This window comes from Cedecea sp. VD22 (assembly GCF_037150195.1).
Lineage (GTDB): Bacteria > Pseudomonadota > Gammaproteobacteria > Enterobacterales > Enterobacteriaceae > Cedecea.
On record NZ_JBBCPX010000006.1, the window covers coordinates 115,343 to 172,606 of the forward strand.

The 57,264-nt window shown below is 53.9% G+C and carries 57 protein-coding genes (2 of these 57 only partly in view); 41 read left to right on the forward strand and 16 right to left on the reverse strand.

The annotated features are described in order from the left end of the window. Positions 1-760, reverse strand: partial view of a winged helix-turn-helix domain-containing protein gene (locus WFK85_RS13485; protein WP_336708376.1) — the 5' portion only. The gene continues 47 nt to the left of window position 1, outside the view; the window shows 760 of its 807 coding nt (coding positions 1-760); the start codon lies at positions 758-760; the stop codon falls past the left edge of the window. Between the two features lie 530 nt (positions 761-1,290). On the opposite strand from WFK85_RS13485, the gene tssB reads away from it, so the two are divergent. From tssB to WFK85_RS13565, 16 genes are read left to right on the forward strand one after another with little or no spacing between them, the layout of a single operon-like run. Then, positions 1,291-1,779 (forward strand): type VI secretion system contractile sheath small subunit, encoded by a 489-nt coding sequence (gene tssB, locus WFK85_RS13490; protein WP_166994513.1) that lies wholly within the window; start codon positions 1,291-1,293, stop codon positions 1,777-1,779. An 11-nt stretch (positions 1,780-1,790) separates the two neighbouring features. Continuing rightward, positions 1,791-3,416, forward strand: a complete 1,626-nt coding sequence (gene tssC / locus WFK85_RS13495) for a type VI secretion system contractile sheath large subunit (RefSeq protein WP_442892287.1) — start codon at positions 1,791-1,793, stop codon at positions 3,414-3,416. Then, positions 3,305-3,778 (forward strand): hypothetical protein, encoded by a 474-nt coding sequence (locus tag WFK85_RS13500; protein WP_336708448.1) that lies wholly within the window; start codon positions 3,305-3,307, stop codon positions 3,776-3,778. The genes tssC and WFK85_RS13500 overlap by 112 nt, the downstream gene beginning before the upstream one ends. A 46-nt stretch (positions 3,779-3,824) precedes the next feature. After that, positions 3,825-4,247 carry a GPW/gp25 family protein gene (locus WFK85_RS13505; RefSeq protein ID WP_336708373.1) on the forward strand — a complete coding sequence of 141 codons (423 nt, stop codon included), beginning with the start codon at positions 3,825-3,827 and terminating at the stop codon, positions 4,245-4,247. Further along, positions 4,240-6,039, forward strand: a complete 1,800-nt coding sequence (tssF, locus tag WFK85_RS13510) for a type VI secretion system baseplate subunit TssF (protein ID WP_336708371.1) — start codon at positions 4,240-4,242, stop codon at positions 6,037-6,039. Before WFK85_RS13505 ends, tssF begins: the two co-directional genes overlap by 8 nt. Next, a complete protein-coding gene (gene tssG, locus WFK85_RS13515; protein WP_336708369.1) occupies positions 6,030-6,992 on the forward strand; it encodes a type VI secretion system baseplate subunit TssG in 963 nt (320 codons plus the stop codon). The genes tssF and tssG overlap by 10 nt, the downstream gene beginning before the upstream one ends. Then, on the forward strand, positions 6,986-8,965 hold the full coding sequence (locus WFK85_RS13520; protein ID WP_336708368.1) for a type VI secretion system Vgr family protein: 1,980 nt from the start codon (positions 6,986-6,988) through the stop codon (positions 8,963-8,965). Before tssG ends, WFK85_RS13520 begins: the two co-directional genes overlap by 7 nt. A gap of 9 nt (positions 8,966-8,974) precedes the next feature. Further along, positions 8,975-9,424, forward strand: a complete 450-nt coding sequence (locus WFK85_RS23640; RefSeq protein WP_008455958.1) for a DUF6931 family protein — start codon at positions 8,975-8,977, stop codon at positions 9,422-9,424. Further along, the gene (locus tag WFK85_RS13530; protein ID WP_336708366.1) at positions 9,424-9,723 is read left to right on the forward strand and encodes a PAAR domain-containing protein; all 300 of its coding nucleotides are present in this window, start codon (positions 9,424-9,426) and stop codon (positions 9,721-9,723) included. Before WFK85_RS23640 ends, WFK85_RS13530 begins: the two co-directional genes overlap by 1 nt. 12 nt (positions 9,724-9,735) lie before the next feature. Continuing rightward, positions 9,736-10,794, forward strand: coding sequence for a type VI secretion system protein TssA (gene tssA / locus WFK85_RS13535; RefSeq protein WP_166994497.1), 1,059 nt, complete (start codon positions 9,736-9,738; stop codon positions 10,792-10,794). Next, a complete protein-coding gene (gene tssJ / locus WFK85_RS13540) occupies positions 10,794-11,405 on the forward strand; it encodes a type VI secretion system lipoprotein TssJ (protein ID WP_336710336.1) in 612 nt (203 codons plus the stop codon). The genes tssA and tssJ overlap by 1 nt, the downstream gene beginning before the upstream one ends. A 1-nt stretch (position 11,406) precedes the next feature. After that, complete coding sequence (gene tssK, locus WFK85_RS13545; protein WP_336708363.1) at positions 11,407-12,759, forward strand: type VI secretion system baseplate subunit TssK; 1,353 nt, start codon at positions 11,407-11,409, stop codon at positions 12,757-12,759. After that, positions 12,759-13,370, forward strand: a complete 612-nt coding sequence (locus WFK85_RS13550) for a DotU family type IV/VI secretion system protein (protein WP_336708361.1) — start codon at positions 12,759-12,761, stop codon at positions 13,368-13,370. Before tssK ends, WFK85_RS13550 begins: the two co-directional genes overlap by 1 nt. A gap of 5 nt (positions 13,371-13,375) precedes the next feature. Next, positions 13,376-16,786: a type VI secretion system protein gene (locus tag WFK85_RS13555; protein WP_336708359.1), complete on the forward strand. Its 3,411-nt coding sequence runs from the start codon at positions 13,376-13,378 to the stop codon at positions 16,784-16,786. Positions 16,787-16,804: 18 nt separating this feature from the next. Continuing rightward, positions 16,805-19,330: a type VI secretion system ATPase TssH gene (tssH, locus tag WFK85_RS13560; protein WP_336708358.1), complete on the forward strand. Its 2,526-nt coding sequence runs from the start codon at positions 16,805-16,807 to the stop codon at positions 19,328-19,330. Next, entirely contained in the window at positions 19,327-20,433 is a 1,107-nt protein-coding gene (locus WFK85_RS13565) for a VasL domain-containing protein (RefSeq protein ID WP_336708357.1), read from the forward strand. The genes tssH and WFK85_RS13565 overlap by 4 nt, the downstream gene beginning before the upstream one ends. 402 nt (positions 20,434-20,835) lie before the next feature. Here the strand turns inward: WFK85_RS13565 and WFK85_RS13570 are convergent, their stop codons facing one another. Beyond that, complete coding sequence (locus WFK85_RS13570) at positions 20,836-21,177, reverse strand: DUF1294 domain-containing protein (protein WP_336708356.1); 342 nt, start codon at positions 21,175-21,177, stop codon at positions 20,836-20,838. A gap of 319 nt (positions 21,178-21,496) precedes the next feature. On the opposite strand from WFK85_RS13570, the gene WFK85_RS13575 reads away from it, so the two are divergent. Next, on the forward strand, positions 21,497-21,781 hold the full coding sequence (locus WFK85_RS13575) for a hypothetical protein (RefSeq protein WP_008455937.1): 285 nt from the start codon (positions 21,497-21,499) through the stop codon (positions 21,779-21,781). A 31-nt stretch (positions 21,782-21,812) separates the two neighbouring features. Here WFK85_RS13575 and WFK85_RS13580 read toward each other — a convergent pair whose 3' ends face one another. Together WFK85_RS13580 and WFK85_RS13585 are read right to left on the reverse strand one after the other, a co-directional pair. Continuing rightward, positions 21,813-23,099 carry a DUF445 family protein gene (locus WFK85_RS13580; protein ID WP_166994480.1) on the reverse strand — a complete coding sequence of 429 codons (1,287 nt, stop codon included), beginning with the start codon at positions 23,097-23,099 and terminating at the stop codon, positions 21,813-21,815. Beyond that, positions 23,099-24,007, reverse strand: a complete 909-nt coding sequence (locus WFK85_RS13585; protein WP_336708354.1) for a LysR substrate-binding domain-containing protein — start codon at positions 24,005-24,007, stop codon at positions 23,099-23,101. The genes WFK85_RS13580 and WFK85_RS13585 overlap by 1 nt, the downstream gene beginning before the upstream one ends. Before the next feature lie 163 nt (positions 24,008-24,170). On the opposite strand from WFK85_RS13585, the gene WFK85_RS13590 reads away from it, so the two are divergent. Both WFK85_RS13590 and uspG read left to right on the forward strand, forming a co-directional pair. Then, positions 24,171-24,944 (forward strand): SDR family NAD(P)-dependent oxidoreductase, encoded by a 774-nt coding sequence (locus tag WFK85_RS13590; protein WP_166875989.1) that lies wholly within the window; start codon positions 24,171-24,173, stop codon positions 24,942-24,944. Positions 24,945-25,132: 188 nt separating this feature from the next. Continuing rightward, entirely contained in the window at positions 25,133-25,564 is a 432-nt protein-coding gene (gene uspG, locus WFK85_RS13595; RefSeq protein WP_008455928.1) for a universal stress protein UspG, read from the forward strand. Positions 25,565-25,608: 44 nt separating this feature from the next. Here the strand turns inward: uspG and WFK85_RS13600 are convergent, their stop codons facing one another. Next, a complete protein-coding gene (locus WFK85_RS13600; RefSeq protein ID WP_336708350.1) occupies positions 25,609-26,994 on the reverse strand; it encodes an amidohydrolase family protein in 1,386 nt (461 codons plus the stop codon). Between the two features lie 49 nt (positions 26,995-27,043). Beyond that, positions 27,044-27,649: an ankyrin repeat domain-containing protein gene (locus WFK85_RS13605; protein WP_336708348.1), complete on the reverse strand. Its 606-nt coding sequence runs from the start codon at positions 27,647-27,649 to the stop codon at positions 27,044-27,046. Positions 27,650-27,827: 178 nt separating this feature from the next. On the opposite strand from WFK85_RS13605, the gene WFK85_RS13610 reads away from it, so the two are divergent. The 16 genes from WFK85_RS13610 (at position 27,828) to WFK85_RS13685 (ending at position 40,926) form a co-directional block, all read left to right on the forward strand. Next, a complete protein-coding gene (locus WFK85_RS13610) occupies positions 27,828-28,757 on the forward strand; it encodes a LysR substrate-binding domain-containing protein (protein WP_008455922.1) in 930 nt (309 codons plus the stop codon). Positions 28,758-28,846: 89 nt separating this feature from the next. Then, positions 28,847-29,428, forward strand: a complete 582-nt coding sequence (locus WFK85_RS13615) for a DUF2239 family protein (RefSeq protein ID WP_336708345.1) — start codon at positions 28,847-28,849, stop codon at positions 29,426-29,428. Further along, complete coding sequence (locus WFK85_RS13620) at positions 29,425-29,766, forward strand: GIY-YIG nuclease family protein (protein WP_336708343.1); 342 nt, start codon at positions 29,425-29,427, stop codon at positions 29,764-29,766. Before WFK85_RS13615 ends, WFK85_RS13620 begins: the two co-directional genes overlap by 4 nt. Next, entirely contained in the window at positions 29,750-30,631 is an 882-nt protein-coding gene (locus WFK85_RS13625) for an alpha/beta fold hydrolase (protein WP_336708342.1), read from the forward strand. The genes WFK85_RS13620 and WFK85_RS13625 overlap by 17 nt, the downstream gene beginning before the upstream one ends. Before the next feature lie 11 nt (positions 30,632-30,642). Then, positions 30,643-31,086, forward strand: a complete 444-nt coding sequence (locus WFK85_RS13630; protein WP_008460547.1) for a hypothetical protein — start codon at positions 30,643-30,645, stop codon at positions 31,084-31,086. A 217-nt stretch (positions 31,087-31,303) separates the two neighbouring features. Further along, on the forward strand, positions 31,304-32,026 hold the full coding sequence (locus WFK85_RS13635; RefSeq protein WP_166994465.1) for a dienelactone hydrolase family protein: 723 nt from the start codon (positions 31,304-31,306) through the stop codon (positions 32,024-32,026). Positions 32,027-32,135: 109 nt separating this feature from the next. Further along, the gene (locus WFK85_RS13640; RefSeq protein ID WP_008460543.1) at positions 32,136-32,387 is read left to right on the forward strand and encodes a DUF1158 family protein; all 252 of its coding nucleotides are present in this window, start codon (positions 32,136-32,138) and stop codon (positions 32,385-32,387) included. 234 nt (positions 32,388-32,621) lie between these two features. After that, the gene (gene fdnG, locus WFK85_RS13645; protein ID WP_336708339.1) at positions 32,622-35,669 is read left to right on the forward strand and encodes a formate dehydrogenase-N subunit alpha; all 3,048 of its coding nucleotides are present in this window, start codon (positions 32,622-32,624) and stop codon (positions 35,667-35,669) included. 11 nt (positions 35,670-35,680) lie between these two features. Then, positions 35,681-36,565, forward strand: a complete 885-nt coding sequence (gene fdxH, locus WFK85_RS13650; protein WP_008460538.1) for a formate dehydrogenase subunit beta — start codon at positions 35,681-35,683, stop codon at positions 36,563-36,565. Then, positions 36,543-37,208, forward strand: coding sequence for a formate dehydrogenase-N subunit gamma (gene fdnI, locus WFK85_RS13655; protein WP_034809921.1), 666 nt, complete (start codon positions 36,543-36,545; stop codon positions 37,206-37,208). Before fdxH ends, fdnI begins: the two co-directional genes overlap by 23 nt. Before the next feature lie 210 nt (positions 37,209-37,418). After that, positions 37,419-37,682 (forward strand): DUF1471 domain-containing protein, encoded by a 264-nt coding sequence (locus tag WFK85_RS13660; protein ID WP_157141438.1) that lies wholly within the window; start codon positions 37,419-37,421, stop codon positions 37,680-37,682. A gap of 32 nt (positions 37,683-37,714) precedes the next feature. Further along, the gene (locus WFK85_RS13665; RefSeq protein ID WP_008460535.1) at positions 37,715-38,482 is read left to right on the forward strand and encodes an alpha/beta fold hydrolase; all 768 of its coding nucleotides are present in this window, start codon (positions 37,715-37,717) and stop codon (positions 38,480-38,482) included. 91 nt (positions 38,483-38,573) lie between these two features. After that, complete coding sequence (locus WFK85_RS13670; RefSeq protein ID WP_008460533.1) at positions 38,574-38,840, forward strand: BufA1 family periplasmic bufferin-type metallophore; 267 nt, start codon at positions 38,574-38,576, stop codon at positions 38,838-38,840. A gap of 16 nt (positions 38,841-38,856) precedes the next feature. Beyond that, entirely contained in the window at positions 38,857-39,693 is an 837-nt protein-coding gene (bufB, locus tag WFK85_RS13675; protein WP_336708336.1) for an MNIO family bufferin maturase, read from the forward strand. Beyond that, a complete protein-coding gene (locus WFK85_RS13680; RefSeq protein WP_336708334.1) occupies positions 39,690-40,436 on the forward strand; it encodes a DNA-binding domain-containing protein in 747 nt (248 codons plus the stop codon). The genes bufB and WFK85_RS13680 overlap by 4 nt, the downstream gene beginning before the upstream one ends. Positions 40,437-40,455: 19 nt before the next feature. After that, the gene (locus WFK85_RS13685) at positions 40,456-40,926 is read left to right on the forward strand and encodes a DoxX family protein (RefSeq protein ID WP_286180285.1); all 471 of its coding nucleotides are present in this window, start codon (positions 40,456-40,458) and stop codon (positions 40,924-40,926) included. 251 nt (positions 40,927-41,177) lie between these two features. On the opposite strand, the gene WFK85_RS13690 is transcribed toward WFK85_RS13685, so the two are convergent. Continuing rightward, on the reverse strand, positions 41,178-42,071 hold the full coding sequence (locus WFK85_RS13690) for a LysR family transcriptional regulator (protein ID WP_008454704.1): 894 nt from the start codon (positions 42,069-42,071) through the stop codon (positions 41,178-41,180). Positions 42,072-42,228: 157 nt separating this feature from the next. On the opposite strand from WFK85_RS13690, the gene WFK85_RS13695 reads away from it, so the two are divergent. The 4 genes from WFK85_RS13695 to lldD all read left to right on the forward strand — a co-directional run bounded on the left by WFK85_RS13695 (position 42,229) and on the right by lldD (position 46,461). After that, positions 42,229-42,624, forward strand: coding sequence for a (R)-mandelonitrile lyase (locus tag WFK85_RS13695; RefSeq protein ID WP_336708332.1), 396 nt, complete (start codon positions 42,229-42,231; stop codon positions 42,622-42,624). A gap of 257 nt (positions 42,625-42,881) precedes the next feature. After that, complete coding sequence (lldP, locus tag WFK85_RS13700) at positions 42,882-44,537, forward strand: L-lactate permease (RefSeq protein ID WP_166994457.1); 1,656 nt, start codon at positions 42,882-42,884, stop codon at positions 44,535-44,537. Then, complete coding sequence (lldR, locus tag WFK85_RS13705; RefSeq protein ID WP_166866296.1) at positions 44,534-45,322, forward strand: transcriptional regulator LldR; 789 nt, start codon at positions 44,534-44,536, stop codon at positions 45,320-45,322. The genes lldP and lldR overlap by 4 nt, the downstream gene beginning before the upstream one ends. Further along, positions 45,319-46,461, forward strand: a complete 1,143-nt coding sequence (lldD, locus tag WFK85_RS13710) for an FMN-dependent L-lactate dehydrogenase LldD (RefSeq protein ID WP_336708329.1) — start codon at positions 45,319-45,321, stop codon at positions 46,459-46,461. The genes lldR and lldD overlap by 4 nt, the downstream gene beginning before the upstream one ends. Before the next feature lie 7 nt (positions 46,462-46,468). Here the strand turns inward: lldD and WFK85_RS13715 are convergent, their stop codons facing one another. From WFK85_RS13715 to cstA, 7 genes are all read right to left on the reverse strand, one after another. Continuing rightward, positions 46,469-46,771, reverse strand: coding sequence for an addiction module antidote protein (locus WFK85_RS13715; protein ID WP_008454699.1), 303 nt, complete (start codon positions 46,769-46,771; stop codon positions 46,469-46,471). Next, positions 46,761-47,090, reverse strand: coding sequence for a type II toxin-antitoxin system RelE/ParE family toxin (locus tag WFK85_RS13720; protein WP_336708326.1), 330 nt, complete (start codon positions 47,088-47,090; stop codon positions 46,761-46,763). Before WFK85_RS13720 ends, WFK85_RS13715 begins: the two co-directional genes overlap by 11 nt. A 208-nt stretch (positions 47,091-47,298) precedes the next feature. After that, positions 47,299-47,595 carry an acetolactate synthase small subunit gene (gene ilvN / locus WFK85_RS13725; protein ID WP_008454697.1) on the reverse strand — a complete coding sequence of 99 codons (297 nt, stop codon included), beginning with the start codon at positions 47,593-47,595 and terminating at the stop codon, positions 47,299-47,301. Between the two features lie 3 nt (positions 47,596-47,598). Next, entirely contained in the window at positions 47,599-49,287 is a 1,689-nt protein-coding gene (ilvB, locus tag WFK85_RS13730; protein WP_336708324.1) for an acetolactate synthase large subunit, read from the reverse strand. A 108-nt stretch (positions 49,288-49,395) separates the two neighbouring features. Beyond that, positions 49,396-49,494, reverse strand: coding sequence for an ilvB operon leader peptide IvbL (gene ivbL / locus WFK85_RS13735; protein ID WP_071842708.1), 99 nt, complete (start codon positions 49,492-49,494; stop codon positions 49,396-49,398). 125 nt (positions 49,495-49,619) lie between these two features. After that, a complete protein-coding gene (locus WFK85_RS13740) occupies positions 49,620-49,817 on the reverse strand; it encodes a YbdD/YjiX family protein (RefSeq protein ID WP_166866308.1) in 198 nt (65 codons plus the stop codon). Between the two features lie 151 nt (positions 49,818-49,968). After that, a complete protein-coding gene (cstA, locus tag WFK85_RS13745) occupies positions 49,969-52,074 on the reverse strand; it encodes a pyruvate/proton symporter CstA (RefSeq protein WP_336708319.1) in 2,106 nt (701 codons plus the stop codon). A gap of 391 nt (positions 52,075-52,465) precedes the next feature. On the opposite strand from cstA, the gene WFK85_RS13750 reads away from it, so the two are divergent. Together WFK85_RS13750 and gdhA are read left to right on the forward strand one after the other, a co-directional pair. Beyond that, complete coding sequence (locus tag WFK85_RS13750; RefSeq protein WP_336708316.1) at positions 52,466-54,694, forward strand: TonB-dependent siderophore receptor; 2,229 nt, start codon at positions 52,466-52,468, stop codon at positions 54,692-54,694. Between the two features lie 252 nt (positions 54,695-54,946). Then, positions 54,947-56,290, forward strand: a complete 1,344-nt coding sequence (gene gdhA / locus WFK85_RS13755; protein WP_336708314.1) for an NADP-specific glutamate dehydrogenase — start codon at positions 54,947-54,949, stop codon at positions 56,288-56,290. A 37-nt stretch (positions 56,291-56,327) separates the two neighbouring features. Here gdhA and WFK85_RS13760 read toward each other — a convergent pair whose 3' ends face one another. Then, positions 56,328-57,146 (reverse strand): GNAT family N-acetyltransferase, encoded by an 819-nt coding sequence (locus tag WFK85_RS13760; protein WP_166994451.1) that lies wholly within the window; start codon positions 57,144-57,146, stop codon positions 56,328-56,330. Between the two features lie 62 nt (positions 57,147-57,208). After that, positions 57,209-57,264, reverse strand: partial view of a membrane protein YczE gene (yczE, locus tag WFK85_RS13765; protein ID WP_166994584.1) — the final stretch only. The gene runs 559 nt beyond the window's last position; 56 of the gene's 615 nt are visible here — the last part of the coding sequence; the start codon falls outside the window, past its right edge; it ends in the stop codon at positions 57,209-57,211.

Sequence of the window (57,264 nt, forward strand, 5' to 3'; positions counted from 1 at the left end):
TGCTTCCCAGCGGCTGCGCACATGAAATAACAGAAATATCAGAAAATAGATTACTGTAGGAAACATAATTCCATGGCGTTCTTTCACATTTGCTGATTAACTTATCGGTAACAAACTTGATATCTCTTTGTGTCGTTACTGAGGTATATATATTGCATCCATCATTATTAAGGTACGCATGATAGCTAAGAAAATACGAAGACTGACGTGATGTACTGGAAACAAATAACACCGAGGCAATGGTAGTCAAGACAGCCAATGAAATGATGACCATAGGATGGAGCATTTTATTTTTTACAACGTCGTTTGCAGCAACATTAACACCAGGAGTTGGCTCTTTTTTTACCTCTATCGGATTTTCATGGCGCTCATGGCTTTCATCATACTCAACTTTCTCCGAAGGAATTTTTTCAACTTTTATCTCGGTATCTATCGAAAAACCTATTCTGGGGATTGTTTTTATTAAATTGAGACCTGGACTTAACTTTGATAGCGCGCGGCGAATGAGCGAAATATTTTGATATAGATTGTTGGGTGTGATCATGCTCTCATTTTCACCCCAGACATATGAGTATATAGTTGCCTGGTCAACGATTCCGTTGCGTGATATTAGCAAAAGAAAGCATTTTGTTGTGGGGGTATTAAGAGTTTCAACATTGGCTTCGTCATCCACACGATACAAAACTCGCTTATCAGGATTGAAGATTATCTCATCATTTATCATATAGTTATATGAACCACTTGAGCTACACTGCTCCATTTCCACTTATCCTTAGTCTCCAATAGGCATGTATTCAACTCCGTGTACTATTCAATTATGAGAAACCACAATAGGCAACAGTACCGGAGAAAGGACCATACCCAAATAATGATCTTAACACAAAGACAAAAAGCTAAACAAGTTAAGGCCCATCTTAATTAAGAGCGGAAATTTAATTTCCTACCCATTCACTTTTACTGTTTTGATTAATAATGATTAATTAATAACATTTTCATTGCTAAGAAATACACCTTCCTGTCTAATTTCCCAACTAACGGATAATGGCGATTGCACTTGCCGGTCACAGACATGATAAATAAGGATCATAGCAATATCATTTCATGATTCTGATTCTGAGGATTTAGCTATAAAAACCTCAGTAGAGTTGTTAAATATTTGTTTGTCATCGGTGTTTTCTTTCATAGCACCGCATTTAAGAAATGGCTTCCAACGGCCTTGACGCTAACTGCATGGCTTTTTTTTGCTAAATAATTTTTTAACACTCAATCTTTTATTTAATGGATAAACTTATGAGCAATACACAACATAAATTGGATAAAGCTCGCCCACCGCGAGTACAAATTACCTATGATGTTGAAATAGGTGATGCACAAACAGCAAAGGAACTCCCTTTGGTTGTGGGTGTGATGGGTGATTTCACCCAAAGTTCCGATACATTGAAAGATCGTAAATTCATTAATGTTGATAAAGACAACTTTAATGAGGTTATGCGTTCAATGAAACCTGAAGCTGAGTTTTTGGTGGATAACACGCTTACAGGTACGGATGGAAAACTGGCCGTTTCGCTGACCTTTAATAGCATTGATGATTTTTCTCCAGACAATGTTGTACGCCAGGTAGAACCGCTTAAAAAGCTCATGGATTTACGTGAGCAGCTTAGCGATCTTAAAAATCGGGCTGCAAGTAATGAACGTCTAAAAGAACAACTCCTGGAAATGGCTACAGAGCAAAATACCTTAGCAGGTAAAACTGAGATAGGTGGGGACGATCAAGAATGAGCACCGAACAAATGCAGGAAGCAGTGGTAGAATCCTCGTTTAACGATGATTATCTTAATCAGGTTATCGATAATACCCAGGCTATTCGTCGTGAGTCCGACCGCGACCGTATGAAGTCTCAGCTGAATAATTTCCTGTCCGAAGTCCTTTCCGGCGAAGTTGTTATCTCCAGCGATCTGATTGGCAGTATTGAACAGCGAATTGCCGCTATTGACGCCCTGCTGTCTGAACAAGTGAGCCAAATTATTCATGCTCCAGAGTTTCAGAAAAAAGAATCTTCCTGGCGCGGTTTGCATAAACTCATCCAATCCAGCGTAACTGAAAATACGCAGGTTCGCTTGCTGCAATGTACCAAGCAGGATCTGATTAAAGATTTTAAATCCGCCAGTGATTTTGACCAGTCGATGCTCTTTAAGTGTGTTTACGAAAGTGAGTATGGCACATTTGGTGGCACACCTTTTTCTGCCTTTGTCGGTGATTTCCAGTTCGACAATACCCCTCAGGACATCTCTTTACTGGAGCAAATTTCGCACGTTGCCGCTGCGGCACATGCACCGTTCCTTAGCGCCGTAGCCCCTGGCATGCTGTCAATGAATGATTTCTCGGAGATCCCACGCCCGCGCGATCTTGCAAAAATGTTCGACACTACCGACTACGCCCGCTGGCGTTCTTTCCGTCAAAATGACGACAGTCGCTATATTGGCCTTACGCTGCCTCGCGTCCTTGGCCGACTCCCTTACGGTACAAAAACAATCCCGGCGGACACTTTCACTTTTGAAGAGTCCATCAAGGAAGACGCCGCAGGACAGGATTACCTCTGGATTAACTCCGCGTGGGAACTCGCGGGTCGTATTGTTGAATCATTTGAAGAATATGGCTGGTGTGCATCCATTCGTGGTGTAGAAGGTGGCGGACTGGTTAAGTCACTGCCGGCTTATACCTATGTTTCTGAAAGCGGAGAGCGCACTTTGCAGTGCCCAACGCAGGTAGCCATTTCCGATCGTCGCGAAAAAGAACTGTCCGATCTTGGTTTTATTCCCTTAGTACATTGTAAAGGCACCGACTATGCGGCCTTTTTTGCCGTACAGTCTATTAATAAGCCACGTCTTTACAACTCCGATGAAGCAAATGCCAACGCTCGCCTATCAAGCCAACTACCTTATTTGCTTGCGACATCCCGTTTTGCGCATTACCTCAAATCTATCGTCAGGGACAAAGTCGGTAGCTTTATGTCCCGCAGTGAATGTGAGGAATATTTGCAGAAGTGGATCATGCAATATGTCGTCGCCTCAGATAATGCAGGCCCTGAAACCAAAGCACGTTTTCCACTCCGTGAAGCCCAAATTAATGTTGTAGAAGTACCTGGATTACCGGGTACATACAAAGCAATTGCATGGTTAAAACCTCATTTCCAACTTGAGGGATTAAGTATGTCTCTACGCCTGGTAGCTGAATTGCCATCTGCTGCGGGAAAATTATTTCATGTTGTTAATATCACCACTAGAGGAAGTTCTTTATGGCTAAATTGCAAGATTGCCAATTTATTGAAGTTAAGATTGATGGAAAAACCATTGCAGGCTCTTCAGAAGAGAAGAAATACAGTAAATGGATGGAGGGCTACGCCCCTGCTGGCCTGAATACTTTTTCTGGCCCTGATGGAACCTATTTTGACTCCGTTCAGATGTCTATTCTGGTAACGAAAGAAACCAGCAAGATATTTGAAAACTATCTAAAAAGAGGTCACAAAGACGTTACGATTACCATCGTACATCGTGGCTCTGATAAATTTGACGCAGACTATGAAATACAGCGCGCTGTATATTCCACTTGTACAATTCAAAGCCTTAGCTTTGAAATGCGTGACCAACTTTTCATTAACCTGACCTTTTCATTTGAAGGAATGGTTGAAGTTGTCTTTAACGTTGCCAATGCTACAGAATCAGGCCTCGATAAGATTGGACCGATTAAATATAGCATTCCAGAAAAAGTGCTGAAATAAAAATCTCCCGCCCATAGTCCCTATGGGTGGGAACAGGAACGCCATAATGATACCTTCGCTTCTTTCCAGACTCAGTGATAATCATCCTTTTGAACTTGAGGATGATTACTACTGTGAAGAAAGGCCAGAGGATACATTATTAAAAGAGTTGATGATGCTGCTGACTTCCCGCTCACGCACTCCGGACATTGAAACGGTCCAGTATGTTAACGCATCGATATTAAATTATGGCATAGACGAATCATTCAGCAGAGTACATGAAGTAAATACGCGTAAATCAACAATAGAAAAACGCTTAATGAATACTATTGACAGATTTGAACCCCGTCTGACAAGCATTTCGGTAGCAAGCCATACGGGCAATAACCAAAACATTATTTTCACTCTGCAAGGATATTACGATCAATCCCCTGTGCTCTTCGAGCTGGAATGGGACGACTGTAACGGAAGATTTTATCTCCATGAATAAATTACTTTCTTATTATCAGAAAGAACTTCGTTTTTTAAAGGAACACGGAAAGGTTTTTGCATACCGTTTTCCGAAAATCGCGCGTCGTCTCGGATTTGTTGAAGGTGAGTCAGAAGACCCTCATATCAGTCGCCTCATTGAGTCTTTTGCACTATTAACATCCCGCATCCATCAACGGCTGGATGATGACATCCCCGAAGTTGTTGATGCATTACTCAACACCCTTGCACCTCAATTTCTACGGACATTACCGTCAACGTGTATTGTAACGATCACGCCGGATACTTTGCGTTCCGGGATTACTGACAAAAATAGGTTTGATGCAGGTACGTCTCTTTTTACACGACAAAGCCCAGAGCTGCCTTATCAATTTCAAACAATCTATCCGGTAACGTTGTTACCTTTGTCTGTTAACGAGGCAAAACTTAGTTTTGACAGCGATGCGTTAAGCTGGAAGCTACAATTACTTTTCCAGGTTTGGCCTGGAGCAAAACTGGCTAACGAGCGAGTGCGTATTTATCTGCATGGTCCTGTTAATGCCGTAAATACGCTTTACACTTTACTCTGCTCTGAGGTTGAAAGGTTATTTCTCCGCCAAAATGATATCAGCATATCTTTAGAGCCCCATGTATTGTCCTCAGTGGGATTTGATGCTGGTGAAGCGCTGCTCACGCCAGATCCCCGGATCGCCCCCATTCATATCTTATTAATGGATTATTTCTGGTTTCCACAGAAGTTCTCTTTTATCGACATTCAGCTTCCTGATGGCTTCAGCGTACAGGGCAATGGGGTATTTGAATTACAGGCAGTAATAAAACGGAATGCATTAACTGAACGTCTGGAAAAACTGGCCGGATTAGTCGACAAAAACTTTTTCCGCCTCAACTGCACGCCAGCCATTAATCTATTTCCGCAGCGAGCAGAACCGATCACGCTGACCAATAGCCAGCCAGACTATCCCATTGTGCCCGATGCTCGTCATCAAAATCAGATTCATGTGTGGGCAGTGCATCAAGTTTCCCTGCAGCGGAAAGTGAATAACACTATTGAACATCTGCCCGTGCAGCCTCTCTTAGAGAGCCACGTTGCCTCCGCCAACGAGCAGGACGCTGGACTTAGCTGGCAGGTATTACGTCGTGAACTCCCCACTGGAAACAGTCTGGAATTAAAACATTTTATCGCATTTAGCGAACATAAAACGCGTCAACCTTCTGAAAGCCCAGAAATTATTACCATCAACACGACCTGTACTAACCACGGGCTGCCACATCAACTGCAGTATGGTCATCATGAGGGCGATTTTGACTCCTCAGCCCCTATTGCAGGATTGAAGATTACCAGCCTCACGCACCCTACCAGCCCGATAAGCCCACTGGAAAAAAGCGCTCTGCGCTGGCGTTTCCTTTCACAGCTTTCACCCAATCATCAGTTGCTGGATGGCGCGCATGGGGCTCAACGCCTGAAAGATATGCTGGCACTTTACAATATTGCAGGAGACACCGAAAAAGCCCGCCTGGTCAATATGATAAAGCACTTATCCTGTGAACCCGTGACGGCCAGGCTGATTAGCAACGATCCTCACTCGCTTGCACGGGGAATATCAATATCCCTCACGTTTTGCCACGATGCGTTGGGAGAACCCGATTATTACCTGCTTTGCTGCTTACTCGATCGCCTGTTGGCGCTTTACGCACCGGTCAACAGCTTCACCCGCCTGACAACCGTCATTGAACAAGAATCACAAACCACGCGCATCTGGCCCGTGAGAGCGGGGAGACTGTCATGGCTATGATCCCCGTTATCAGCAAATTCAACTGGTACCAGCAGATCCGCTTGCTGCTACGTAAGCTGAGAAAGGGCAATATTCCTGATGAAAAGCTGCTTGATGAAAAACTGCGAATAACATCCACGCTTTCGATGGATGCACCCGATGGGCAAGTCGAAGCCCTGAGTCAGGCCTCTCATGATGCCCCCATCGCAGTTAGTACCTGGATCAACGGATTAACGGGTGCAATGGGTGCACTTCCAACGGCGTATACGGAATGGATGATTGAACGCCAGTACCGTTACAGCGATCTCAGCGCTAAAACCTTTATCGATCTCTTCGGGCACCGCCTTTACTGCCTTGATTACCTGGCATGGCAAAAGCATCACCTTTGCGCCCAGGCAGAATCTCAAGAGGAAAAACCGCTGCAGCTTGCGCTGCTATCGCTAACAGGCCTGCTGGCTGAAGCTAACGCGCAGGCGCTAACAATGCATGCCTCTCTTTTTTCATCCCCCGTGAGATCAATGGTGAATCTTGAGCGCTGGCTTAGCCAAAGATTTGGCGTTGAGGCCAGCATCGTGCCCTTCACTGGCGGATGGCGCGAAGTGAAAAAAGAAGAGCGCTGCCAACTAAATAACCCAACCCAAACATTATCCACGGCGCCAATGATTGGAAGCGCGCGCCTCGAAGTCCATTCCCATTTCGACGTGATACTTGGCCCCATGTCACCAGAAGTATCACGCCAGTTCGCCTCTTCAGGCCAGGCCAGAGAGGCCGTCTGGTCTTGCATCCGGGACTATGTCGGTCCCGTGGTGGATTTCTCTGTCTCTCTGGTAATCAGTAGCGCCAACCTGGCGCCGCGTGGGCTTGGTATGAGTGCCTTAGGGTTAGATCTCTGCGTTGGACAAAATAACGAGTCGCACTTGCATCTGGTACGGCTCCCTGCCCCTGTCCTCTCATCAGGATGTACTTCATGTTAAATAGCAATCAACTTAAAACGGATCAGGAAAACCACTTCATTCGGTGGAATGGGGATATTGCCAACGACCTGCGCCTCGTTTCTCTGGCTGGAAAGGAGTCGTTGTTCGTTCCTTATGAATACGAACTCCATTCGTTGACGCATAAAAAGGAAGCGGAATTACTGCGCTGGCACGGGCAGGAAGTTTCCTGCCAGATAGGGGGCGGCGGTAATGAACTCCCCCAGCGCGTTTTGCATGGCGTTGTGACCCGGATTCGCTATGCCCAACGCACATCTGAAGAAGGCGAATGCATCCTGACGCTCGAGCCTGCATTTTCTCAGCTGAAACACGGCCGGGGAATGCGCGTCTGGCAAAATATCAGCGTACCGGATCTGGTTCATGACTTGCTCAATGAACACAAGATTAGCCAGCTAGACCTTCAGCTCAACGGCACGTATGACAAACGCGAATATTGCGTGCAATACCGCGAATCGGCCTTTGACTTTATTCAGCGGCTTTTGCAAGACGAAGGGATCTACTACTACTTCAAACACAGTGAAAGCGGGCACACCTTAGTCCTGACCGATCACGCAGCCGGCCATAAGCCGACGCCTGGAAAAGCGTTGCTCTGGCACCATCATGGCGATGTGATTTCTGAGGGCACCATCACCAAACTTGAGTCCTCGGCAACGCTGCTTCCTGGAGGCGTGGCGCTGCATGGCGTCAATATGCAGCAGTCTGCTGCAATTGAAGATCTACAAAAAACCAGCGGCAAAGCGGCTAACAACGAGTCCGTCATGTTTGTCGACATCACCCCGCAGGGTGAACGCGCGCTGATTACTCAGGAAGCCAAAAACACCCTTGCGGCCTATGAAGCCAATAATCAGTTCTTTTCTGCAACAGTGCAGGCTCACTGGTTAAATGCAGGGGAAACGTTTGATCTTAAAGAACATCCCGCCGGAGACCAGGCATACCTTATCCACGCGATAAGCATTGTGGTAAGCAATAATTTTGATGGCAGCAGCAGTAGCCAATGCCAGATTGAAGCCACCCACGCCGACAAGCCCTGGCATCCCTCTTTTCTCCACCAGCAGCCTCAAATCCCAGGCATTCTGACGGCCACCGTCGTCGGCCCCGACTCGGAAGAGATCCACACCGATGAGTATGGCCGTATCAAAATCCAGTTCCCCTGGGATAAAGAAAACAAAAACGACGATGCCAGCTCCTGCTGGGTGCGCGTGGCGCAAACCTGGGCCGGTGGGAAGTTTGGGGCGCAGTTTATTCCCAGAGTCGGTAGCGAAGTTCTGGTGAGCTTTATCCAGGGAAATCCCGATTATCCCCTGGTCACCGGTACGGTCTACAACGGTCAAAACAAACCACCTTTCGACCTGCCGGCGCAAAAAACACAGAGCGGATTCGTGACCCGCAGTGCAACAAAAGGCAGCGTCGAAGACGGGCACCGCCTGAGCTTCGACGACAAAAAGGGCGAAGAGTTAATGACCATTGTCGCTCAGAAGGATCTCGAGCTGACCGTTAAAAATGATGTTACCAGCACCATCGCAGCCAACCGCAGCACCGAACTCACCAAAGGTAATGACCTGCTGCTGCTGAAAGAGGGAAATTTGAACCTCACCCTGGAAAAAGGGAACTGGCAACAGGAAATCAGCGGGAACATCACCACCAAAATTAAAAATGGCCACTACATCCTGGACGTCGCAGGCGGCAGTGGCAGCGTCAAAGTGGAGAAAGCGCTAAGCATTGAATCCACACAGTCTATCGAACTAAAAGTCGGCAACAACAAGATAGCCATTTCAACCAGTGGCATCACCATCAACGGTGCAGCATTCAAGGTTGAAAGCAGCGCTGGCGCTGAATTGAAAGGCGCCATGGTGAAAGTTGAAGGCAGTGGAACCGTCGAACTTAAAGGCGCGATGGCCACCGTTTCTGGCAGCGGCATGACCACTATCTCTGGCGGCATTATCAACATTGGATAAAAACAAACCATGACACAGAACGAATTCAATCCAGACAAGCTGCTGGAGGAAGGTCGGTGGGAGGAGGCTCTAACATGCTGGGCACATTCCCTGCCCGCCAATCGACTCGGTTCGCAGCTCGTCGCATTGCTTCGCGAAGCCGTTCCGCCGAGCTTACATCCACTCCTTAGCGAGATGAATCAGCAGTTTAGCCAGTACGATAACGCGCGCAGGTGGCGTATTTTTGAACAGGCTCAAAGCCAGGATCTTAACTCCCCCACAGGTGCCCTGGCACTTTCGCTGTTTTGGGCCAACGGTAGCATGAGCCCAGACGATCTGCCCCCGGTGTATCCCGAGCCGCAGCTTTCCTCCCGGATGCTTGAGTGCGCGCTCGTTATGCTGGCCGTCGAGCTGGGAGAAACTCCCGTTGAAGGCGCTCGTCACCTTATACAGCGATGCCTGACTAAGGAGGCTTCCTGATGGCTCAACCTGCAGCCCGCGTCTCTGACATGCATGTCTGCCCGATGGTCGCACCGGGTCTCCCGCCTCTGCCTCATGTAGGCGGCCCCATTTTACCCCCCGGCGCTCCCACCGTGTTGATCGGTGGGTTACCCGCGGCGACGGTAGGTTCAATGGCAACCTGCATAGGCCCGGTCGACGCCATTGTGATGGGCAGCACAAAGGTGCTGATCGGCAAAAAACCAGCAGCGCGTATGGGCGATAGCTGTGCCCACGGCGGCACCATCGTGGCCGGATGTCCCAAAGTATTAATTGGATAATTGAGGTTCTCTATGCAGTCAGATTTTTCAACTCTGCTGGCACCAATATCGCTCGACAACCCTATGGGAAATCACCTCGAGTATGAACCCGTCTTCGACCAAATCCGCGAGGCGCGAGAAAGCGATGAGGACGATCTTCCCCAAGGTGATTGGGCCGTAAGCGAGCCTCGCCAGGCGGACTGGCATCTTGTTCAATCCTTGAGTGAACAAGCGCTGGCGGAACAAAGTAAAGATCTGCAGCTTGCGTGCTGGTTTGTCGAAGCAACATGCCACCAGAAAGGGCTGGAAGGCCTGCTGGGCAGTATTGATTTTCTGAGTGAGTTCATGACTCGCTTTTGGTATCAATGCTGGCCGTCGCTGGAAGAAGAAGGTCTCACCATCCGCCGTAGCAAGCTGGTGCGGTTGGATCGCGAGCTCAATCAAATTTTATTTACCCAGCCGATGCTGCGCCAGACCAACACCACCCTGGCAAAATGGCGGCAAATCCTCGCCTTTGAACACAAAATCAATAGCAACCCGGAGTCCCTTGATGCGCTGATAGAGCAAGAAGGGGACCTGACGATGGCGACCTTTGACAAACAGGCCACCGCATTTTCCTCCATTGAAATCAGTCAGCAGGCCGCTCGGGTAGAACAAATCACCACCCTATTGAAATCGCTGGAAAGTCGCTATGCCTCGCTGAGCCAGGATCAGGAGGGGGAATTATTTACCCTAACCCGCCAAACGCTGAGCGATCTTAGAGACTACCTTCAGCGCCTGACACAGCGTGCGATCCCACTTCCTGATGAAGCCCTCACGCTTACCCAAGTTCTTGAAGACTCTCCGCCGCAGTCAACAGAAGCGCCAGTGCGCCATTCACCACAGGCAATGAGCCGTGAGCTTGCCATCAGCCAAATGTTGGCGATCGCGGCCTATTTTCGCCAGTCAGAACCCTCCAGCCCGGTTCCTTTCCTGATGGAAAGAGCCGCACGCTGGGCAAACATGACGCTAACTGACTGGCTGCAGGAAATGATCGAAGACAGCGGCAGTATCAGGGAAATCAATAATGTACTGACAGGAAAAGTGGACTGATGCGCAGAGCAACCATGTTAATCGCGCTCCTCTCCATCGTGTTACTAAGCGGCTGCGCTGCCGATGCCGACTCACAGGCATCTGAAAAACTGGCTATAGAGCAGGTTAAAGCACCTTTTTCATCCGGGGCCATCACGGTGCAACTTCAGGCAGATCCGGATCTCAATTCTCTGAATGGGATTGCAAACAGCTGCACCGTTTTGATTATTCAGGCAAACAAGGCTGAGACGCTAACACAGCTATTTTCAACGCCCCTGACGCTGAAAAACCTGTTCCGTGCCGCCGGCAGCCATAACGACATTCTCAAGATAGATCGCTACGCCGCCATGCCGGGGCAAAACGCCACTCTGCATATAGACCGCAGCGAGAATACGCGCTTTTTTGCCGTCGTGGCGGGGTATTACCCCTTTCCACAGAGTCAGCATATGGCCCTCGTACCCGTGCCCGTCACCAGCACAAAATCAGGCTGGTTGCGGCCTGGCTGGCAAGCACATCTGACCCCCGTCACGCTGAATATTCGGCTTGGCAGCGACAGTATTAGCCAGCTCTCCGGGGCAGAAAAAGCCCCCTTCACGCTCAATAACACCGCGCCAACGGACACAGGAGAATAACGTGTATCCAGAACTTCAACAGATCTACTGGTACTCCGGCGTGTACCTTCAGCCGCAGCATCTACAGTCGGTCGATTTACACCACAACTATATGTTGGCGCGGCATCGCCAGCTGTCGCAACCCTGGAACACCGGCCTTATTCACTGTGATTTCAATCCTGAAACACTGGTGGACTTCACCCTCAAGATAGACCGATTGCAGGCTATATTGCCGTCCGGTGATTATCTCGAATATCCCGGAAATTGCTTTTTACAGCCTCGCATGTTCCGTGAAGCCTGGAAGCAAATTGAAAAGCCCTTCACGCTTTGGCTAGCTTTACGCCGGTTCGATCCAGGCCATGCCAATGTTGGGGACTCCCCCAACAGTCGATGGCTAAAACCTCGCCAGGAAGATGTCATGAAAGACGTTTACTTCAACGGCCCGGAATGTAGCGTATCCCGAATTTTATATAATGTTCAGATCCTTAGTGACGATGAAAAAGCCTCCGTCGTCGACTGTGAATTTTTACCTTTATTAAGGCTTCGCTATGAAAATGACAGGGTAGTCATCGATCCAAACTTTGCGCCTCCCGTAATCACGCTGAATGGGTCGCCGGCGCTAAAAACGCTCCTGGACGGTTTGTATGCTGAACTGGCTAATCGCGCGCACCAGCTAGCGGAGTACAAACGTTCGGATCAGCTCAAAAATGCCAGCTCGGGGGACATGACTCAACTGCTGGTCATGCGTTCATTAAACCGCGCTCTTCCTCTGTTACAGCATTGCTGCCGCGTATCCTCCATGCATCCATGGCACATTTATGGGCAGCTGTTGCAGCTTATCGGTGAGCTCTCCAGCTTTAGCGAACAGTGTTCTTTCAACGGTGAGTGGGAAGGTGAAACCCCTTTACTGCCGTACGACCATTTCAACCTCTGCGCCTGCTTCACCAGCGCCAGAAAATTCATTCTTGCCCTTCTGAATAACCTGACGTTAGAAGACAACACCTGGGTGTCGTTAGTCTCAGACGAGCAGCGCGTTTTTTACGGCGATTTGCAGGCATTACCGTGGGAAAAAACCGGCAATGTTCTCTTAATGCTAAGTTCAGAAACCGCGTCCAACCCGGACAGTTCAAACTTTAAAGTTGCCGCAAAATCGGCCATTCACACCTTGATTCAGCATGCCCTACCGGGCATTCCAGTTTCCCGGCTAACGCCAACCCCACGAGGCGTACCTAACCGTAAAGATGCTTTCTACTTCATGATACAAAAGCAAGATGACCTATGGAAAAGCATTGAAAATCAAAAAAATATTGTTTTTTACTGGGATGACGCACCCGACGATCTTGTGGTTCAGGTGATTTTTATGGGGGCGGAATAATGCAGCTCCTTGACAGCTATCTTCCGGTATTCAAGCAGGTATTACATATCACGGGGGGAAACGAGCTGACCGACTATGAGCAAAGCCGTCAGCTCTGCATCAAGCTGTTCGAAAAAGCAGAACAGGACGCTGCGTTACAGGATACCTGCGGGGATGAAAAAGAAGCGGCACGTATCGCCGTTATCGCCTGGCTGGATGAAGCCATTCTCAGTTCTGACATTCCCTGGCGGCATCACTGGAGAAGTGAGCTGCTGCAGCGGAAGTATTTAAATATCACAACGGCAGGAGAACTTTTTTTTACTCAGCTTGAGAAGCTTAACCCCGCGTATGGCCAGGCACGCAAAGTGTTTCTCTTTTGCCTGCAGCAAGGTTTTCAGGGCCAGTACAGCACGTCTGAAGACAAACAGCCTCTTCATATCGTGATCGAAGAACAGCGAAAACTTTGCTTGCCCGAAAAATGGCAAAAATGGCCGAATGAGGCGGAAATCATGCCGGAACGAATGCCAAAATCCACCTCCATCTCCCAGCGGCTGCGCCCGCTTCTTTTGGCCGCGCTGGGCGTATTCCTGCTTTATTCGATTCTCTTTTTCGCCCTTTACGATATGTCCTGAATACTATGCTTAAAAAATTAGCGTGTTTTACCGGCTGGCTGCTGGTTCTTTGTTTCTCGGTTTTATTTAGCTTTACCCTCGGCTTATGGCAAAACTGGAGTACAACCTCAATACTGGTCTTTTGCCTGTCAATGCTGCTCCTTACCGTCTTGTTATGGTGCGCTGGGCATGGCCTTGTTCTGATAATAAAGGGCAAAAAAGGGCGACGCCTCTTTGAAAAATATCGTCTTTCCCGCCGTGAATTTGTGCTGAAAGCGCACTGGAAAACCGGGGCCAGCATTATCAAAGGGGCACGCCGTCAGCGAGAGACAGTCCCGCTATATTTGATATTGGGCGATCGCTGCGGAAAGAGCACGCTGTTGGCCAGCGCTGGTTTGCCAACATTTTATAATAGCGCCGATGATACCGAAATAAGACCAACCAGAACGCTGCGCTGGTGGTTCTTCCGCCAACTTTGCGTCCTGGACGTCTCCAGTAATTTTCTCTCCGGTTCACCAGCTATCGCCCAGGCATGGAAAAGGCTGGTGCAATGGTGCACAAGCATGCCAGCCCCCGCAGGCGTGATTATTGCGATTACGGTAACTTCGCTGCTAAACCAGGATCTTAGCGCATTGCATTCACTTATCCGCCAGCAAAGAGCGCTTCTCGAGCCGCTGGTTCGTCGTTTTGGTGAACAGCTGCCGCTGCATATTTTAATCACCCAATGCGATCGTTTTCCCGGCTTCAGCCTTTGGGCTCAGCAGCTCTCCTCTGAGCAACGCCTACAGCCGTTGGGCTACACATGGAGCCAACCCCCGCATATAGATGGGCAAGATGAGCAGATCCTGCAACCGCTGTTTTCAGCGTTAAGACAGGGTATGTCACACATCAGGCTCAGCATGGGGCGCTCTGACGATCTCACGGCAACTGAATACGCCACGCTACTCGACTTCCCGGAAGCGTTCTCCCGGCTGGAGCCTTCACTTTGCTATACCGTGGCGTCTTTGTGCGAACCCAACGCGTATTTTCGACACACCACTCTCAGCAGCATATGGTTCTGTGCGACGGAACCTTTAGAGGAAAATCGCAGCCGCCGGACGGGGCTTTTTATTCATCATCTACTGGCCCACCATTTAAAAGATCTTGGCCTGCGTCGGGGCAATCAACACTGGTTCCAGCGCTCCCATGCCAGAAAAATATGCTCCGTTGCAATCGCATTTATCGCAGTTTGGATCACGGCCAGCGCGTGGCTAAGCTTTGACTATCTAAACGCCAAAGCCCCCCAACAGTCCCCCGATAGCCTGGCGGCATTTTTAGCCAAAGATGAAGCGCGACATTCTCTTTCCCCTCGCTATCTGCCGTTTTTGCCTTTACTTGAGCAGCGGCGAGAGAAAGCAGAAACACGTTTAGTGCAGTCGCCATCCAGTAAACGTCAACCAGAGGCTGCTCTGGATGCCTATCAATGGCAGGTATTACGTGCGGCCCCTGAAGAGCAGCGAGATCTTATCCTCTCCCTGGCCAATGCGGTAATTACCTGGCAGCAAATGCGGGCTGGCGCCACGCTTGATGAACTGCAAAAAAACGCATCGGTAAAAGAAGCCTTGCTGCAGCGTGATTACCCACAAACGCTCTCTCCGCTGACTGTTATGGCGATAGAACGCCACTTCATGCGCAGCCCGGACGGCGAAAAGTGGCTGCATACGGCCCAACGGCTGCTGGAGAGTTTAGTGAATCACGATCCTGCTCTGCAGTGGCTCGTTGCACCTGGCGCTATGCCATCCCCACTTCAGGCAGCGGCCTGGTGGCCGTCGCTCTCCGATTCGATAGCGCTCTCAAGTCTCTGGACACTCGAGGGCGAAAAAACCTATTTCGGGTGGATAAATACCCTGGAAAAAGCGGTCGCTCATCCCCTGCCTATTCTTACGCAGGAAAAAATGCGATGGCCGGCACGGCGACAGGATGCCTGGCAGCGATATCTGATTGAGGTGAGCGCCCATTTGTCTCCCACAACGCCCTCAAAGGTGTCGCATCCGCATCTCATCGCAATGGGGCAAAATAAAAGTGCGGCGATGCAATTTATGCACCGCACACTGAACGAACTTCAGGGCATAACGGCTGCCCAGGCGCAGCCATGGCTGCAAACGCTTCGCCAGCTTCAGCAACTGTCAGCCGATGCAAACACCAGTGCCATGGTACGCCGTACCAGGCAAATAGACAGGCAGGTTCGCCAGTCTTTTATCGCCTGGCTACAAGGCAGAAAAGATAACAACATCCCCGGCGGTTCCGCGCCCGCCGATCGGGCATGGCTTCACTGGCAGGACGTTCGAAACAAAGCCGTCAAAGAGGCCGTATCACAGGGGAGCCCTGACGCACACCTGACCCGAGCCCTTTTTGCAAAAAATGATAACGGTGACGGTAATCCGCTAACCGATTTATTACCGGCTCTCACCGCGCTTCAGGAACACCTGACACCTCAGAATACCGACGCAGGAATCAACGCCGTATGGCTGTTTTATCAAAATGATGCCCGCCGCTTAGCGGCGAATGCCATCCATCAGAGCGCCTGCTGGCTTAATGAACAATGGAAACGATCTGTCATCTGGCCCCTGGGGAAAAATAACGAAACCCGTGACTACGAACAGCAGCAGGCGCTAAGCCAACAGCTGGTAGGCGATTTTTTGCGTGGCCCCGCCAGCCCTTTCCTCGCAAAAGCTAAAAACGGCCTGGGGGCAGTCAGTTTTACCGGCATACAGGCTCCTCTGACAGAGGAGTTTATTCATCTCGTCAGGCACAATTTTTCGGCAGAAAAGCTTCTGGAAGTTCAGGACCGGCAATCAACGCGAGACGGAGACCAAATGGCGGCGTTGGTGGCAAAAGTGGCCACCCTGGAAGGCGAACAAACCACGCTGTCGAAAAAAATCTGGAAGCTCAGTGTCGCCAGTATGCCAGCCTCCGTGCCAGGTGGCGCACAGCTAGTGCCTACCGGTACGCAGCTAACGCTGAGCTGCCAGAAGGGTGAACAGAAATTTCTCAGCATGAACTTTGCCGACAAACATGACTTTAGCTGGCAGCCCGGCCAGTGTACTGACGTCACTGTCAGCGTCATTTTCCCTGGGTTCACCGTCCACCATCGCCTTTATGGCGAAGACGCCTGGCCGGCCTTCATTCGCCGCTTTAATTCCGGCGAAGCATTATTCCAAAGCGATGAATTTGGCGACGATGAAGACTTGCTCAAACAGACCGGAATCAAACATCTGCTGGTGCGTTTTGCCCTCTCCGACACGAACCAACTGGAAACGGCCTGGCAAAGCTGGGATGCCCTGGCGCAAAACATTGACAGTCTTAACACGCAAATTGCCGACCTTGCCTTTCGTTCAGAAACACAACTTAGCAACCCTATTTCAGCGCTGCCCGGCGATATCGCTCAGTGCAATTAATACCTGATGGGAGAAATGATGAACCATTATTTAAAATCTATTATCAGCAGACTTAATACCGATACCCGAGCCGCGCTCGATACTGCCGTTAGTCATGCAGCCTCCCAGCAGCATACGGAGGTGACGCCAGAGCACCTGCTGCTGGCTATCATTCAGCAGCAAAGCACCTTATTTGAAACGCTAAGTTTGCAAACAGGTTTACCCGTCAGCCAGTTATTCAGTGCGCTGCAACATGCGCTGACCCAGGCGAATAAAGCACAGGTGCCCACGCCGGTATTTTCCACCGAGCTGGTAGAGTGGTTAACGAATGGGTGGATGCTGGCCAGCGCACGGTGGGGAAGCGGCTCACTAACGCCTGAAGCGCTAATTGCCAGCGCTTTCAGCGATATAGTTAAACCGCTTTTCACTAGACAGGTTCAGGATGCCCTGCACTGCGAATCGGACAAAGTTAATGAACTTCTTCGTGCTTCTTCGCCAGCCAGTTCCCAGCCAAATAATGACCACCTTGCCACGCAGTCTTCACTGAAAAAATATACCCGCAATCTGAGCGAATTGGCCCAAAAAGGTGCCCTGGATCCCGTGCTCGGACGTGAATCTGAAATAAGGCAAATGGTCGATATCCTGCTGCGACGCCGGCAAAACAACCCGATTTTGACGGGCGAACCGGGCGTGGGTAAAACGGCTATCGCCGAAGGGCTGGCGCTACGGATTGCCGAGGGCACGGTGCCGCCTGAACTGAGAGCGATGGAAGTTCTGACCCTGGATCTTGGGTTGCTGCAGGCCGGAGCCAGCGTAAAAGGAGAATTTGAAAACCGTCTTCAGGCATTGCTAAAAGAAATCACGCGTGCCCCCAAACCCATTATTTTGTTTATTGATGAAGCCCATATGCTGATTGGCGCCGGTGGCCAGGCGGGTCAGAACGACGCGGCCAATCTCCTGAAACCCGCCCTGGCTCGCGGCGAACTGCGCGTGATTGCCGCCACTACCTGGGCTGAATATAAAAAGTACTTCGAAAAAGATGCCGCATTAACCCGCCGCTTCCAGGTTGTCAAAGTCGCAGAACCTGATATCGAAAATGCGACAACCATGCTCAGAGCAATGTCTCCGGCAATGGAGCAACACCACGGTGTGCCCGTATTAGAAAGCGCGATCCATGCGGCGGTTACTCTTTCCAATCGCTATATCGCCGGGCGGCAAATGCCGGACAAGTGCGTCAGTCTGCTGGATACGGCCTGTGCCCGAGTCGCCGTGTCTCAAACCCACGAACCCAAAGAAATTGAAGCGATCAACGTCCAGCTACGGGCGATTAGCAGTGAATGTGAAGCCCTGAGACGAGAAGACACAGCGCCAAAGCGCCTTGAAATATTGACGCGGCAAACCACAGAGTTAACGCAAAAGCTTGAAGCCCTTACCAAGGAATGGAGGGAACAAAATGACCTGGTTCAGCAATTGCTGAACAGCAAAGATGCCGCATTTATTTCCCACGGCCGGGAGAGACTGTCGGCCAGACATCAGCAACATGCCATGGTATTTGAATGTGTCGATGCGACCTGCATTGCAGATGTAGTGGCCGACTGGACGGGCATTCCACTAGGGCGAATGCTGGAGAAAGAGCATCAGCAAATCGATGCTTTATTTGAGCGACTGGCCGGAAGAGTGATTGGTCAGGATCACGCTCTCAAACAGATCGCGCAGCAGGTACGAATCAGCCGGGCAGGTATGGGGGACCCGCTCAAGCCAATGGGGGTCTACATGCTGGCAGGTCCATCCGGCACGGGAAAAACGGAAACCTCGCTTGCGCTGGCCGAATTGCTGTTTGGCGGTGAGGAAAGCATGGTGATCATCAATATGTCCGAATACCAGGAAGCGCATTCAGTTTCCGGCCTGAAAGGCTCCCCTCCTGGCTATGTCGGCTACGGCCAGGGTGGCGTACTTACTGAAGCTGTTCGTCGCAATCCCTACTCTGTCGTCTTGCTTGATGAAGTAGAAAAAGCCCACCCGGACGTTATGGAGCTATTTTATCAAATCTTTGATAAGGGCCAGATCGAGGACGCAGAAGGCCAGCAGATCAACTTCCGCAATACGCTGATTGTTATGACGTCCAATCTCGCCAGCGAAACGTTGATGGCAACCTATGATTCAGGGGAAATCAGTCCGGAGGCGCTGTGTAATGCCATTCGCCCGGAATTTGAACGCGTATTTAGCCCGGCACTCATGGGGCGCATGACGCTGACGCCCTATCTGCCACTCTCTTCTGACGCGATGAATGAAATCATTGGTCTTAAATTGCAGCGTTTGTGCCAGCGATACCAGAAAGCAGCAGATGCCTCCGCGCAGCCGGGTTACAGCAAACGAGCCGTCAGTTGGATTGCCGACCGCTGCCGGGTGGCTCAAAGTGGTGCCCGCGATATTGATCAGGTTTTGAATCAGCATCTGCTCCCGCTGATGGCCGACAGCGCATTGCATGGCGCGCCGGGAATCCCCTTAAGAATCGACGTCAGTAAAAAAGTCCTCACCCTGCGCGCAGAGAAGGTCACAACATGAGCGAGCCCATCCATTCTGAACATACCCGCACGCTGAAAATTAACAGCCACGATCCGCGTGGCCATCATACTTTTCTCCAGTTCAGCAACGACATGCACCGCTGGAAGATTTATTCAGACGACGGTAACTGGTGGAGAGAACGGGAAAAGGACTGCAATCAGCTATTCCAAAAATTTGGCTACGACCTTCAAATTGGGATGTGGTACTGCCTGATTGCCTGTCAGCGAAATGGCTGGAAAGGTGTTGCCAGTGCAACCCAGGTCTTTACCAGTGGTTTTGCCAAACAGCATCCTCCCTGTTGGCCTCCCCTGTCAGCGCTCGATCTGCGTCGCCAAATGATCGATAGCTACTGCCGGTACCTAACGCCGTTAATTTATTGCCTTCCGCTACAGACGGACAACATCCCGGCGATGGAACAGTTGCTAATGTCATCGGGGATGTTAGAAGCCCAGGCCGTTGAGCTGCAATCTTCCCAGGGAGATATTTTTCGGCAGCTCTCACTGTGGCTGGAGATGAACATCAAAATGCTCCAGCAGCAAACCCAGCAGAGCAAACCCGCCGTACCGGCAGCGCCAAAGCAGGAACCCACGATAACACACCTGCAGCTCCCCGAATCCCGGCCATTAACCTGGCCCAATAAGCTTTGCTGGAGTGCAGCTGGCGCAGCCTTTGCACTTTCCATTTTGTCCCTCTACCAAAGTGCCGATAATCCAGACGTACTGCGAGTGACCAACAGCATCTGGCAAGATAATCCGTTGGTCACTCAATGGAAAAACAAGCAGGAAATTGCCAGCAAATCTGCGCCGGCTAATACAACCTATGAAGAATTGATTTCACAGCTTACAGCCATTGAAAAACGACTTTTAGAGGCGGAACAAAAACGAACCTCCTATATGACTATTTCCGAGTTAAAAACGGCAATATATCAATTACGTGAAACAGTTCACCGGCAGAGCACCATGGTAGAGAATCAGCTCAATCAGCTCCAACGTTTAAAAGATAACGACAGGCAGATACCACCGGCGCAACTGTATGCGCTATCAGCCAAAATAGAAGGATTGAAAAGTAAATTCTTGCTATTGAAAATGGAAGATGGAATTTAATTAATAAATAACACTCAAAAAAACCCTTAATTTAAATAGCGTTAAGGGTTTCTCAGTGTTCAGATTATGAATATTTATCAACGCGCATTCATTCAATACGCTCCCTGCAGCAAGAAAGATAAAAATGCCATGTATTATCCACATGGCATTTAGCTTTCTTAATTTATCCTGCTTTATGCTTCAACCGAAAAACATTCACCGGCAACATTAAAAATATACACATCCGGGCGTAACGTAGATAATATTTTTTTGATTCTGCTTTCCGCGAACAAGACAGGTATTTGCCACGTCATCCGCTTTTTCGGCATTCGGCCAGATGTAATGCTTCCCCCGGCAGCTAAACTGCCCTGACATCACCTCATCCCCGGCGTTTATCGCTTTCATGAACATACAAAATTAATATTACCTGGGTAAATAAAACTCATATTCCACGACAATAACGGCAATTAAATTTATTATCACAGTAATAAAAAACCAGCGTCTGAACGGCTGTTTCTGAGTTTTATGGCGAAAACTTTGCTGAGCCAGAATCGCCCCGGGCCAACCGCCCGTCAGCCCAAAGAGAAGCAATGTTGCCTCCGGCACGCGCCGCCAGCCTTTTACCGCAGCCAGTTTGTCAGCGCCGTAAACCAGCAGCGTGAGCACATTCACCAGTACAAACCACATGCCCAAAGAGTGAGGCATAAAAGCGCTACCCAGCGCGGCGAGCATCAGAAGACAATAGCAGAAATGGTTAAGGTTCATCAGTTACCGCAGTAATATCCCATTGAAAATAAGACGAAATGATACCTAAAAATTGTTCATGGGTCCTGCCGGGTTGTTGGGCGGTTCAGTCACTTAATAAATCACGGCCATTATCATTAGCGAATTAATTATTTCACAAGAAACATATTCACTGTCTATCTTATTGAATAGTTTGAGATCGTCGGTAAGCAATTGTGGCAAATGACACGCTCTTTTACTTTTCCTCGCCAGCGCATATTTCTCGCCGCAGTAGACTTATCGGTACCGCCATCTCCTCCGGAGCTGGCACCCAAAACGCTAATGTCAGCAGGTGAATAACATGCATAAAGCCATCAAAATGCTGCTTGCCAGCTCGATTTGCTTGCCTTTATTCGCCGCAGCGGCCGACCCCGTCATTCCCTGGGCCGACAACAGCGGTGGAACAGAAAGCCAGCACATTGCCGCCATGGGGCAAAACCTTAACGGCCAGCATCAGGCAATCAGCAAAACTCAGGAAGGTGTCTGGGCGGATAACAGCGGTTCGATAGGCGCTGACGAACAGGCTCTAAGCAGCAGTAAACCCGCTTTTGCCGGTGATCCAAAACTGATGCCTCATCAGGGCTAACCACGCTGCACAGGGCCTCGCGCCCTGTGCCTTAAAACCGCAGCCCCCAGCCCTCAATCACGCCCGGCAATTGTGAAAGTAAATAGAGCACCAGTCCGACCGAGCCCCCCACCAGCGTGCCGTTAATGCGAATGAACTGCAGATCTTTGCCGATGTTGAGTTCAATCTGCCGCGACATGTCTTTTGCGTCCCAGCTTTTCACCGTATCGGTAATGTGCCGGGTGAGAAAAGCTGAGAAGTCCGGCGCGATATGCCGGGCAGCCTGCTCAAGGTGCTCATTCAGCGAGGCACGCAGCGAAGCATCGGCCGTTAGCGTTTCCCCGAGCCATTGCCCCGCTTCGGCAATGCGCTTTTGCACCCGCGAATCATCGCGGGCGATATCTGTTTTCAGCCAGCCCCGCAGGTCATTCCAAAGCTCGCCGAGGTAGAGATTAAACTTCTCATCCTCCTTCAGGTAACTTTTGATCGTTTCCGCTTTAGCCGCCATTTCCGGGTCATGTTTCAGGCTGTCGATAAGCCGCTGCACGGCGCGATCGAATGCCCGGCGAAGCTGATGCGTTTTGTCCTGGCTCACGTCATCCAGCAGAGAGTTAACGGCGTCGGACACCAGCTCTGCACTTTGCTCGCCCAGCCATTCGGTGGGCAGCACTCTGGCCTTAACCGGGTGCTCAGTTTCCAGCCAGTGGACGATCTGGCGGGCAATAAATTCCCGGCTGGCCGGTTTCTCGAGCAGCGCCAGCAGTTGAGCTATGACCGAGTCGAGCAAGGCCTGATGACGGTTGTTTTTGGTCAGGCTTTCCAGCAGCAGCGCGCTGGAATAACTGAGGTCGACTTTATCAATAGCTTTGTGCACCGCCCGGCGAATCAGCCCCTGAATCCGCGTGTCATCGGTCAGAGACAGCCAAGCCTCCATCACCTTGAGCATATGCCGCCCTACCTGCTGAGCATTTTCGGGCTGCCGGAACCAGCTCCCCATCATCTGCGCCGGCTCATGGCGACGAATCAGGTCAATCAGCGACTGGGTATCCAGAAACTTTTCCTGCACGAACTTGCCGAGATTCTCGCCGATACGGTCTTTATTACGCGGAATAATGGCGGTATGCCGGGCGATAAACGGGATCGGTACGCGGCGAAACAACGCCACCACCGCAAACCAGTCGGCCAGGGCGCCGACCATCGCCGCTTCAGAAATCGCTTTCAGGCCGCTCACCCAGAAATTAGGCGGCAAGAACAAAGTGGCGACAAACGTCGCGGCGGCAATCAGCAAAAGTGAGAGCGCCAGGCGTTTGGCGCGCTTTAATTCGATGAGTTTTTCCATTACTTAAGCGTAGCGCCCGTCTCTGCCACCAGCCAGTCATGGAACAGCGTCACCTCCGGGCGTCGACTGGAGCGCTCTGAACGCACGATGAAATAGGACCAGGTCAGCGGCCATTTGTGCTGCGGGAAAAGCTGGCGCAGCTGCCCAAGTTCGATCAGCTGCTGGACCAGCGCTTTGCGCACCACCGCCACACCACGCCCGCTTAGGGCAGCCAGGATAACGGCCGACGTAGAGTTAATGTGCAGGCCGTTTTGCTCACACAACGCCACGCCAATGTCCTGAGAAATCGTTTCCCACTCCGGGAAATTCGCCCCGGGATGCGGTGTATCATCATAAATAAGCTTCTGTTTTGACAGCCAGTCAGCTTCGGTGACGCCAGTCAGCAAATGCGGACTGCAGACAATCACCGCCTCTTCGTCCATTAACCACGTTGACTGTAAACCGGGCCAGTTGCCGGGACCGCAGCGTATGCCGACATCGGCCTCGCCGTGCAGCACATCGGTCAGTTTTTCCGTGACGTTAAGGCGCAGGTCGATGCTGTCATGCTCCTCGGAAAAGCGGTTGAGGCGCTCCATCAGCCAGTTCATCATCAGTACCTGAGAAGCGGTAATCACCACCACCGCGCGGGCTCTGGCACCTCGCAGCTTATTCAATCCCTGCTCCAGGCTGTCCAGCCCAACGGTAATGTCCTGCAGCGCCTCCCTTGCTTCCTCCACCAGCGTAAGTCTTTCTTTGCCGCTGCGCGTGCGGTGCAGCAGCGGATGGCCGACCCACTCCTCCAGGGAACGAACAAGCTGGCCCACAGCGGCGGGCGTTACGCCCAGCTCTTCCGCCGCGCCGGTAAAACTGCCGTGGCGCGCCGTGGCTTCAAAGGCGTGCAGCCATTTCAGGCGATTCAGCGATCTCATATTTTCTCTTCGACAAGGACGACATACCGACAAGATAGTTTTTCTTTCTCGATATGCAAGTTCTTATGCTTCGCCAGGCCGAAATAGGTTTGGCATTCTGTCGCCATTCCGAAGCGCCAGGCAGGCTGCTTCACCTTATTAAGCAAAGAGAAACGAGGTCATCATGTCTACATCATTCGCAGGTAAGAAACTTTTAGTTGTTGGCGGCACCAGTGGTATGGGTCTGGAAAGCGCCCGTCAGGTGCTGGAAAACGGCGGGAAAGTTGTGCTGGTCGGGAATCGCGCGGAGAAAGCCGAACAGGCACGCCAGGCGCTGTCTGCCCTCGGGGAAGTGTCCGTCATCGTCGCAGACCTGATGAGCAGCGAAGGGATGCATAAAGTGATGGACGTGATTAACGCCGAGCACCGCGACATTAGCCTGCTGGTGAACGCCGCCGGGGTCTTCTTCCCGAAAGCCTTTACCGAACACGAAGAGGCGGATTACGACATGTACATGAACATCAACCGTGCGACCTTCTTCATTACCCGCGAAGTGGTGAAAAACATGGTTGCCGCCGGGATCAAAGGTTCTATCGTCAACATCGGTTCCATGTGGGCGCAGCAGGCCATCGGCGCAACACCATCTTCCGCCTACTCCATGGCGAAAGCCGGTCTGCATGCACTGACGAAGAATCTTGCCATTGAACTGGGTTCGCACGGTATTCGCGTCAACGCGGTTTCTCCGGCCGTGGTGCATACGCCAATTTATGAAGGCTTCATTCCTAAAGAGGATGTGGCGGGCGTGATGGGCAGCTTTGATAGCTTCCACCCGATTGGCCGCGTAGGTACGCCACGCGACGTTGCCGAAGTAGTGAGCTTCCTGCTGTCCGACAATACTACCTGGGTGACAGGTGCCCTGTGGGACGTTGACGGCGGCGTGATGGCGGGTCGTAACTAGGCGCGATCGCCCCTCACCCCAGCCCTCTCTCCAAAGGGATGAGGGAGAAAATAAAAGCCTGGGAAACATTGGTTATCCCCTCTCCCTTCCAGGGCGAGGGGATAAATGCCTTATTTCCCCGCCAGATCACGGCGAAACCGCATCGTTAGTGCCAGAATGGTTGAAACGTTACCAAAAGGAGCTGAACGATGTATAAAACCATCTTAATGCCGGTGGATGTTTTTGAAATGGAGCTCACGGATAAAGCTATTCGCCATGCCGAATATCTGGCGAAAGAGTCTGAGGGCACAATCCACCTTCTGTACGTTCTGCCTAAATCCCCGCTGTTTAATACCCACGGTTTTTCCTCTGACATCCGTAAATTCGACGAATACCTGAAGAAAAACGCCGAAGAAAAGATGGAAGAATTGCGCGGGCACTTCTCACTGCCTAAAGAACGCGTCGTGCTGGAGATTCGCTACGGCTCGGTGAGGGACGAAGTGAACGAAGTCGCACAGGACATTCATGCGGATGTGATCATTGTAGGTTCGAAGAACCCGTCTATTTCCACCCACCTGCTCGGCTCCAACGCTTCCAGCATTATTCGCCATGCCCGCTTCCCGGTCTTTGTGGTTCGGTAAAGTGTCAATAAATAGCCTGCTTTTGCAGGCTATTCTACCTCGCATTAAATCACGCTTCCCCAGACTAAATTGCCCTGATGGAAGGTCGCGGTACGCGGCGAAATACGCGCCACCGCTTCCGCTGAGCATGATGCATCCACTAGCACAAAACTCGCCTCATCCTGCGCCTTCGGCCACACATGTTTACCTTTATCATCCAGCGGCAAAACATTGCCGGTGGCAATGGCCAGCGAACGCGACAGGCTAAACTCGCTCGGGCGAACGTAGAGCTGCGCATACAGGTTGGCTTTTTCCAGCATGTCGCCCAGCCCGTACGGCGACCAGTGATCGATCACGCTGTCGGTGCCGGTCATCACCAGCACGCCTTTTTGCTGGAGCTGCTTCAGCGGCATATGCAAAGTCCCGATGGGCACCGTAGAAGCGAGACTGATCTGCTGGGCAGCCATGCGCGTGGCAATATCATCCACCTGCTGCGGCGTAAGGGTCGCCAGTGCAAAACCGTGGCTGATGGTCAGTTTTCCCTTAAGCTGCGGGGTTTTCTCAACCGTTTCCACCATGTAATTCACCGCCGCCACGCCCGCCGGGCTGGTTTCATGCAGGTGAATATCCACGCCTTTGTCGTAATCAAGCGCTATCTGGAACATGGTATCAAGGGATTTTTCCATCGCGCCATCCACGTTGGTTGGATCCAGCCCCCCTACGTAGTGGGCCCCGGCCTGCATCGCTTCGCGCATCAGCGGTTCAGATTTTGAAAGCAGCAAGCCATGCTGCGGAAACGCCACGATTTCACAGTTCAGACCTGACTTTCTCTCCGCCAGCACCGCCTGCAGGTTTTCAAGGTTTTTCAGCCCGGAAACCGGCTCAATGTTGCAGTGGCTACGGGCAATCGTCGACCCTTTGGACTGGATAAGATCGATAAGCTTGCCGGCGCGCTCGCGGGTGTAGGGCTGCAGCTCCGGCAGAATTTTACGCTCCCATGCAATCATATCCATGATGGTGGTACCTTCCGGGCGGTTATGTACCTGCCACGGGCCGCCATAAAACGTCTTGTCCAGATGGATGTGCATATCGCGCATCGCCGGCAGCAACAGCTTACTCCCGGCGTCATAGCTGCGCAGCGTGCCGTCAGGGTGCGATTTATTGGCACGAACTGCCGCAATTTTGCCGTCTTTGATTTCTAACGTGTGCAGTTCGGTGCGGGTACTGACGGCGGTTTCGCCTTCATAATTAAACCCGGTTTCCAGCAGCACATTGTCGAGGTAATAGTGTTTTTCGCTGATAGCATTCATTTGGTGGCTGCTCTCACAGGCGGTTGCAGGTGTTTTCGCGGCCCAGGCTGCGGTGCCGCTAGCCCCAAACAGCGCGCAGGCTGCGGCGACCTTGCCGCCTCCGCTAATAAAGTCGCGACGGCTTTTCTCAATCTCAGTCATTATTATTTTTCTACCCAGAGTGTGATGGTGGTTGTCAGGCATACAGCGGCTAAGCGCCCGCTTCTCTCAGCAATTGAGCGATTTCGCGGTAGCCTTTTTCTTCGGCCAGTTCCCGCGGCGTTTTACCGTATTTATCCGTCATGTGCGGGTTGGCGCCGTGTTCCAGCAGCAGCGAGATAATATCCTGCTGCTTTTTGCCGCCGTCGTTCAGCACGATGGCCTCAAGCAGCGGCGTCCAGCCGAGGAAGTTGGTGTGGTTGACGTTAATCTCGGTATGCACCAGCAGCTCGCGCACAATCTCGACGTGGCCTTTCTCGCTGGCAGGCGTAATACCCACCCCGCCAAAACGCGTTAAGCGAGTCATGTCAGGCTTCGCGGGTAGCAACAGGCGCAACAGCTTGAGATCGTTATTCAGGCAGCTAATCAGGAAGGGATTAAAACAGGTTTCATCCTGCTGATTAATGTCCACACCCGCCTCAATAAGCAGCGCCACGCAGTCATATTTTTGGTTCAGGCTGGCGATGGTGATGGCCGTTCTGCCCTGCCGGTTGGTGACGTTAATATCCACGCCCTGCGCCACGCATGCTTTCAGCGTTGACGCGTCCCCGTTCAAAGCCGCCGTCAAAAACCCGGTTATCAGCTCGTTGTCAGACATCATGTTCTCCTGTCGTTCGCGGTTATGGCCGAAATTCGAGAATAACAACGCCCTGGCGGGAAAAACATCCGCTTAAAAAAGATTCATCGCTGATGCCGCTATTGTTGAATGTGTTTTAATAATCTTTTTCAGAATGTGTCAAACTCCCCGCATCACGCGTCATCGAAGGGAGCCCGGAATGCACTCCATCTTTACCGAAGAGAACCTGCAGGCTTTCACCTGCGCCGCCCGCTACGGCAGCTTCAGCCGGGCTGCCGAAGAGCTGGGCGTTACCACCTCCGCCATCAGCTACACCATAAAACGCATGGAAACGTGGCTCGATGCGCCGCTGTTTATCCGCAACACCCGCAGCATTGAGCTGACCGAATCCGGGATCTATCTCTACCGCAAGGCCAGCGACTTGTTGAATGATTTTCAAGGGATCCGGCGGGGCATTGAGACCATTTCGCAGGGCATTGAAGCGAAAGTCAGGATCTGCATTAACCATCTGCTGTACACGCCTCAGCACACGGCCAGACTGCTGAATATTTTGAAAAAGCAGTTTCCCGGCTGCCAGATTGCCGTCACCACCGAGGTGTACAACGGCGTCTGGGATGCGGTGCTCAACAATCAGGTGAATATTGCCATCGGCGCGCCGGATGCGCTGCTGGGCGGGGGCGGCATTGACTACACGGAGATTGGCGTTATCCGCTGGGCGTTCGCTATCGCACCAGATCACCCTCTCGCCGCGGCACAGGAACCGATCCCCGAAAGCCAGCTCAGGCTGTATCCGAATATCATGGTGGAAGACACCGCCTCCACCATTAATAAAAAAGTGGGCTGGCTGCTGCACGGCCAGGAAACCCTGGTGGTACCGGACTTCCCGACCAAATGCCAGTGCCAGATTTTAGGCGACGGCATCGGTTTTTTGCCGGATTACATGGCGCGTCGCGAGGTAGAAAACGGCCTGCTGGTGACCCGCCAGGTCCATAACCCACGCCAGCATTCCCGCATGTTGCTTGCCACACAGCACGCGGCGACGGGTCAGGTTACTCGCTGGATCAAACAGCAATTTCGCCCCGGCGGCGTGCTCGCAGAGCTGTATCAGGACTTGATGCACCAGGCCTGACCTCCCCCACCTATTTTACCCGGGTATAATTGACAAGGTCGGGCTACCCCGATAGTCTGCTATTTTTACCCGGATAAAATAGGTCACCCATGTCTTCTGTCACCCTTACCGCCTTTATGCAGCGGCAGTTGATTGCCCACGGCAGCCTGAACGAACTGTTGCGGCAGCTAAAGGCCACGCCAATCGGTAACGAGCCGGTGTTTATCTTCCATGACCAGACCGGCAAACGGCTGGATATCCACGTCAACGGGGACGAAGCCAGCGTCATTGCGGCTTACCCGGAGTTGGCCGAACAGCTAACCGAAGAGACCGCTGCGGTTAAAACTCGCGGCAGGCCTAAGCTTGGCGTATCGGCGAAGGAGGTCACCCTGCTGCCCCGCCACTGGGAGTGGCTGGCCACGCAGCCGGGCGGCGCTTCTGCAACCTTACGTCGACTGATCGAACAGGCCAGAAAAGCCAGCGAACCGGCGGACAACAAGCGCCGCAGGCACGAAAGCGCCTACCAGTTTATGCACGAGGTGGCGGGCGATCTGCCGGAGTATGAAACTTGCCTGCGCGCGCTGTTTGCCGATGACGAAGCGGCCTTCAACGCCGCGATGGAAGGCTGGCCGCAGGATATTCGCCGCTATGCGGCAACGTTAGCTTTTGGCAAGCAGGAGTCCAAAAAATGACTGGGACACCAAACAAAAAAGATCTGAAGCAGAGCTATAAAGACAGCCCGACCACGGCGGGCATCTATTTGATAGCCAATACGCAAACCGGCCATAAGCTGCTCGCCAGCGCCGCAAACGCTCAGGGCGTGTTAAACCGCCATCTGTTTGAACTGAAGTTCGGGCAGCACCGCAATAAGGCGCTGCAGCTGGCCTGGAACCAGTATGGTGAGTCCGCTTTCGAGTTCACCGTGCTTGAAAAGGTCAAGCCGGATGAGCAAAACGTTAAAGCCGCGCTGGAAAATCTGCTGGAAGCCTGGCAGAAAAAACTGAGGATCGCCCATGAACACAGCGACTAACCTGCCGGTCTCCCTCTACTTCGACGGCTTCGGTGATAAAAAACACCCGGCAATAGTCCTGCTGCCGGGGCTGGGAAGCCAGAGCATCAGTTGGTCGCAGCGCTTTTGCCAGCGGCTGGCCGACGCAGGTTTCTATGTTTTACGGGCCGATAATCGCGACTGCGGGCTGTCCCCCTCCTTGAACCACGCGGGCGTGCCCGACCTGCAGGCGCTCTCCCAGGGCCAAAGGATCCCCATCGCCTATACGCTCCGGGACATGGCGGCGGACGTTGCCCTCACGCTGGACAACGCCGGTATTCCGGCGGTGCACATTGCTGGGCGCTCTATGGGCGGCATGATTGCCCAGCTGTTTGCCGCGCAATATCCGCAAAAAACGCTGTCTCTGTGCGCTATCATGTCCAGCACAGGCAATCCTCAGCTCCCGCCTCCGGCCCCGGATGTGATGGCAATGCTAATGGGGCCGAAGCCCGATCCGCATTCGCACCAAAGCGCCTGGCTTGAGCAGCAGCTCGCGTTCTTCAGGCGCATTGCCTCAACGCACCTCCCGTTTGACGAGGAGTACTACACGGTGCTGCTAAAAACCTCGCTGGCGCGCGCCAGTTCTGTGCCAGGCATGCTACGTCAGATTGCAGCGATGGCGGCCACAGGCGATCTTCGTCAGGAGATAAAACAGATCGTAGCCCCCACGCTGGTGCTTCACGGCACTCACGATCCCCTCTTCCCCGTAGAAGCCGGGCAGGACATTGCCGAGACGATCCCCGCCGCAAAATTGCAGCTCATTGCAGGCATGGGGCATGAAATTCCTCCTGCGCTGGAAGAAGACGTGGCCTCTCTGCTTCTCGCTCATTTTGCCGCTGGAAAATAACAGGAATAATTATGGTCACGTCCTCAAACACGACGCCTTACCTGCAGCCCACCCCGCAGGCCGCGCGACATTTTGTGATGAAACAAATTTACGGGGAGGTTTATATGCTCAACCTCCTGCGTTTTAGGGCAATGGCGGATTACTCAGCCACCCCGGAATTAATGCCGCTTAGCCCGATTAGCGGCGCGGAAGCTTTTCAGCGCTATATACAGCACACGCTGCCGTTTTTACGCCAAAGCGGCGGGGACATTATTTTCTTTGGCGCCGCAGACAGCTGGCTGATTGGCCCGCAGGATGAACGCTGGGACTGCGCCATGCTCGTGCGGCAGAGCAGTGCCGAAGCTTTTCTGGCCTTCGCGAATAATGAAGCCTGTATGCAGGGAATTGGCCATCGCACGGCGGCGCTGGAAGACTCTCGCCTGTTACCGATGACGCAGCGTGATGCCCTAATGTGAATAAGGCCTGGAGATAGAATGGATATTCCCTGCCCGAACATCGTTAATTACAATTATTCACATAAATTATTTATCGCTAACAAATAAACGTTTTTTAAATTAAATTAAATAGCATTTCATGCGCTTGTAAATTTAATAAATTGCTAATTTGTTAGCATTATGAAATTAATTAGACTTCACCTGCCGACCAATAAATTTTATTTAGGGGTTAATTCTGATGTCAGAAATTATTTCAACACCCGTTACTTATCAAGTCGAGAATCAAACCTTTGAAAGCGTACTGGTCTACCAGGAAAACCAAAGCGCTGCGCGGCCCGGCGTCCTGATCGCACCTAACTGGATGGGCGTGAGCGCTGGAGCGGTTGAACAGGCCAAAGGGATCGCCGCCCAGGGCTATGTCGTGCTAGTCGCCGATCTCTATGGCCAGGGCAAGCACCCTACCAACGCCGATGAAGCCGGTGCCCTGATGATGGGCGTGAAGGACACCCCGGCGGAAGTAGGCCGTATGCAGGCCGCGTTAGACACGCTTGCCACGCAGAAAATTGCCGCCGTCGACGGCAGCAAACTGGCGGTAGCGGGCTTTTGCTTCGGCGGGCACTGCGCGCTGGAGCTCGCAAGAAGCGGCGCGGATATCAAAGCGGCTGTTTCCTTCCACGGCACGCTGAATACCCTAAAAACCCACGCCGCCGGAGAGATCAAAGCCTCTATTCTGGTGCTGGACGGTGCGGAAGATCCGCTGGTGCCGCGCGAGCAGCTGAGCGAGTTTGTCAGCGAAATGAACGCCGCATCGGTAGACTGGCAGTTGGTGAGCTACGCCGGTGCCGTGCACTCGTTTACCGACCCGGGCGCGAACGTTGAAGGCGTCGCGAAATACCACCCGGAAGTGGCAAAACGCGCTTTCACCCAGATGTACACGCTGCTGCAAAACGTTTTTAACTGATGATGATGGCCTCTGTTCGCAGGGGCCGCTTTTTTACCCTTTCTCAAATGGTTTACACCTGGGTGCACTTTCCCGGACAATAGCCTTTTAACTTCAGGCTAACAACGTCATGAACCATCCACATCAAGCGCTGTTGAGCGCGGGCGGCATTTTGCTGCTGGCCTTTCTGTCATGCCTGCTGCTCCCGGCCCCGGCGTTAACGCTGACGCTGGCACAAAAGCTGATAGACACTTTCCACCTGGTCGACCTTAGCCAGCTTTACGTGATCCTGTTCTGCATCTGGTTCCTCGCTTTGGGCACCATTGAATATTATCTGCTGCGCTTTATCTGGCGCCGTTGGTTCACAATCACCCGCATCTGACTCAACGCCTGCCTCGTGCCGTTTCCCTGATAAACGGCACCGCCTCTAACCACGCCGCTTTACTCCCCTTTTCTCTGCCCCGGGCACACGCCAGTGTTATCTCCGTCAAATAACCACTAATACCAAAGGGGTAATCACCTACCCAATGTTTATCGAATTGATTTCACGCAATATCTGAATGGCTATAGCTGCTATTTTCGCCCGTACTAAAAACGTCATAACAATGAGGTGACGATGAACGTCAGTCGCAGGAAGTTTTTCAAAATCTGCGCCGGCGGAATGGCAGGTACAACGGCGGCGGTGCTGGGCTTTGTCCCAAAAGCCGCGCTGGCGGAAACGCGCAACTACAAGCTGCTGCGTGCAAAAGAGACTCGCAATAGCTGTACTTACTGTTCTGTTGGCTGTGGTTTATTGATGTATAGCCTCGGGGATGGCTCGAAAAATGCCAAATCCAGCATTTTCCATATTGAAGGGGACCCGGATCATCCGGTCAACCGCGGCGCGCTTTGCCCGAAAGGCGCGGGGCTGCTGGACTACATTCACAGCGATAATCGCCTGCGTTACCCAGAATACCGTGCGCCTGGGTCAGACAAATGGCAGCGCATCAGCTGGGACGAGGCGTTCTCCCGTATTGCCCGCCTGATGAAAGACGACCGCGATGCCAACTTCATCGAGAAAAATGAACAGAACGTGACGGTTAACCGCTGGCTTTCTACCGGGATGCTGTGCGCCTCGGCGGCCAGCAACGAAACCGGCATGTTAACCCAGAAGTTTGCCCGCTCGCTGGGCATGCTGGCGGTAGATAACCAGGCGCGCGTCTGACACGGACCAACGGTAGCAAGTCTTGCTCCAACATTTGGTCGCGGTGCGATGACCAACCACTGGGTTGATATCAAAAACGCCAACGTGGTGATGGTGATGGGCGGTAACGCCGCTGAAGCCCACCCGGTCGGTTTCCGCTGGGCGATGGAAGCCAAAAACAACAACGACGCCACGCTGATCGTGGTCGATCCGCGCTTCACCCGCACGGCATCGGTGGCGGACATTTACGCGCCGATCCGCTCCGGCACCGACATTACCTTCCTGTCGGGCGTGATTCTGTACCTGATCTCCAATAACAAAATCAACGCCGAATACGTCAAACACTACACCAACGCGGCCCTGCTGGTGCGTGAGGACTTTAGCTTCGAAGATGGCCTGTTCAGCGGCTACGACGAAGAAAAGCGCCAGTACGATAAAACCACCTGGAATTATCAGTTCGACGAAAACGGCTTTGCGAAGCGAGATGACACGCTAACCGACCCGCGCTGCGTCTGGAACCTGCTCAAAGAGCACGTTTCCCGCTACACGCCGGACGTCGTCGAGCATATCTGCGGCACGCCGCAGGCAGATTTCCTCAAAGTCTGTGAAGTGCTGGCCTCCACCAGCGCAGTCGATCGCACAACTACGTTCCTGTACGCGCTGGGCTGGACTCAGCACACCGTGGGCGCGCAAAACATCCGCACCATGGCGATGATCCAGCTGCTGCTCGGCAATATGGGAATGGCGGGCGGCGGCGTCAACGCGCTGCGTGGCCACTCCAACATTCAGGGCCTGACCGACCTCGGCCTGCTGTCCACCAGCCTGCCGGGCTACCTCTCTTTACCGTCCGACAAGCAAACCACGCTCGACGGTTACCTGGCCGCCAACACGCCAAAAGCGACGCTGCCGGGCCAGGTGAACTACTGGGGGAATTATCCGAAGTTCTTCGTCAGCCTGATGAAAACCTTCTACGGCGACGACGCGCAGAAAGAGAACGGCTGGGGCTTTGACTGGCTGCCGAAGTGGGATCAGGCGTACGACGTGCTGAAGTACTTCGACATGATGGATCGCAACCTCGTCACCGGCTACCTGTGCCAGGGCTTTAACCCTGTCGCCTCATTCCCGGATAAAAACAAGGTTGTCGCCAGCCTGAGCAAGCTGAAGTACATGGTGGTTATCGACCCGCTGGTGACGGAAACCTCCAACTTCTGGCAAAACCACGGCGAGATGAACGACGTTGACCCGGCGAAAATCCAGACCGAAGTGTTCCGCCTGCCGTCCACCTGCTTTGCGGAAGAAGATGGCTCCATCGCCAACTCGGGCCGCTGGCTACAGTGGCACTGGAAAGGCGCGGATGCGCCGGGTGAAGCGCTGAATGACGGGGAGATCCTTGCCGGACTTTACCACCGGCTGCGCCAGATGTACCAGGCCGAAGGCGGCAAAGGTATTGCGCCGCTGATGAAAATGCGCTGGCACTACGAGCAGCCCGATCATCCCGAGTCCGAAGAAGTCGCTCAGGAGAGCAACGGCTACGCGCTGGAAGATCTGTTTGACGCCAACGGCAACCTGCTGGCGAAAAAAGGCCAACTGCTTGATTCCTTCGCGCTGCTGCGTGATGACGGCTCCACGGCTTCCGGCTGCTGGATTTACGCCGGAAGCTGGACCAGTAAAGGCAACCAGATGGCAAACCGCGACAACGCGGATCCGTCCGGGCTGGGTAATACGCTGGGCTGGGCATGGGCGTGGCCGATGAACCGCCGCGTGTTATACAACCGCGCCTCGGCAGATCTGCAGGGCAAGCCGTGGGACGCCAAACGTATGCTGATTGAGTGGAACGGTACGAAATGGGTCGGGAACGATATCCCGGACTTCAGCACCGCCGCCCCGGACAGCGGCGTCGGGCCGTTCATCATGCAGCAGGAAGGTTTGGGCCGTCTGTTTGCCCTCGACAAACTTGCCGAAGGGCCGTTCCCGGAGCACTACGAGCCGTTTGAAACGCCGCTGGGCACCAACCCGCTGCACCCGAAAGTGGTTTCCAACCCGGCGGCGCGCCTGTACGAAGCGGACGCTAAACGCATGGGTAACAGGCAGCAGTTCCCGTATGTCGGCACCACTTATCGCCTGACTGAGCACTTCCACACCTGGACCAAGCACGCGCGGTTGAACGCCATCGTGCAGCCGGAACAGTTCGTAGAAATAAGCGAAGGGCTGGCGAAAGCGAAAGGCATTGCGCACGGCGATCGGGTGAAAGTCAGCAGCAAACGCGGCTTTATTAAAGCCGTGGCCGTGGTGACGCCACGCCTGCAAACCCTGCAGGCGGGCGGCCAGGAAATCGAAACCATCGGGATCCCGTTGCACTGGGGCTTTGAAGGCGTGGCCCGCAAGGGCTATCTCGCCAACACCCTGACGCCGTCGGTGGGTGACGCCAACTCGCAAACGCCGGAGTACAAGGCGTTTCTGGTCAACATTGAGAAGGCGTAAGGGAGGAAACAATGTCCATGCAATCTCAGGATATTATCAAACGCTCGGCGACCAACAGCTTCACCCCGCCGCCGCAAGCACGTGACTTCAAGGAAGAAGTCACCAAGCTCATCGATGTCACAAGCTGTATCGGCTGCAAGGCCTGCCAGGTGGCCTGCTCGGAGTGGAACGATATCCGCGACGAAGTCGGCCACTGCGTGGGGGTATACGACAACCCCGCTGACCTGAGCGCCAAGTCCTGGACGCTGATGCGTTTTTCAGAAACCCGTGAAAACGGCAAGCTGGAATGGCTGATCCGCAAAGACGGCTGTATGCACTGCGAAGATCCGGGCTGCCTCAAGGCCTGCCCGTCCGCTGGGGCAATTATTCAGTACGCCAACGGCATCGTAGACTTCCAGTCGGAGCACTGCATCGGCTGCGGCTACTGCATCGCGGGCTGCCCGTTCAACATCCCTCGCCTGAACAAAGACGATAACCGCGTGTATAAATGCACCCTGTGCGTTGACCGCGTTAGCGTAGGCCAGGAACCTGCCTGCGTGAAAACCTGCCCGACAGGTGCGATTCGCTTTGGTATTCGCAAAGAGATGCTGGACATGGCAGAGCAGCGCGTTGAGAAGCTGAAAAAACGCGGCTTTGAACAGGCGGGCGTTTACAACCCGCAGGGCGTGGGCGGCACACACGTCGTTTACGTGCTGCACCACGCGGACCAGCCAGAGCTGTACCACAACCTGCCGAAAGAGCCGAAGATTGATACCCCAATCAACCTGTGGAAAGGCATTCTGAAGCCGCTCTCGGCTGCCGGGTTTGTTGCTACCTTCGCGGCCCTGATTTTCCACTATGTCGGGATCGGGCCGAACGAAGAGGTGGACGAAGATGAGGAGGACAAGCATGAGTAAGATGATCGTCAGAACCAAATTCATCGACCGTGCCTGCCACTGGACGGTAGTGATTTGCTTCTTCCTCGTGTCGCTGTCCGGCATTGCCCTGTTCTTCCCGACGCTGCAATGGCTGACGGAAACCTTCGGCACGCCGCAGATGGGGCGCATTCTGCACCCGTTCTTCGGCGTGGCTATCTTTGTGGCGCTGATGTTTATGTTCGTGCGCTTCGTGCATCACAACATTCCCGACAAGCAGGATCTCCCCTGGCTGAAGGGCATTGTTGAGGTGCTGAAAGGCAACGAGCATAAAGTGGCGGACGTGGGCAAGTACAACGCCGGGCAGAAGATGATGTTCTGGAGCATCATGAGCATGATCTTCGTGCTGCTGGTGACCGGGATTATTATCTGGCGGCCCTGGTTTGCGCACTACTTCCCAATGTGGATGATTCGCTACAGCCTGCTTATCCACGCCGCTTCAGCCATTATTTTGATCCACGCCATCCTGATCCATATGTACATGGCGTTTTGGGTGAAAGGATCGATTAAAGGCATGGTCATTGGCAAAGTCAGCCGCCGATGGGCGAAGAAGCACCACCCGCGCTGGTATCGCGCCATCGAGGCTGAAGAAGCCAAAAAAGAGAGCCGGGAAGGCATAAACTAACCGCTCGTTTCCCCTCTTCCCGCTCGGGGAGAGGGGTTATCCCGGCTCAGCACAAAAGAATTGTGTTGTTTTGTATCCACGCCGCCCACGGCTAAATAACAAAACAAATCCCCTTCCCTCTGACACAGCCCACATACAAACCAGGCGTTAAATAAGCGCATCCGCCACCTTCAGGCGGCAACGTATTCAACGACCCGATATGTGAGGCCTATGATGAAACTGTTCCGCACCGTTATTCTCCCGCTCGTCCTGGCCGCTGCTGTAGCGCCTGCCTTTGCTGCCAAAGAAGTCCACAGCGCTCAGGGCCTGGTCAAAATTGGCACCGTCACAGAAAGCGATAGCACCACGCTGTCTCTCGATCAGCTCAATGAAAAACTGGCTGCAAAAGCTGAAAAAGCCGGGGCCAGCGCCTGGCGAGTGGTCTCCGCCGGCGGCAACAACAGCTACTTCGGCAGCGCCGATATTTACCGCTGATTTATTCCCTCCCCCTAAAACAGGAAAAGAAGATGAAACCCACGCGTAAAACGCTGCTGGCGCTGGCTGCGGCTGGCCTGATGACCGGATTTGCCGCCCAGGCGGAAACTCAGCACACCATCGTGTTAGTGCACGGCGCCTTCGCCGACGCGACCGGCAGTTGGGAGCAGGTGATCCCGGTTCTGCAAACGCGCCATTACGAAATCATCACCGCGCAGATCCCATTAACCTCACTCGCAGACGACGTGGCGGCGACCAAACGCGCCATCGCCCGTGCCAAAGGCGACGTTATTCTGGTAGGTCATTCCTGGGGCGGGACGGTGATTACCGAGGCGGGTAACGATCCGAAAGTGAAAGGCCTGGTGTACATCAATGCCTTTGCACCATCGCCGGGTCAGTCCACGGCCGATCTGGCCAACAGCTTCCCGGCCCCGCCCGGCAGCGCAAAAATCATCAAGGGTGCGGACGGCTTTCTGAGCCTCGATCCGAAGGCCGTCGCCACCGATTTTGCCCAGGATGCGACGCCTGAAGCGCAGAACATTATTGGCATCACCCAGATGCCGATCGCCGCCGCAAGCTTTACCGAAAAAGTGACCACCGCTGCCTGGCAGCAGAAACCGAGCTGGTTCCTGGTCGGCAGCAATGACCGGATGATCAACCCGGATCTGGAGCGAGCGATGGCGAAGAAAATTCACGCCCACGTCACCGAGTTACCGGTCAGCCATGTGCCGATGCTGTATGACCCGAAAAATGTCGCCCGCACGATATTTAAAGCCGTGAATATTACGTCGGGAAATTAATGCGTCTTATTCAATGAGGAGGAAATAACGCTCTCAATAAATAGCCGATGATTGCCGTCCCTAAATTCATTTTAATTATCTGGAGAACACGATGAACCGTATTGCTATGTCCGCGATTGCCCTGTCTTTGGTTTCTTTCAGCGCGGCATCTTTTGCCGCTGAATTAACCGGGCCAAACCTTGAGCGCTGTTTTGGCATTGCCAAAGCCGCAGACAACGACTGTAAGGCCGGCGCCGGTACCACCTGCGCGGGCACCTCCAAAGTCGATTACCAGAAAAATGCCTACAAAATGGTGCCAGCGGGGACCTGCACCGCGATCCAGACGCCGAATGGCCACGGCTCGCTGACCGAAGGCTAATCAAAGGGCCACTCCCATGACGATGACACACTCTTTAGGCGCCGGATTAAGCCTTAAGCCCGAGCATTACGCCGACGCCTGGGCCAGTCCATCCTCTCTCTGGTTCGAGGTTCACAGTGAAAATTATCTCATGGCGGGTGGCCCGCGCAGAGAGTGGCTGGTGGCCATCCGCCAGCAACACCCGATCTCGCTGCACGGCGTTTCGCTTTCACTGGCCGGTGACGAGCCACCGGACGCCCAACTGCTCGCGCAGCTAAAAGCGCTAGTGACTGACATCAAGCCAGCGCTTGTTTCCGAGCACCTCGCCTGGTCGCGCTGGAACGGGATTTATTATCCTGACCTGCTGCCGGTGCCGAGGACAACGCGGGTGATGCACCGCGTTATTGACAACATTAACCGCACGCAGGACACGCTGGGCTGCCAGATTTCACTGGAAAATCCTACGCACTATTTGCAGATGCCGGAACACGAATGGGATGAAATCGAATTTCTCGACGAAGTCAGCCGGCGGAGCGGATGCGGCCTGCTGCTGGATCTGAACAACGTCTGGCTCAGAGCCCACAACCTCGGCTTTGAGGCCGCAGCCTGGCTGAACCGTTTCCCGGTCGAACGTGTGACTGAGATCCACCTGGCGGGCTTTAGCCCCGACGAAGGGGGCAGCGATTTGCTGATCGACAGCCACGACCAGTCAATATCCGAGGAGGTCTGGCGGCTGTATACGCAACTGATTCAGCGGGCGGGAGCAAAACCCACGCTTATTGAACGGGATGACAACCTGCCTGCGTTTAACGTGTTGCTGGCCGAACAGCAGCGTGCCCAGCGCATCCTCGACACAATGGGAGCCGCCGTATGAGCACTCAGTTAAGCCGCTACCACGAGGCATTTATTGGCCTGTTATACGGTGAGGCTAGATCCGAGCTAAGCCATCTTCAGCATCAGCCCGGTATTGCCGTTTATCGCAACAGCGTGATCAAAGCCTGCGTTGACGCCCTGGACGCTAACTTCCCCAGCGTATCCAGGCTTACCGGAACCGATTTTTTCCGTGAAATGGCGCGCGGCTATGCGCTTGAACGCCCCCCATACGAAGGTGAACTGGTTCGCTATGGCGACGCCTTCCCCGCCTTTATTAGCGCTTATCCTCCGGCCAAAGAACTGACTTATTTAAGCGCCGTGGCCGAGCTGGACAAGCTGTGGCTGGAGGTGTTTTGTGCCCCGGCCTCGGCCCCGCTGGACGTGCATGCACTGGCAAACACCACGGCGGGTACCCTGGGCACCACATCATTACGGCTGCGGGACAGCGTTCGCTGGTACTGGCACCCCACGCTGCCTGTGTTCACGCTCTGGGCGTTCAACCGCGAACAAACCGCCGCGCCGGAGACGATTCACTGGCAGAGCGAAGGCGCTCTGCTGGTTCGCCACCAGCAGCGCATTTTTGCCGAACCCTTAAGCCAGGGCGGATCGGTCTTCCTGACTGCCTGCCGCTTGGGGGCAACCCTCGATCAGGCTAGCGAACAGGCCCTGGCTGCCGAGCCAGCCCTCGCCCTCGGCCCTTTTTTCAGCAACCTGCTTAGTCGCGGCGTGTTCGCCGCATTTTAATCACACCTTTTGAGGATAAATGATGAAAGTATCTGAACAACACATGACAGAACAAGGCGTGAGAGCGCTATGGAATAGACTCTGGGATCGCATCGAGAGAGGCGTCGGCGACAACTTGCTGTTGCTGATAGCCCGCGTGGGCGTTGCCGCCGTTTTCTTCCTTTCTGGCCGCACAAAAGTCACGGGGTTTATGACGCTAAAACCGTCCACCTACGAGCTGTTCCGCACCGAATATGCGCTGCCGCTTATCCCCTATGATATCGCCGCGCACCTGGCCACGCTGGCCGAACATACTTTCCCTGTTCTGCTGGTGCTGGGATTATTTTCACGCTTCGCTGCAACGGGATTGCTGTTTATGACCCTGGTGATTGAAATTTTTGTCTACCCGGACGCATGGCCCACGCACCTGATCTGGGGCGGATTACTGCTGCTGGTTATCGCCCGTGGCGCTGGCCGCTGGTCGCTGGACAGGGTTCTGAGGCTGGTATGAGAAAAACAGGCGAGGCACTTCATCTATCGCGCCTCGCCTGCTGCCTGTACGGCAGTGAACAAGAGCTTTTCACAGCTAACGCCTTGTTGAAACTGATAAAGCTGTCTCTTTTCTCCTTCCTGTCCTTTTTGGGACACGACTCTGCTGAATGGATAAATCAATGAGTTACGAAGTGGGCCAGGAAAAGGGTCTGCGCGTCTTCGGGCTTTGATGTCGCTGAACCAGAATAAAATCCTCTTATCACCAACGGCTCAGGAAGAGTATCTCAGCGCATCCACCAGCAGGGAGAACGCGGTCGTGTGCTGCTTACGGCTGGGGTAGTAAAGGTAATAACCTGGGAACGGTTTGCACCAGGACTCCAGAACCCGGACCAGCCGCCCTTCGGCAAGCTCATCGGAAACCGTGTCGCTCGGCACAAATGCCAGGCCGAGACCTTGCAGCGCGGCATCAATGCGCTGGCTCAGGCTGTTGAACGTTAGTTGCCCATCCACGCGAATTTTCAGCTCACGCCCGTCCTTTTCGAATTCCCACGCATACAGTCCTCCCAGGGTAGGCAGCCGCATATTGATACAATTATGCTGCTGGAGATCCTGCGGCGTCGCCGGGTAGCCATGTTTCGCAAAATAGGTCGGAGAACCAATGACCGACATAGTAAGCTCCGGGCCAACGCGCACGGCCACCATATCTTTTGCCACCTGCTCGCCGAGACGAATCCCGGCGTCGAACTGCCCGCTGACAATATCGGTCAGGGCGTTATCCACGCTGATTTCTACATTGATGTCCGGGTAGTCGACCAGGAAAGTTTTCAACACCGGCCATAAAACCGACTGCAAGCTGTGTTCGGCCGCATTGAGTCGAATATTGCCCGCCGGCCGCGCACGCATTTCACTCAACGCAACCAGCTCGTTTTCAAGATCCGCAAAGCGAGGCGACAGGCTGGCAAGCAGCTTTTCACCGGCTTCAGTGGGCGCGACGCTGCGCGTGGTGCGGGTCAGTAAGCGCAGTTGAAGACGCTCCTCAAGACCACGAATCGCGTGGCTGAGCGCGGACTGGGACACGCCAAGCTTTGCCGCTGCTCGGGTAAAGCTGCGCTCGCGTGCCACTTCGATAAATGACATTAGATCGTTGAAGTTTTCTTTCAGCATGGCCGAAACAAGCCTCACTAAGGAACAGAATATTCCCAGTATAGCGAGATTAATGAACTGGATTCATAAGCTCCTGTACTTTTCCCTGGCTAGTTCTCTACAGCGTTCGGGACTACCGTATGACAACGAACGATGACCTTCTCGACTGGAGCATTTGATGAAAATTATCCGCAGCGGTTCACAACCTTCACAGCAGGGCCCGGAAAGTTATTTCACCGGCACAGTACGCATTGATTCGCCTTTTAGTGGCACTGAAAACGCCCGCGTTGGCGGAGCAATTGTCACCTTTGAGCCGGGGGCACGCACGGCCTGGCATACTCATCCCCTCGGCCAGACGCTGATAGTCACCCAGGGGCGAGGCTGGCTTCAGGCATGGGGCGAAAAAATTCAGGAGCTGAATCAGGGCGATATCGCATGGATACCTGAAGGCGTTAAACACTGGCATGGCGCATCGCCGGAGACGGCAATGACGCATATCGCCATAGCGGAGTCCTTAAACGGCAGCCCCGTTGAGTGGCTGGAAAAAGTCAGTGACGAGCAATACAAAAAGTAAGCCGCGAAACCTGCGTTGTCATCCCCCCGGCAATCGCTTTCTCCCTTCACTGCTCTCCCGCCAGGAGAGCCGTTTTTTGGTCCTACCAATCTAACTAAAAACGTGCCCTTTTCTACAAAACGCTGATAAACACTCGTCAGGTCGTTGCCTTTCATTAACACAAGATTAACCATTAGCCATCATTTTCTCTACAAAGCAAAATTGGTCCTACCAATCTAATAAAAAACGATAAACGCCTCACCCTGGAGAACACCTGCATGCAAGTCTGGCCCCAACTCTACGACCCGCTCGGGAATATCTGGCTGTCGAGCCTGATTGCCGCGCTCCCTATTCTGTTTTTCTTCTTCGCGCTGATTAAGCTGCGGATGAAGGGCTACAAAGCGGCAACGATCACGGTATTTCTCGCCCTGCTGGTTGCCCTGTTTTTATACCGCATGCCGGTGGATCGCGCGCTTGCCTCGGTGGTGTACGGCTTCTTCTACGGCCTGTGGCCCATCGCCTGGATTATTGTGGCTGCGGTGTTTGTCTACAAAATTTCGGTCAAAACCGGGCAGTTCGACATTATTCGCTCCTCTATCCTGTCGATCACGCCGGACCAGCGCCTGCAAATGCTGATCGTCGGTTTCTCTTTCGGCGCCTTTCTGGAAGGGGCTGCCGGGTTTGGGGCGCCGGTTGCCATTACCGCAGCCTTGCTGGTCGGCCTCGGGTTTAAGCCGCTGTACGCCGCAGGTTTGTGCCTGATAGTGAACACCGCGCCGGTGGCCTTCGGCGCGATGGGGATCCCCATTATCGTTGCCGGACAGGTTACCGGCCTGGACAGCTTCGAAATCGGCCAGATGGTAGGCCGCCAGCTGCCGTTCCTGACGATCATTGTGCTGTTCTGGATCATGGCGATTATGGACGGCTGGCGCGGAATCAAAGAGACCTGGCCGGCGGTAATCGTAGCAGGCGGCTCGTTTGCTATCGCCCAGTATCTCAGCTCTAACTTTATCGGCCCCGAGCTGCCGGACATCATCTCTTCGCTGGTGTCGCTGGTGTGCCTGACGGCGTTCCTGCGGGTCTGGAAGCCGGTGCGCATTTTCCGCTTTGATAACGAGAACGCGGCTGCAACCGTGCAGGCGCAGACTGCGCAGAAATACACGACCGGGCAGATTGTCAAAGCCTGGATGCCGTTCCTGTTTTTAACGGCCACGGTTACGCTGTGGAGTATTCCGCCGTTTAAAGCACTGTTCGCCAAAGGCGGCGCGATGGCGGACTGGGTCTATAATTTCTCCGTGCCGTTCCTGGATAACCTTGTCGCCAAAATGCCGCCGGTCGTTACCGCCAGTGCGCCTTACGCCGCGGTGTTTAAGTTCGACTGGCTGTCAGCCACCGGCACGGCAATCCTGGTCGCGGCGCTGATCTCAATTGTTTACCTGCGCATGAAACCGAAAGCGGCGCTGGTTACTTTCGGTGAAACGCTCAAGGAGCTGGCGCTGCCGATTTACTCCATTGGCATGGTGCTGGCGTTTGCTTTTATCTCCAACTATTCCGGGCTGTCGGCGACGCTGGCCCTGGCGCTGGCGCATACCGGCCACGCGTTTACTTTCTTCTCGCCGTTCCTTGGCTGGCTGGGCGTGTTCCTCACCGGGTCGGACACCTCGTCTAACGCGCTGTTTGCCGCGCTGCAGGCCACGACCGCGCAGCAGATTGGCGTGTCGGACCTTCTGCTGGTGGCGGCCAATACTACCGGCGGCGTGACCGGGAAGATGATTTCACCGCAGTCGATAGCCATTGCCTGTGCGGCGGTGGGGCTGGTCGGGAAAGAGTCAGACCTGTTCCGCTTCACCGTGAAGCACAGCCTGATTTTCACCTGCATGGTGGGAGTGATTACCACGCTGCAGGCCTATGTTTTAACCTGGATGATCCCATGACCCAAGCTGTGCCGCGCCTTGCCGACCAGATGGTTGAGCGTGTTAAGGCGCTGATTGAAGAACGTAATCTGGAGGCGGGCATGCGGTTGCCCGCCGAACGCCAGCTGGCCGCCGAACTGGGCTGTTCGCGCTCGATTTTACGCGAGGCGATTCAAAAGCTGATTGGCGAAGGCGTGCTGGCCAGCCGGCGCGGCGGCGGCACTTATCTGCGCTACCAGACCGAACAATGGTCGGAACAGCGCATCGTACAGCCGCTGAAAACGCTGGTTGAGGGCGACCCTAATTACCAGTTGGATATCCTCGAAGCGAGGCACTCCATTGAAGGCAGTACGGCCTGGTACGCCGCCATGCGGGCGACGCAGGCCGACAAAGAAAAGCTGATCGCCTGCTTCGATGCCACGCTCAAATTTAAAGAGAGCGATGACCCGGATTTAGCCGCCCAGGCCGACGTCAGGTTTCACCTGGCGATTGCCGAAGCCTCCCACAATATCGTGCTGCTGCAGACCATGCGCGGGTTCTTCGACCTGCTGCAATCTTCGGTGCTGCACAGCCGCCAGCGCATGTACACCGTCCCGGCCATTTTTGCCGGGCTAACCGAGCAGCACGACGAGTTATTGCAGGCGATTCTGGCCGGAGACGCCGAGCGCGCAAGGCGAGCCGCCCAGTCGCACCTCGGCTACGTCCACACCACCATCAAAACTCTGCAGGAAGATGAAGCCCGTCAGGCACGCATTACCCGCCTCCCGGACGAAGCAAGTGATGAAATAAGGGAAAAGAAACGATGATTATTTCCGCAGCAACCGACTACCGTGCCGCCGCCGAGCGCATTCTGCCGCCTTTTTTATTCCACTACATTGACGGAGGAGCCTATGCCGAGCATACGCTGAAGCGCAACGTGGAAGATCTGGCGCAGGTGGCGCTGAAGCAGCGCGTGCTGAAAAACATGTCAGCGCTGAGCCTGGAAACCCGGTTGTTTAACGAAACGCTGTCTATGCCCGTCGCCCTCGGCCCTGTGGGGCTTTGCGGGATGTACACCCGCCGGGGAGAAGTTCAGGCCGCAAAAGCTGCCGCAGCAAAAGGCATTCCTTTTACCCTGTCGACGGTGTCCGTTTGCCCGATTGAAGAAGTCGCACCGGCGATTAACCGCCCGATGTGGTTCCAGCTTTATGTTTTGAAAGATCGCGGTTTTATGCGCAACGCGCTGGAGAGAGCGAAAGCCGCCGGGTGCTCCACGCTGGTATTTACCGTCGATATGCCGACGCCAGGGGCGCGCTATCGTGATGCTCACTCTGGCATGAGCGGCCCTAATGCCGCGATGCGCCGCTATTTCCAGGCGATGACGCACCCGCAGTGGGCATGGGACGTTGGCCTAAATGGCCGCCCTCACGATTTGGGCAATATTTCCACCTATCTCGGTAAACCAACCGGGCTGGAGGATTATATTGGCTGGCTGGCCAATAACTTCGATCCGTCCATTTCATGGAAAGATCTGGAGTGGATCCGCGAATTCTGGGACGGCCCAATGGTGATTAAAGGGATCCTCGACCCGGAAGATGCTCGCGATGCGGTACGCTTCGGCGCCGACGGGATCGTGGTGTCTAACCACGGTGGCCGCCAGTTGGACGGCGTGCTCTCTTCCGCCCGCGCCCTGCCCGCCATTGCCGACGCGGTAAAAGGCGATCTTACCATTCTGGCGGACAGCGGCATCCGCAATGGCCTGGACGTGGTACGTATGATTGCGCTTGGCGCTGACACTGTGCTGCTGGGGCGCGCTTTCCTGTATGCACTCGCCACTCATGGTGAGGCTGGCGTTAGCAATCTGCTGAACTTAATGGAGAAAGAGATGCGCGTGGCGATGACGCTCACCGGCGCGAAGTCCATTGCCGAAATCACCCCTGACCTGCTGGTTCGCCAGGGTTTATAGCGTACGGTCAGCCCGCAATCTCTGAAAAATGAATCCCCACCGCGTGCAGAACCTTTTTGGTGGTTTTGATGGTGGGGTTTCCACGCTCCGACAGCGTGCGGTACAGCGTTTCACGGTTTAGGTTTGCCGCTCTGGCAATCTCCGTAAAGCCACCTCTGGCTTCTACCAGCCGACGCATGGCAATGAGAAACACCGCTTCGCCGTCGTCACCGTCCAGCCCAATAAAAGCTTCTTTCAGGTACTCCACGGCGAAGGCACGATCGTCGCGGAGCATATCAATAACCGTTTGATCAAATTCGCTAAATTTCATTTTTTCTCCCTTGATGTTCAAGCCACCATTCTTTTGCACGTTCGATATCCGCCTGTTGATTGCGTTTATCTACCCCCGCCAGTAGCAGCCAGACTGCTTTGCCGTCCTGGCCGTAGTACACCCTATAGCCAGGCCCTTCATCGATGCGCATTTCCCATACGCCCTGTCCACAGGGTTTATGATCGCCAGGGTTACCAAAGGAAAGTCGGTCGATCCTCATGACTATTTTGGTTTTTGCCCTCGCATCTTTTAACGCCTTTAGCCAGGCTTTGAACGGCGTTTTTCCTTCTGTCGTTTTGAAGAACATAATCATGTACATCCTTGACTCCCTGAGTGTAGCTTTAAAGCAACGGTCAAGCACGAACAAAATTTAATCGCGCTTATTTTTCTCAGGGCAGGCTAACGAATTCTTGCTTGAGGTTGGTTGAAATCGTTCTTTGGTATGCAGGGTTTGCGGCACGGTTTCCGGGGAGTTATTCATCCTGGCTCGGGGCTTTCAAAAATATGCCTGAAAGCCCCTGGTTTATTTACTGCACAAATGCGGTCAGGCGGTTAAAGATGCCTGGGTCATCGGCGTGGCGAATGATCTGCACCACATCCTCCAGCTTATCGACCTGACTGACCATCTGCTCCAGCCGCTGATCGTCTGCTACCTGCAGCCAGATGCGGCTCTGATCGCCTTCCGGCAGCGGTAAACAGAGAATGCCTTCCACGTTAAATGCGCGGCGGGCAAACAGGCCGCAGATATGTGACATCACGCCCGGGTGGTTGCGCACCGTGAGTTCCAGAATGACGGTGGATTGTTTAGTGATAGATTGCTGCATGACTTACTCTCCAATCATCTGAGTGTTGGCGGCACCCGGCGGCACCATTGGGTAGACTTTTTCATCGGCGTCGATACGCACGTGGATCAGGCAAGGCCCAGGGCGAGAAATCGCTTCCTGCAGCGCGGCCTGGGGATCTTCCGCCTGGTTCAGGTCGCAGGTTGCCAGGCCAAAGCCGCGGGCGATGGTCAGGAAATCCGTCATGCCGGGGTAAGTCGCGGCGAAGATATTCTGCTGGTAGAACAGCGTCTGTTGCTGGTGTACCAGCCCCAGCGCCTGGTTGTTCATCAGAATGATTTTCACATCCAGATTATTTTCCGCCGCCGTCGCCATCTCCTGGATATTCATCATCAGGCTGCCGTCGCCGGAGAAGCACAGCACTTTACGGCCAGGTTCGGCCAGCGCCGCGCCAACCGCAGCCGGTAAGCCAAAGCCCATGGTGCCCAGGCCGCCGGACGTCAGCCACTGGCGCGGACGGCTGAGCGGATAAGCCTGAGCCACCCACATCTGGTGCTGGCCTACGTCTGTGGTAACAATAGCCTCATCGTCTACGCAGGCCGCTGCGGCTTTGATCAGTCCATAAGGCATCAGCGGATTATCTGCCCCCGGCGTGGCAAATGGGAACTCACGCTGCAACTCGCTCACCGTCTGCAGCCACTCGCTGCGCCGGGCGTTTTTGGTCTGCGGAATAAGCTGACTCAGCACTTCACGTACGTCACCGCGAATCGCCACGTTGGCCTGCTTAATTTTGCCCAGCTCGGCACGATCGATATCAACGTGGATAATTTTGGCATTCGGGCAAAACTCCTCAGTTTTACCAATGGCACGGTCGTCAAAGCGTGCGCCCAACACGATCAACAGATCGGCTTCGTGCAGGATAAAGTTGGTGCTCCGCGCGCCATGCATTCCCAGCATTCCCAGAGAGAGCGGATGTCGGGCGGGGATCGTCCCCAGTGCCATCAACGTCATGGTTGTCGGCAGCCCGGCACGCTCCGCCAGCTCTCGCGCCTGCTCCGCTGCACCCGCGCTGATAATGCCGCCGCCCAGATAAAGCACCGGGCGTTTGGCTTCGTTGATCATCGCTGCCGCACGGGCGATGTCCTGATGGTCAAAGGCCGGGGCAGCGGAAGGCGCGGCTACCGCGGGCAGTTCGGCAATGTCGATTTCAGCGGTCTGAATGTCTTTAGGAATATCGATCCAGACGGGCCCTGGGCGGCCGGACTGTGCGATACGAAAAGCGTCGGTAATCACCTGCGGCAGCTCGTCAATGCTGCGCACCAGGTAGTTATGCTTGGTGATAGGAATCGAAATACCGTAGGTGTCCACTTCCTGGAAAGCATCGGCGCCAATCATTGAAGTGGGGACCTGGCCGGTGATACAAACCAGCGGAATAGAGTCGAGACGCGCGTCGGCAATGGCGGTGACAAGGTTTGTGGCCCCCGGCCCGCTGCAGGCGATGCAGACCGCCGGTTTGCCGCTGGTACGCGCCATACCCTGCGCCATAAATCCCGCGCCCTGCTCGTGGCGAGCCAGAACGTGGCGAATGCGGGGGCTTTGGCTCAAGGCATTGTAGAGCGGCAGTACGGTGCCACCGGGAATGCCACTAACCGTTGTAATGCCATGATGCTCCAACATTTTTACAATCAGCTGGGCGCCGGTGATGCGTTGTGCGGGTGTGTCCGAAATTGCCATGCTCCAGTCCTTATAATTAGCCGGTTCGCTTCTGGGCAGGCACTTAAAACAAGAAACCCCGCCCGGTTTGCGCCGGCGGGGTTTGGAATCGATGCGTTGATTCAGTCCCTACGGCGCATTGCCGACGACCACCACCACACGCACGACGACCACCGCGGCTGGTAGCGCGGTAACTAGTAGGGTCGAAGTCTGCAGGGAATGAGTCATGGGTTTCCTGAATCAAGATTAAAAGTCGATATTGATAAAATCATACTCGCTGGTTTCGCACAACAGGATTTTTAACGTCAGCTAAAAAACGAGCTAAATGTCACATTTTTGTTAAATGCTAAGTCTTAGCAGCAGCGTCCGCCGCCTTTACCGCTGTAGCGGGCATCCTGACGCTCGCGGAAAAATTCTTCATAGGTCATTGGCGTCTGCTCAGGGTGCGTCAGACGCATGTGCTGCACGTAGTTGTCGTAGTCGGGTACGCCAATCATCAGCTTCGCGGCCTGACCGAGGTATTTCCCGGCTTTGGCTAGACTATCGAACATGGTACCTCCAGTGGGTTGCCCCTCGCCCCAGCCCTCTCCCCAAAGGGCAGAGGGAAAAAGATAAAAAATGCGCCCTTCTCCGCTCAGAGCTAAGGTAAAACCCAATTTATCCCCTCTCCCTTTCAGGGAGAGGGTTAGGGTGAGGGTAAAATCAATGTACGCTCTTCGCCTGCGCCACGATCTGTTCGTAATTCTCAGGCATCGGCTCATACGGCGTTTCGCTCGACGTCGGTGGCTCAGACTTCAGCGCCTTAAGCGCAGTTTTCAGCGAGAACCAGCCGAGCACCACAACCACCACCATAAAGAAGATGGTCAGCCCCGCATCCAGGCGGTTGTTAAACACCAACTGGCTGAGCTGCGACTGCGTGTACTGCGCCGGAATATTACCGCTGTCGATCATCGCCTGGAACTTATTGGCGATGGCGAGGAAGCCCACTTTTGCATCCGAGCTGAACGCTTTCTGCCAGCCTGCGGTTAACGTGCACACCAGCAGCCAGGCGGTCGGCATCAGCGCCACCCAGGCATAGCGCTGCTTCTTCATTTTGAACAGCACAACGGCGCACAGCATGAGCGCCATGCCCGCCAGCATCTGGTTGGCGATACCGAACAGCGGCCACAGCGTGTTAATGCCGCCCAGCGGATCGACCACGCCCTGATGCAGGAAGTAACCCCAGGCGAGCACACAAAGCCCGGTGGCAAGCAGGTTGGCCGGCAGCGAATCCGTCCGTTTCAGTCCCGGAGAGATTACGCCCAGCAGATCCTGCAGCATAAAACGTGCCGCACGAGTCCCGGCATCCACCGCCGTCAGGATAAACAGCGCTTCAAACAGGATGGCAAAGTGGTACCAGAACGAGACGTCCATCAGCCCGCCGAGCGCGCCGTGCAGAATATATGCCATGCCAACGGCCAGCGTTGGTGCCCCACCGGCGCGGGAGATGATGCTCTGTTCGCCCACTTCGTTGGCAATGTTGGTCAGCGTTTCCGGAGTGATATGGAAGCCCCACCCGCTCACCACCTGCGCGGCAGAAGCGACAACATCCGCCGTGCCAGCAGGCGCCAATACAGCCATCGGGCTGTTCATCGCGAAGTACACGCCCGGATCGATGATACAGGCTGCCACCAGCGCCATGATCGCTACGAAGGACTCCATCAACATGCCGCCGTAGCCAATGAAGCAGGCCTGATTTTCGTTCGCCAGCATTTTTGGCGTGGTGCCGGAAGCAATCAGCGCGTGGAAGCCGGAAACGGCCCCACAGGCGATGGTGATAAACAGGAACGGGAACAGATCCCCACTCCAGACCGGGCCGGTGCCATCAATGAATTTTGTTAATGATGGCATTTGCAGCGTCGGACGCATGATCAAAATGCCGATAGCCAGCCCGATGATGGTGCCGATTTTCAGGAAGGTGGAGAGGTAATCACGCGGGGCCAGCAGCAGCCACACCGGCAGCACCGAGGCCACAAAACCGTACCCTACCAGCATCCAGGTGAGCTGCACGCCCGTAAAATCAAAGTACGGCGCCCAGGCCGGGCTCTCCGCTACCCAGCCGCCGGAAATAATGGCAAACACAAGCATCACCAGGCCAATCACCGACACTTCGCCGATACGCCCCGGGCGCAAATAGCGAATGTAGACGCCCATAAACAGCGCCAGCGGGATGGTAAAGGCCACGGTGTAAGTCCCCCACGGGCTGTGGGTTAACGCCTTCACCACGATCATTGCCAGCACGGCCAGGATAATCACCATGATCATAAAGCAGGCGACCAGTGCGATAACCCCCGCAGTGTTGCCCATTTCTTCTTTAACTAACTCCCCCAGCGAACGCCCGTTGCGACGCGTGGAGACAAACAACACCATAAAGTCCTGCACGGCGCCCGCCAGTACCACGCCTGCCAGCAGCCAAAGCATGCCCGGCAGGTAACCCATTTGCGCGGCAAGCACCGGTCCCACCAGCGGCCCCGCCCCGGCGATGGCGGCAAAGTGGTGGCCAAACAGCACTTTTTTATCCGTTGGGACGTAATCAAGGCCGTCATTGTTTCGCACGGCCGGCGTCATGCGCGTGGCATCCACCGTTAGCACGCGTTTAGCGATAAACAAACCGTAGTAACGATAGGCAATCAGGTAGATACAAACTGAGGCAATAACAATCCACAGCGCATTTATCTGTTCACCGCGATTCAGTGCGATGTAGCCGAGGGCGAATGCGCCGATCAAAGCGAGCACGACCCAGACGAGGTGTTTCCCAAATCTATCCATCAATTTTGTCCGTTTTCTAAGTGGATACCGAGAGTTGTTACATTTTGTTTCTAGCCTGGAATAGCGATTCTCACAATCGGAAGGGGGCAAAACACGGGGCATTTACCTCAGTTTGTTAATGAGATCACCTAAATATGTATCGGAACCGTAACAGCAGAAGGTCAATTGTGGAGCATCAGGTTAATGAATGATTGATACGGGGAGTAATAACCCAGGCTGATTAATTAGCGGCTTTAATAGATTGCAAAAATGCAATTGATAAAGGCATTGATAATTGTTTTCATTTGCAATAGCGTGTTTCCGCACTTTCAACTCCAGGCACTTTTGCCGCGTCCTTCCTCGTTTGGGAAAGGAACTTAAGGGACGCAGGCGGTGACACTCAGGATAAATAATGAACAATACATTATCGTACTCCCTCGCCACACTGGTGAGTCTGGGCTTCTACGGCACCGCTTTTTCAGCGGCAGCAGCAGAGGTACCCCCCGCTGAAAACGAAGACACGCTCGTCGTCACCGCAGCCCAGCAAACGCTGCAGGCACCCGGCGTGTCGGTGATTACTTCCGACGAATTAAAGAAGCACCCGGTCGCGCGCGATGTCTCTGAAATCATTCGCACCATGCCGGGAGTTAACCTGACCGGCAACTCCACCAGCGGGCAGCGCGGCAACGGCCGCCAGATCGACATTCGCGGTATGGGGCCAGAAAACACGCTGATCCTGGTTGACGGTAAACCCGTCACCAGCCGCAATTCAGTGCGCCTGGGCTGGCGCGGCGAGCGTGATACCCGCGGCGATGCCTCCTGGGTTCCACCGGAAATGATCGAACGCATTGAGGTCCTGCGCGGCCCGGCAGCAGCCCGCTACGGCAATGGGGCGGCTGGCGGCGTGGTGAACATCATCACCAAACGCAGCAGCAACGAATTCCACGGCAGCTGGAACACCTATTTCAATGCCCCGGAGCACAAAGATGAAGGCGCAACGAAACGCACCAACTTCAGCCTGACCGGGCCGCTCGGTGACGACGTGAGTTTCCGCCTCTACGGCAACCTCGATAAAACGCAGGCGGACGCCTGGGACATCAACCAGGGGCACCAGTCACTGCGCACCGGGTCTTACGCCAACACGCTGCCAGCGGGCCGAGAAGGCGTTATCCATAAAGACCTGAACGGAATGATCCGCTGGGAATTTGCCCCGATGCAGGCGCTGGAGTTTGAAACCGGCTACAGTCGCCAGGGGAATCTCTATTCAGGTGATACACAGAATACGAATACCAGCCAGTTGGTGAAGGACAACTACGGCAAAGAGACCAATCGCCTCTACCGCCAGACCTATGCCGTGACCTGGACCGGCGGCTGGGATAACGGCGTCACCACCAACACTTATGCGCAATACGAACACACCCGTAACTCGCGCATGAATGAGGGCCTGGCGGGCGGCACGGAGGGGATTTTCTCCAACAACCAGTTCTCAGATATCGATCTCAGCGATGTCATGCTGCACAGCGAAGCAAGCATTCCGTTTACCCTGTTGGTGAATCAAAACCTCACCGTCGGTAGCGAATGGAATCAGCAGCGCATGAAAGACGGTACCTCCAACACCCAGTCGTTAAGCGAAGGCGGGCCGATTCCGGGGCTCTCATCCACCGGCCGAAGCCCTTATTCCAAAGCGGAGATCTTCTCTCTGTTTGCCGAAAACAATATGGAGCTAACCAGCAGCACCATGCTGACGCCGGGTCTTCGGTTCGATCATCACTCCATCGTGGGGGATAACTGGAGCCCGTCGCTGAATCTGAGCCAGGAATTGGTGGAAGACTTGACGCTGAAGCTCGGTATTGCCCGGGCTTATAAAGCGCCAAGTCTGTATCAGACCAACCCGAACTACATCCTTTACAGCCGCGGTCAGGGCTGTGCGGCCAGCGGCGGGGCGTGTTATCTGATGGGGAATGAGGATCTGAAAGCCGAAACCAGCGTCAACAAAGAAATTGGCCTGGAGTTCAAGCGTGACGGCTATCAGGCCGGGATCACCTGGTTCCGGAACGACTATCGCAACAAAATTGAATCCGGCTATTCACCTATTGCCTCTAACAGCAAGAAAACCGACATCTACCAGTGGGGCAACGTGCCTAAAGCGGTGGTGGAAGGTCTTGAAGGTACGATTAATCTGCCGCTGACGGAGACCGTAAGCTGGAATAACAACCTGACTTACATGCTGCAAAGTAAAAATAAGGAAACCGGCGATCGCCTGTCGATCATCCCTGAATACACGCTTAACTCCACGCTTAGCTGGCAGGTTCGCCCGGACATTTCGCTGCAAAGCACCCTGACGTGGTACGGCAAACAGGCACCGAAGAAGTACAACTATAAGGGAGTTCCTGTCACCGGCAGCGACACCAACGAGGTCAGCCCTTATAGCATCCTTGGCATGAGCGCGACCTGGGACGCGACCAAAAACGTCAGCTTCACCGCCGGGATCGACAACCTGCTGGATAAGCGCCACTGGCGCGCAGGTAACGCCCAGACCACCGGGAATGACACGACCAAATCCTACATGTACGGCGCTGGCGCGGAGACCTACAACGAGCCTGGCCGCACGTACTACATGAGCGTCAATACGCACTTCTAAGCTCGGTTCGGGAGGCTAATAAGCCTCCCAAATTGATCGCCAACGGCCGAAAAACAGAGAAGACAATTTATTGTCTGTTATTAGACCGAAATTTAGATTTTTTTAGGGTTAATAGCCCGACTAAACGCTTCCCTTCTTTATTGCCTTTCCGGTGAAAAAATCGCTTGATGCCCGTTCATAAGAAAATGTTATAGTCGAAAAATCACCCAAAAAAAGACAGACAACATAATTTTCAACAAGGAGTTACCTCTGATGGCTCAAGCATTATCCCTCGAAGGCTTTTTAACCTCAGTACAGTCCCGCGATCCGCACCAGGTAGAATTCGCTCAGGCGGTTCGCGAAGTGATGAGCACGCTGTGGCCGTTTCTGGAAAACAATCCGCAATACCGCCAGCAGGCGCTGCTCGAACGTCTGGTTGAGCCAGAGCGCGTGATTCAGTTCCGCGTCGCCTGGGTGGACGACAACAATCAGGTGCAGGTGAACCGGGCCTGGCGCGTGCAGTTCAACTCGGCCATTGGCCCGTTCAAAGGCGGCATGCGCTTCCACCCTTCCGTTAATCTGTCGATCCTCAAATTCCTCGGCTTTGAACAGACCTTTAAAAACGCCCTCACCACGCTACCGATGGGCGGCGGCAAAGGCGGCAGCGACTTTAATCCGAAGGGCAAAAGCGAAGGCGAAATCATGCGCTTTTGCCAGGCGCTGATGCTGGAGCTTTATCGCCACCTTGGCCCGGACACCGACGTCCCGGCAGGGGATATCGGCGTTGGTGGCCGCGAAGTCGGCTACATGGCGGGGATGATGAAAAAGCTCGCCAACAACACCGCCTGCGTGTTTACCGGCAAAGGGCTGTCGTTCGGCGGCAGTCTGATCCGCCCGGAAGCGACCGGCTACGGCCTGATCTACTTCACCGATGCCATGCTGCAGCGCCACGGCCTGGGCTTTGAAGGCATGCGCGTGGCGGTTTCCGGCTCCGGCAACGTCGCTCAATATGCGATTGAAAAAGCCATGTCGCTCGGCGCTCGCGTGGTCACGGCGTCTGACTCCAACGGCACCGTGGTAGATGAAGCAGGCTTTAACGCAGAGAAACTGGCCCGCCTGTGCGAAATCAAAGCCAGCCGCGATGGCCGCGTCGCCGACTATGCCCGAGAGTTTGGCCTGACTTATCTGGAAGGCCAGCAGCCGTGGAGCGTGCCAGTCGATATCGCTCTGCCTTGTGCTACACAGAACGAGCTGGACGTCGATGCTGCCCAAACGCTTATCGCCAACGGCGTGAAAGCGGTAGCCGAAGGGGCAAATATGCCAACCACGATTGCTGCGACGGATCTGTTTGTGGAAGCTGGCGTGCTGTTCGCGCCGGGTAAAGCGGCAAACGCAGGCGGTGTAGCAACGTCCGGGCTGGAAATGGCGCAGAATGCGGCCCGTCTGAGCTGGAAGGCCGAAAAAGTAGATATTCGCCTGCACCACATCATGCTTGATATTCATCAGGCCTGCGTGGATTACGGTGGCGAAGGAAAACAAACCCAGTACGTTCGCGGCGCGAACATCGCCGGGTTCGTAAAAGTCGCGGACGCTATGCTGGCTCAGGGCGTGCTGTAACTTGCAGGGTGAGGGCCTTCGCCCTCACCTTCTCTGCCTACAAGGTAAGCTTCATCTCGTATTGCCGAATCTTATCCAGGGTAAAGCCGCTGCCTAAAAACACCGGCGAAACGGTTTCGGGCAGGCTGGGAATAGTCACTAATCCAGGGAACTGGCGCTGAAGTAAAGCCAGCAGCTTTTTTGCCTTCCCGGATCGTCGCGCATACGGCTCAACAAACAGCCCTCTGAGCTTCGGTATTTCGCCGGGAACGACCATCGCATAAGCCACTTCATCCAGTACAAAAGCCTTACCGGGCAGCTTATACAGCGTTTCAGCCGCGCAAAGCCACGGCAGCGGCGCATCGTTAGCGGCCATCATTCTATGGGTCATTTGCAGCGGATCAATTTCCAGCAGTTCGCCGTCGGCCTCGCCTTCAGGAACACCTGCAGACTGGAAGCCCACCAGCGTTTGCTGGGGCACAAAGCCCATTCGCTCATAGAGCGCCAGCCCGCCTTCGTTGCCTAAAATCACTTCCAGATAAAATTGCTTATCCCCGCGCTCGCGCGCGGCATCAATAAGCTGCTGAATGAAGATCTTGCCTAAACCCTGCCCGCGCAGTTCCGGGCGAATCGCAAACGCGGCCAGGCGGCAGGTTTGCCCGCGTCGGGTCACCAGCGCCATGGCTTTGGGCTCTCCACGGTAAAGCCAGATAGGGCTGTCGCCTGGGAAAAGATCTTCTGAGGCAAAACGCCAGCCGAACGTTTCCCCTTCCAGACGAAAAGGCACCACGTACTGTTCAAAACAGTGGGTTAATATCTCTGCCAGCTGAAAGCTGTTCCAGTTCAGCGCGGGTTTACTCACAATCTCGTGCCGCATACTCTCTCCCGTTTTAAGCAATTATTATTCTCCGGAAGATAATGTTTAGCACAGCTACGGCATCAGAATGTAGCTTCCTGTGCAGGAGTCGCTGTGTTATTCAACGGCTTAACGCGAA

Excerpts from the sequence above, each read along its gene's own strand:
- tssB (WP_166994513.1), top strand. The coding sequence starts at position 1,291 with ATGAGCAATACACAACATAAATTGGATAAAGCTCGCCCACCGCGAGTA.
- tssC (WP_442892287.1), top strand. The coding sequence starts at position 1,791 with ATGCAGGAAGCAGTGGTAGAATCCTCGTTTAACGATGATTATCTTAAT.
- WFK85_RS13505 (WP_336708373.1), top strand. The coding sequence starts at position 3,825 with ATGATACCTTCGCTTCTTTCCAGACTCAGTGATAATCATCCTTTTGAA.
- tssF (WP_336708371.1), top strand. The coding sequence starts at position 4,240 with ATGAATAAATTACTTTCTTATTATCAGAAAGAACTTCGTTTTTTAAAG.
- tssG (WP_336708369.1), top strand. The coding sequence starts at position 6,030 with ATGGCTATGATCCCCGTTATCAGCAAATTCAACTGGTACCAGCAGATC.
- WFK85_RS13520 (WP_336708368.1), top strand. The coding sequence starts at position 6,986 with ATGTTAAATAGCAATCAACTTAAAACGGATCAGGAAAACCACTTCATT.
- WFK85_RS23640 (WP_008455958.1), top strand. The coding sequence starts at position 8,975 with ATGACACAGAACGAATTCAATCCAGACAAGCTGCTGGAGGAAGGTCGG.
- WFK85_RS13530 (WP_336708366.1), top strand. The coding sequence starts at position 9,424 with ATGGCTCAACCTGCAGCCCGCGTCTCTGACATGCATGTCTGCCCGATG.
- tssA (WP_166994497.1), top strand. The coding sequence starts at position 9,736 with ATGCAGTCAGATTTTTCAACTCTGCTGGCACCAATATCGCTCGACAAC.
- tssJ (WP_336710336.1), top strand. The coding sequence starts at position 10,794 with ATGCGCAGAGCAACCATGTTAATCGCGCTCCTCTCCATCGTGTTACTA.
- WFK85_RS13550 (WP_336708361.1), top strand. The coding sequence starts at position 12,759 with ATGCAGCTCCTTGACAGCTATCTTCCGGTATTCAAGCAGGTATTACAT.
- WFK85_RS13555 (WP_336708359.1), top strand. The coding sequence starts at position 13,376 with ATGCTTAAAAAATTAGCGTGTTTTACCGGCTGGCTGCTGGTTCTTTGT.
- tssH (WP_336708358.1), top strand. The coding sequence starts at position 16,805 with ATGAACCATTATTTAAAATCTATTATCAGCAGACTTAATACCGATACC.
- WFK85_RS13565 (WP_336708357.1), top strand. The coding sequence starts at position 19,327 with ATGAGCGAGCCCATCCATTCTGAACATACCCGCACGCTGAAAATTAAC.
- WFK85_RS13570 (WP_336708356.1), bottom strand. The coding sequence starts at position 21,177 with ATGAACCTTAACCATTTCTGCTATTGTCTTCTGATGCTCGCCGCGCTG.
- WFK85_RS13575 (WP_008455937.1), top strand. The coding sequence starts at position 21,497 with ATGCATAAAGCCATCAAAATGCTGCTTGCCAGCTCGATTTGCTTGCCT.
- WFK85_RS13580 (WP_166994480.1), bottom strand. The coding sequence starts at position 23,099 with ATGGAAAAACTCATCGAATTAAAGCGCGCCAAACGCCTGGCGCTCTCA.
- WFK85_RS13585 (WP_336708354.1), bottom strand. The coding sequence starts at position 24,007 with ATGAGATCGCTGAATCGCCTGAAATGGCTGCACGCCTTTGAAGCCACG.
- WFK85_RS13590 (WP_166875989.1), top strand. The coding sequence starts at position 24,171 with ATGTCTACATCATTCGCAGGTAAGAAACTTTTAGTTGTTGGCGGCACC.
- uspG (WP_008455928.1), top strand. The coding sequence starts at position 25,133 with ATGTATAAAACCATCTTAATGCCGGTGGATGTTTTTGAAATGGAGCTC.
- WFK85_RS13600 (WP_336708350.1), bottom strand. The coding sequence starts at position 26,994 with ATGACTGAGATTGAGAAAAGCCGTCGCGACTTTATTAGCGGAGGCGGC.
- WFK85_RS13605 (WP_336708348.1), bottom strand. The coding sequence starts at position 27,649 with ATGTCTGACAACGAGCTGATAACCGGGTTTTTGACGGCGGCTTTGAAC.
- WFK85_RS13610 (WP_008455922.1), top strand. The coding sequence starts at position 27,828 with ATGCACTCCATCTTTACCGAAGAGAACCTGCAGGCTTTCACCTGCGCC.
- WFK85_RS13615 (WP_336708345.1), top strand. The coding sequence starts at position 28,847 with ATGTCTTCTGTCACCCTTACCGCCTTTATGCAGCGGCAGTTGATTGCC.
- WFK85_RS13620 (WP_336708343.1), top strand. The coding sequence starts at position 29,425 with ATGACTGGGACACCAAACAAAAAAGATCTGAAGCAGAGCTATAAAGAC.
- WFK85_RS13625 (WP_336708342.1), top strand. The coding sequence starts at position 29,750 with ATGAACACAGCGACTAACCTGCCGGTCTCCCTCTACTTCGACGGCTTC.
- WFK85_RS13630 (WP_008460547.1), top strand. The coding sequence starts at position 30,643 with ATGGTCACGTCCTCAAACACGACGCCTTACCTGCAGCCCACCCCGCAG.
- WFK85_RS13635 (WP_166994465.1), top strand. The coding sequence starts at position 31,304 with ATGTCAGAAATTATTTCAACACCCGTTACTTATCAAGTCGAGAATCAA.
- WFK85_RS13640 (WP_008460543.1), top strand. The coding sequence starts at position 32,136 with ATGAACCATCCACATCAAGCGCTGTTGAGCGCGGGCGGCATTTTGCTG.
- fdxH (WP_008460538.1), top strand. The coding sequence starts at position 35,681 with ATGTCCATGCAATCTCAGGATATTATCAAACGCTCGGCGACCAACAGC.
- fdnI (WP_034809921.1), top strand. The coding sequence starts at position 36,543 with ATGAGGAGGACAAGCATGAGTAAGATGATCGTCAGAACCAAATTCATC.
- WFK85_RS13660 (WP_157141438.1), top strand. The coding sequence starts at position 37,419 with ATGATGAAACTGTTCCGCACCGTTATTCTCCCGCTCGTCCTGGCCGCT.
- WFK85_RS13665 (WP_008460535.1), top strand. The coding sequence starts at position 37,715 with ATGAAACCCACGCGTAAAACGCTGCTGGCGCTGGCTGCGGCTGGCCTG.
- WFK85_RS13670 (WP_008460533.1), top strand. The coding sequence starts at position 38,574 with ATGAACCGTATTGCTATGTCCGCGATTGCCCTGTCTTTGGTTTCTTTC.
- bufB (WP_336708336.1), top strand. The coding sequence starts at position 38,857 with ATGACGATGACACACTCTTTAGGCGCCGGATTAAGCCTTAAGCCCGAG.
- WFK85_RS13680 (WP_336708334.1), top strand. The coding sequence starts at position 39,690 with ATGAGCACTCAGTTAAGCCGCTACCACGAGGCATTTATTGGCCTGTTA.
- WFK85_RS13685 (WP_286180285.1), top strand. The coding sequence starts at position 40,456 with ATGATGAAAGTATCTGAACAACACATGACAGAACAAGGCGTGAGAGCG.
- WFK85_RS13690 (WP_008454704.1), bottom strand. The coding sequence starts at position 42,071 with ATGCTGAAAGAAAACTTCAACGATCTAATGTCATTTATCGAAGTGGCA.
- WFK85_RS13695 (WP_336708332.1), top strand. The coding sequence starts at position 42,229 with ATGAAAATTATCCGCAGCGGTTCACAACCTTCACAGCAGGGCCCGGAA.
- lldP (WP_166994457.1), top strand. The coding sequence starts at position 42,882 with ATGCAAGTCTGGCCCCAACTCTACGACCCGCTCGGGAATATCTGGCTG.
- lldR (WP_166866296.1), top strand. The coding sequence starts at position 44,534 with ATGACCCAAGCTGTGCCGCGCCTTGCCGACCAGATGGTTGAGCGTGTT.
- lldD (WP_336708329.1), top strand. The coding sequence starts at position 45,319 with ATGATTATTTCCGCAGCAACCGACTACCGTGCCGCCGCCGAGCGCATT.
- WFK85_RS13715 (WP_008454699.1), bottom strand. The coding sequence starts at position 46,771 with ATGAAATTTAGCGAATTTGATCAAACGGTTATTGATATGCTCCGCGAC.
- WFK85_RS13720 (WP_336708326.1), bottom strand. The coding sequence starts at position 47,090 with ATGTACATGATTATGTTCTTCAAAACGACAGAAGGAAAAACGCCGTTC.
- ilvN (WP_008454697.1), bottom strand. The coding sequence starts at position 47,595 with ATGCAGCAATCTATCACTAAACAATCCACCGTCATTCTGGAACTCACG.
- ilvB (WP_336708324.1), bottom strand. The coding sequence starts at position 49,287 with ATGGCAATTTCGGACACACCCGCACAACGCATCACCGGCGCCCAGCTG.
- ivbL (WP_071842708.1), bottom strand. The coding sequence starts at position 49,494 with ATGACTCATTCCCTGCAGACTTCGACCCTACTAGTTACCGCGCTACCA.
- WFK85_RS13740 (WP_166866308.1), bottom strand. The coding sequence starts at position 49,817 with ATGTTCGATAGTCTAGCCAAAGCCGGGAAATACCTCGGTCAGGCCGCG.
- cstA (WP_336708319.1), bottom strand. The coding sequence starts at position 52,074 with ATGGATAGATTTGGGAAACACCTCGTCTGGGTCGTGCTCGCTTTGATC.
- WFK85_RS13750 (WP_336708316.1), top strand. The coding sequence starts at position 52,466 with ATGAACAATACATTATCGTACTCCCTCGCCACACTGGTGAGTCTGGGC.
- gdhA (WP_336708314.1), top strand. The coding sequence starts at position 54,947 with ATGGCTCAAGCATTATCCCTCGAAGGCTTTTTAACCTCAGTACAGTCC.
- WFK85_RS13760 (WP_166994451.1), bottom strand. The coding sequence starts at position 57,146 with ATGCGGCACGAGATTGTGAGTAAACCCGCGCTGAACTGGAACAGCTTT.